General features: G+C 61.1%; 50 protein-coding genes (1 of these 50 running past the window's edge). 36 read left to right on the forward strand and 14 right to left on the reverse strand.

Going from position 1 to position 57,671, the window contains the following annotated elements; all coding sequences use genetic code 11:
- Positions 1–84 precede the first annotated feature (84 nt).
- Genes IV109_RS04025 through IV109_RS04035 form a run of 3 tightly spaced genes read right to left on the reverse strand, consistent with a single transcriptional unit; the run spans position 85 to position 3,461 of the window.
- Complete coding sequence (locus IV109_RS04025) at positions 85–1,008, reverse strand: MBL fold metallo-hydrolase (RefSeq protein WP_296692547.1); 924 nt, start codon at positions 1,006–1,008, stop codon at positions 85–87.
- Positions 1,009–1,028: 20 nt separating this feature from the next.
- Positions 1,029–2,714, reverse strand: a complete 1,686-nt coding sequence (locus IV109_RS04030) for an AMP-binding protein (protein WP_296692549.1) — start codon at positions 2,712–2,714, stop codon at positions 1,029–1,031.
- 21 nt (positions 2,715–2,735) lie between these two features.
- Positions 2,736–3,461 carry a hypothetical protein gene (locus IV109_RS04035; RefSeq protein ID WP_296692550.1) on the reverse strand — a complete coding sequence of 242 codons (726 nt, stop codon included), beginning with the start codon at positions 3,459–3,461 and terminating at the stop codon, positions 2,736–2,738.
- Between the two features lie 110 nt (positions 3,462–3,571).
- On the opposite strand from IV109_RS04035, the gene IV109_RS04040 reads away from it, so the two are divergent.
- The 3 genes from IV109_RS04040 (at position 3,572) to IV109_RS04050 (ending at position 6,442) form a co-directional block, all read left to right on the forward strand.
- Positions 3,572–4,078, forward strand: coding sequence for a hypothetical protein (locus IV109_RS04040; protein WP_296692552.1), 507 nt, complete (start codon positions 3,572–3,574; stop codon positions 4,076–4,078).
- A gap of 19 nt (positions 4,079–4,097) precedes the next feature.
- Positions 4,098–5,717, forward strand: coding sequence for a GMC family oxidoreductase (locus IV109_RS04045; protein ID WP_296692554.1), 1,620 nt, complete (start codon positions 4,098–4,100; stop codon positions 5,715–5,717).
- Positions 5,718–5,782: 65 nt separating this feature from the next.
- Positions 5,783–6,442, forward strand: coding sequence for a Crp/Fnr family transcriptional regulator (locus IV109_RS04050; RefSeq protein ID WP_296692557.1), 660 nt, complete (start codon positions 5,783–5,785; stop codon positions 6,440–6,442).
- 15 nt (positions 6,443–6,457) lie between these two features.
- On the opposite strand, the gene IV109_RS04055 is transcribed toward IV109_RS04050, so the two are convergent.
- The 4 genes from IV109_RS04055 to IV109_RS04070 all read right to left on the reverse strand — a co-directional run bounded on the left by IV109_RS04055 (position 6,458) and on the right by IV109_RS04070 (position 12,338).
- On the reverse strand, positions 6,458–8,356 hold the full coding sequence (locus IV109_RS04055) for a hypothetical protein (protein WP_296692558.1): 1,899 nt from the start codon (positions 8,354–8,356) through the stop codon (positions 6,458–6,460).
- Between the two features lie 9 nt (positions 8,357–8,365).
- Entirely contained in the window at positions 8,366–9,355 is a 990-nt protein-coding gene (locus IV109_RS04060; protein ID WP_296692562.1) for a phosphatase PAP2 family protein, read from the reverse strand.
- A gap of 116 nt (positions 9,356–9,471) precedes the next feature.
- A complete protein-coding gene (locus IV109_RS04065) occupies positions 9,472–11,256 on the reverse strand; it encodes an adenylate/guanylate cyclase domain-containing protein (RefSeq protein WP_366834224.1) in 1,785 nt (594 codons plus the stop codon).
- A 143-nt stretch (positions 11,257–11,399) separates the two neighbouring features.
- Positions 11,400–12,338: a DMT family transporter gene (locus IV109_RS04070; RefSeq protein ID WP_296692568.1), complete on the reverse strand. Its 939-nt coding sequence runs from the start codon at positions 12,336–12,338 to the stop codon at positions 11,400–11,402.
- Positions 12,339–12,470: 132 nt separating this feature from the next.
- Here IV109_RS04070 and IV109_RS04075 point away from each other — a divergent pair, with 132 nt between their 5' ends.
- Both IV109_RS04075 and IV109_RS04080 read left to right on the forward strand, forming a co-directional pair.
- A complete protein-coding gene (locus IV109_RS04075; RefSeq protein WP_296692570.1) occupies positions 12,471–12,668 on the forward strand; it encodes a hypothetical protein in 198 nt (65 codons plus the stop codon).
- A 28-nt stretch (positions 12,669–12,696) separates the two neighbouring features.
- Complete coding sequence (locus IV109_RS04080) at positions 12,697–13,479, forward strand: hypothetical protein (RefSeq protein ID WP_296692573.1); 783 nt, start codon at positions 12,697–12,699, stop codon at positions 13,477–13,479.
- Positions 13,480–13,635: 156 nt separating this feature from the next.
- On the opposite strand, the gene hppD is transcribed toward IV109_RS04080, so the two are convergent.
- Positions 13,636–14,727 (reverse strand): 4-hydroxyphenylpyruvate dioxygenase, encoded by a 1,092-nt coding sequence (hppD, locus tag IV109_RS04085; protein WP_296692576.1) that lies wholly within the window; start codon positions 14,725–14,727, stop codon positions 13,636–13,638.
- A gap of 202 nt (positions 14,728–14,929) precedes the next feature.
- Between hppD and IV109_RS04090 the strand changes: the two genes are divergently transcribed.
- The 10 genes from IV109_RS04090 (at position 14,930) to IV109_RS04135 (ending at position 25,722) form a co-directional block, all read left to right on the forward strand.
- Positions 14,930–15,664, forward strand: a complete 735-nt coding sequence (locus tag IV109_RS04090) for a GNAT family N-acetyltransferase (RefSeq protein ID WP_296692580.1) — start codon at positions 14,930–14,932, stop codon at positions 15,662–15,664.
- A gap of 87 nt (positions 15,665–15,751) precedes the next feature.
- Entirely contained in the window at positions 15,752–16,621 is an 870-nt protein-coding gene (locus IV109_RS04095; protein WP_296692583.1) for a transporter associated domain-containing protein, read from the forward strand.
- On the forward strand, positions 16,608–18,200 hold the full coding sequence (lnt, locus tag IV109_RS04100) for an apolipoprotein N-acyltransferase (RefSeq protein ID WP_296692587.1): 1,593 nt from the start codon (positions 16,608–16,610) through the stop codon (positions 18,198–18,200). Before IV109_RS04095 ends, lnt begins: the two co-directional genes overlap by 14 nt.
- 135 nt (positions 18,201–18,335) lie before the next feature.
- Entirely contained in the window at positions 18,336–19,241 is a 906-nt protein-coding gene (glyQ, locus tag IV109_RS04105) for a glycine--tRNA ligase subunit alpha (protein WP_296692591.1), read from the forward strand.
- Positions 19,242–19,262: 21 nt separating this feature from the next.
- A complete protein-coding gene (gene glyS / locus IV109_RS04110) occupies positions 19,263–21,503 on the forward strand; it encodes a glycine--tRNA ligase subunit beta (protein ID WP_296692595.1) in 2,241 nt (746 codons plus the stop codon).
- A gap of 15 nt (positions 21,504–21,518) precedes the next feature.
- Positions 21,519–22,265, forward strand: coding sequence for an FkbM family methyltransferase (locus tag IV109_RS04115; protein WP_296692598.1), 747 nt, complete (start codon positions 21,519–21,521; stop codon positions 22,263–22,265).
- Complete coding sequence (gmhB, locus tag IV109_RS04120) at positions 22,262–22,822, forward strand: D-glycero-beta-D-manno-heptose 1,7-bisphosphate 7-phosphatase (RefSeq protein WP_296692600.1); 561 nt, start codon at positions 22,262–22,264, stop codon at positions 22,820–22,822. Before IV109_RS04115 ends, gmhB begins: the two co-directional genes overlap by 4 nt.
- A complete protein-coding gene (locus tag IV109_RS04125; protein WP_296692602.1) occupies positions 22,822–23,556 on the forward strand; it encodes a lysophospholipid acyltransferase family protein in 735 nt (244 codons plus the stop codon). The genes gmhB and IV109_RS04125 overlap by 1 nt, the downstream gene beginning before the upstream one ends.
- Before the next feature lie 10 nt (positions 23,557–23,566).
- The gene (locus IV109_RS04130; protein ID WP_296692604.1) at positions 23,567–24,463 is read left to right on the forward strand and encodes a SprT family zinc-dependent metalloprotease; all 897 of its coding nucleotides are present in this window, start codon (positions 23,567–23,569) and stop codon (positions 24,461–24,463) included.
- Between the two features lie 14 nt (positions 24,464–24,477).
- On the forward strand, positions 24,478–25,722 hold the full coding sequence (locus IV109_RS04135) for a DUF4010 domain-containing protein (RefSeq protein WP_296692606.1): 1,245 nt from the start codon (positions 24,478–24,480) through the stop codon (positions 25,720–25,722).
- On the opposite strand, the gene IV109_RS04140 is transcribed toward IV109_RS04135, so the two are convergent.
- On the reverse strand, positions 25,723–26,571 hold the full coding sequence (locus IV109_RS04140; protein ID WP_296692610.1) for a PEP-CTERM sorting domain-containing protein: 849 nt from the start codon (positions 26,569–26,571) through the stop codon (positions 25,723–25,725).
- 277 nt (positions 26,572–26,848) lie between these two features.
- Positions 26,849–27,904 (reverse strand): MBL fold metallo-hydrolase, encoded by a 1,056-nt coding sequence (locus IV109_RS04145; protein WP_296692613.1) that lies wholly within the window; start codon positions 27,902–27,904, stop codon positions 26,849–26,851.
- A gap of 113 nt (positions 27,905–28,017) precedes the next feature.
- Between IV109_RS04145 and IV109_RS04150 the strand changes: the two genes are divergently transcribed.
- The 8 genes from IV109_RS04150 to IV109_RS04185 all read left to right on the forward strand — a co-directional run bounded on the left by IV109_RS04150 (position 28,018) and on the right by IV109_RS04185 (position 36,402).
- Positions 28,018–28,458, forward strand: a complete 441-nt coding sequence (locus IV109_RS04150; protein ID WP_296692616.1) for a MerR family DNA-binding transcriptional regulator — start codon at positions 28,018–28,020, stop codon at positions 28,456–28,458.
- On the forward strand, positions 28,448–28,879 hold the full coding sequence (locus IV109_RS04155) for a PaaI family thioesterase (RefSeq protein ID WP_296692617.1): 432 nt from the start codon (positions 28,448–28,450) through the stop codon (positions 28,877–28,879). Before IV109_RS04150 ends, IV109_RS04155 begins: the two co-directional genes overlap by 11 nt.
- A 41-nt stretch (positions 28,880–28,920) precedes the next feature.
- The gene (locus tag IV109_RS04160; protein ID WP_296692620.1) at positions 28,921–30,102 is read left to right on the forward strand and encodes an isovaleryl-CoA dehydrogenase; all 1,182 of its coding nucleotides are present in this window, start codon (positions 28,921–28,923) and stop codon (positions 30,100–30,102) included.
- 30 nt (positions 30,103–30,132) lie between these two features.
- Positions 30,133–30,792 carry a carbonate dehydratase gene (gene can / locus IV109_RS04165; RefSeq protein WP_296692622.1) on the forward strand — a complete coding sequence of 220 codons (660 nt, stop codon included), beginning with the start codon at positions 30,133–30,135 and terminating at the stop codon, positions 30,790–30,792.
- A 34-nt stretch (positions 30,793–30,826) separates the two neighbouring features.
- Entirely contained in the window at positions 30,827–32,668 is a 1,842-nt protein-coding gene (gene aceK / locus IV109_RS04170; RefSeq protein ID WP_296692624.1) for a bifunctional isocitrate dehydrogenase kinase/phosphatase, read from the forward strand.
- A gap of 36 nt (positions 32,669–32,704) precedes the next feature.
- Complete coding sequence (locus IV109_RS04175; RefSeq protein WP_296692627.1) at positions 32,705–33,886, forward strand: acetyl-CoA C-acyltransferase; 1,182 nt, start codon at positions 32,705–32,707, stop codon at positions 33,884–33,886.
- 89 nt (positions 33,887–33,975) lie between these two features.
- Entirely contained in the window at positions 33,976–35,214 is a 1,239-nt protein-coding gene (locus tag IV109_RS04180) for a glutamate carboxypeptidase (RefSeq protein ID WP_296692631.1), read from the forward strand.
- A 57-nt stretch (positions 35,215–35,271) separates the two neighbouring features.
- The gene (locus tag IV109_RS04185; protein ID WP_296692636.1) at positions 35,272–36,402 is read left to right on the forward strand and encodes an acyl-CoA dehydrogenase family protein; all 1,131 of its coding nucleotides are present in this window, start codon (positions 35,272–35,274) and stop codon (positions 36,400–36,402) included.
- Here the strand turns inward: IV109_RS04185 and IV109_RS04190 are convergent, their stop codons facing one another.
- Positions 36,403–37,527 carry an HD domain-containing phosphohydrolase gene (locus IV109_RS04190; protein WP_296692640.1) on the reverse strand — a complete coding sequence of 375 codons (1,125 nt, stop codon included), beginning with the start codon at positions 37,525–37,527 and terminating at the stop codon, positions 36,403–36,405.
- Positions 37,528–37,727: 200 nt separating this feature from the next.
- Between IV109_RS04190 and IV109_RS04195 the strand changes: the two genes are divergently transcribed.
- Positions 37,728–38,387 carry an HAD family phosphatase gene (locus IV109_RS04195; RefSeq protein ID WP_296692643.1) on the forward strand — a complete coding sequence of 220 codons (660 nt, stop codon included), beginning with the start codon at positions 37,728–37,730 and terminating at the stop codon, positions 38,385–38,387.
- A 24-nt stretch (positions 38,388–38,411) separates the two neighbouring features.
- Here the strand turns inward: IV109_RS04195 and IV109_RS04200 are convergent, their stop codons facing one another.
- Complete coding sequence (locus tag IV109_RS04200; RefSeq protein WP_296692644.1) at positions 38,412–39,482, reverse strand: AraC family transcriptional regulator; 1,071 nt, start codon at positions 39,480–39,482, stop codon at positions 38,412–38,414.
- 141 nt (positions 39,483–39,623) lie between these two features.
- On the opposite strand from IV109_RS04200, the gene IV109_RS04205 reads away from it, so the two are divergent.
- The 12 genes from IV109_RS04205 (at position 39,624) to IV109_RS04260 (ending at position 56,984) form a co-directional block, all read left to right on the forward strand.
- Positions 39,624–41,246 (forward strand): carboxyl transferase domain-containing protein, encoded by a 1,623-nt coding sequence (locus tag IV109_RS04205; protein ID WP_296692648.1) that lies wholly within the window; start codon positions 39,624–39,626, stop codon positions 41,244–41,246.
- 16 nt (positions 41,247–41,262) lie between these two features.
- Positions 41,263–43,287 carry an acetyl/propionyl/methylcrotonyl-CoA carboxylase subunit alpha gene (locus tag IV109_RS04210; RefSeq protein ID WP_296692651.1) on the forward strand — a complete coding sequence of 675 codons (2,025 nt, stop codon included), beginning with the start codon at positions 41,263–41,265 and terminating at the stop codon, positions 43,285–43,287.
- Positions 43,288–43,324: 37 nt separating this feature from the next.
- Complete coding sequence (locus tag IV109_RS04215) at positions 43,325–44,245, forward strand: glyoxylate/hydroxypyruvate reductase A (RefSeq protein ID WP_296692656.1); 921 nt, start codon at positions 43,325–43,327, stop codon at positions 44,243–44,245.
- A 35-nt stretch (positions 44,246–44,280) separates the two neighbouring features.
- Complete coding sequence (locus tag IV109_RS04220; protein ID WP_296692660.1) at positions 44,281–45,189, forward strand: hydroxymethylglutaryl-CoA lyase; 909 nt, start codon at positions 44,281–44,283, stop codon at positions 45,187–45,189.
- Between the two features lies 1 nt (position 45,190).
- Positions 45,191–45,448 carry a DUF1289 domain-containing protein gene (locus tag IV109_RS04225; protein ID WP_296692664.1) on the forward strand — a complete coding sequence of 86 codons (258 nt, stop codon included), beginning with the start codon at positions 45,191–45,193 and terminating at the stop codon, positions 45,446–45,448.
- Positions 45,445–46,086: a 2-hydroxychromene-2-carboxylate isomerase gene (locus IV109_RS04230; protein ID WP_296692667.1), complete on the forward strand. Its 642-nt coding sequence runs from the start codon at positions 45,445–45,447 to the stop codon at positions 46,084–46,086. The genes IV109_RS04225 and IV109_RS04230 overlap by 4 nt, the downstream gene beginning before the upstream one ends.
- A gap of 170 nt (positions 46,087–46,256) precedes the next feature.
- Complete coding sequence (locus IV109_RS04235; protein ID WP_296692672.1) at positions 46,257–47,915, forward strand: MFS transporter; 1,659 nt, start codon at positions 46,257–46,259, stop codon at positions 47,913–47,915.
- Positions 47,916–48,032: 117 nt separating this feature from the next.
- On the forward strand, positions 48,033–48,197 hold the full coding sequence (locus IV109_RS04240) for a hypothetical protein (protein ID WP_296692674.1): 165 nt from the start codon (positions 48,033–48,035) through the stop codon (positions 48,195–48,197).
- An 83-nt stretch (positions 48,198–48,280) separates the two neighbouring features.
- Entirely contained in the window at positions 48,281–48,748 is a 468-nt protein-coding gene (locus tag IV109_RS04245; protein ID WP_296692678.1) for a hypothetical protein, read from the forward strand.
- Between the two features lie 68 nt (positions 48,749–48,816).
- The gene (gene uvrA, locus IV109_RS04250) at positions 48,817–54,657 is read left to right on the forward strand and encodes an excinuclease ABC subunit UvrA (protein ID WP_296692681.1); all 5,841 of its coding nucleotides are present in this window, start codon (positions 48,817–48,819) and stop codon (positions 54,655–54,657) included.
- A gap of 54 nt (positions 54,658–54,711) precedes the next feature.
- Positions 54,712–55,419: a hypothetical protein gene (locus IV109_RS04255; RefSeq protein WP_296692685.1), complete on the forward strand. Its 708-nt coding sequence runs from the start codon at positions 54,712–54,714 to the stop codon at positions 55,417–55,419.
- Positions 55,420–55,460: 41 nt separating this feature from the next.
- Entirely contained in the window at positions 55,461–56,984 is a 1,524-nt protein-coding gene (locus IV109_RS04260) for a HAMP domain-containing sensor histidine kinase (protein WP_296692689.1), read from the forward strand.
- 5 nt (positions 56,985–56,989) lie between these two features.
- On the opposite strand, the gene IV109_RS04265 is transcribed toward IV109_RS04260, so the two are convergent.
- Both IV109_RS04265 and IV109_RS04270 read right to left on the reverse strand, forming a co-directional pair.
- On the reverse strand, positions 56,990–57,442 hold the full coding sequence (locus tag IV109_RS04265) for a DUF2721 domain-containing protein (protein ID WP_296692693.1): 453 nt from the start codon (positions 57,440–57,442) through the stop codon (positions 56,990–56,992).
- Positions 57,443–57,530: 88 nt separating this feature from the next.
- Positions 57,531–57,671, reverse strand: partial view of an HAD family hydrolase gene (locus tag IV109_RS04270; RefSeq protein ID WP_296692695.1) — the 3' end only. Its footprint extends 705 nt past the window's final position; only the last 141 of its 846 coding nucleotides appear in the window; the start codon falls outside the window, past its right edge — the gene reads right to left on this strand; its stop codon occupies positions 57,531–57,533.

A 57,671-nucleotide genomic window follows, 5' to 3' on the forward strand; every position in this document is an offset into this window, starting at 1 on the left:
ATCGTCAGGCTATTAAACCGGAAAGCGCCCCATCAAGCGATGGGGCGTTTTTTTTCGTTTGCGATTTGAAGAAAAATTCGAACTTCAGATGTTATGAATCAGAGTTCCGTCACGCGACGCAGCTCCAGACTTGATCAGTTCTGTCACGAGATATTCGATCCAAGCGGGAAAGTCAACTTCCGCGAAGTTCTGTTTGTAGATTGTTACGAAATAGGGCGTTGAAGTTGCCCAGGCGATGAGCGCCGAGAGTTCTATGTTTTGAAACTCAAGAAGTTTGAACTTGACCAGCACTTTGGCTGCGTATCTGATATGTCTATCAGGCGCAACCATGAACCCATCCAGTCGTTTGCGCGCTGTATCAATGGACTTGGCGACGTCGGAAAATGGAGAGCCGTGGCCAGGAATCACGATCTGAGGCGATAGCGATTCGATCAGATCAATGGTTTGTGCGACTTCGTGGAATGCGGCATCACCTTCCAACTCAGGAAAAACCACACCAAATCCCACTTCCCAGAGTGCATCAGCCGAAATCAGTGTTCGGGACCTTGGTTCAAACAAAATGACTGAGTGCGAGTCGTGTCCCGGGGCGGCGTGAACCTCCCAATGGAGGTCTCCCAACGCCATCTCAGAGCCTGGTACGAGGACGGAGTCAAAGCCAAATTGAGGGCAAAGTTGACCTGTGGGCTCAAATGTCAGTGCGACGGGGTCCCAGTTACGTACGTACTCGGACAAACCGGGGGGGATCAAAGTTTGCAGAGCGGGGTATCTTTCTTGTAGCGCAGCGTTGCCGCCACAGTGGTCACTGTGCAAGTGGGTGTTCACCAGCAAATCAAGTGACCGATCGGCCAGCGCAGAGTCAACCAGCGCAACGGTTTGCTCGGCATGAGTCGCGTACCCACTGTCGATCAGTGCGCAAGACTGCTCCCCACAAATCAGAATATTGTTGGACGACAGCCAGCCACGCTCAAATACGGTAAGTCCAGGCGGGAGCGATGGCCGGTTAGCCACGGTAGCTCCCGGCAGGTGACTTAAGCTTCGACACGCAGTTCGCGGCGCAGAATTTTGCCCACATTCGACTTAGGCAAATCGTCACGGAACTCGATATGTCTTGGGCGTTTGTAGCCGGTCAAATGCTGCTGGCAGTACTTGGCGACATCTTCTTCGGTCAGGTGTGGGTCATCGCGCACAACGAAAACCTTGATGGCTTCACCTTGTTTTTCATCGGGAACGCCAATGACTGCGCATTCGACAACACCGTTGCACAGGGAAATGACATTCTCCAGCTCACTGGGGAAGACGTTAAAACCACTGACCAGAATCATGTCCTTCTTGCGGTCGACAATCTTCGTGTATCCGCGTGCATCCATGATGCCTACGTCACCGGTGCGCATGAAACCATCCGCCGTGAAGGCGTGCCTGTTTTCTTCGGGCTGTTTGTAATAACCCGTCATGACATTGGGGCCGCGAATGCAGATCTCGCCGGACTGGCCTTGGGGCAGGGAATGTCCGTCGTCGTCTTTGATGGCAATGTCAATACTGGGCAGTGGCAATCCAATGGTGCCTGAAAATTCCTTGGTAAGAACCGGATTGTTGGTGCCGATGGCACAAGTCTCGCTCATGCCCCAGCCCTCGACCATCGGACATCCCGTCGCTTCCAGCCAGTGTTTGGCGGTACCCGCCGATGCAGCCATGCCGCCAGCCTGTGAAACACACAGGTGAGAGAAGTCAACGGTTTTAAAGTCCGGGTGCTGCAACAGCGCATTGAACAAGGTATTCACGGCTGGTAGCAAATGGAATGGTCGTTTCTTGAGCGTTTTGATGAACCCACCGATATCACGCGGGTTGGGTATCAGGGTAAGGTGTGCGCCCCAGCGGATAGCCAGAAGCGACACTGTCAGCGCAAAGATGTGATACAGCGGCAGTGCTGCAATGGTGTTGGTTTTGCTGACATCACCGATGCGCGTCAGTGCCGGCGTGAACCAGGACTCAGCCTGCAAAACGGCGGCCACGATATTGCGATGAGTGAGTACTGCGCCCTTGCTTAGGCCCGTTGTGCCGCCGGTGTACTGAAGAAATGCAATCGAATCCAGCGTGCTGGGTGCCGACTTGAAGGGTTTGGATGAGCCCTCTGCGAGGGCCTGCCTGAAAGAGATTGCGGTCCTTCCGCCGGTCAGAATCAACTTGTAGGGGGGGACGATCCGCGCCACGTGCCTGACCGCGAAGCTGATCCATCGCCCATACAGTGAGCCCAGCAAATCGCCCATGGATGCAACGACAACATGCTTGACCTGGGTGTTGTCAATGACCTCGGCCAGTGTCGCGGCAAAGTTTTCCAGAACGACAATGGCCGTAGCGCCCGAGTCTTTCAACTGGTGCTCCAACTCACGCGCGGTGTAGAGCGGATTCACATTCACACAGGTGTAACCAGCGCGCAGGATTGCAGCCATGGTCACAGGGAATTGGGGTACGTTGGGCAGCATGATCGCCACCCGGGCGCCGGGCTCTAGCCCTTTGCTTTGAAGCCAGGCGCCAAAGGTCGCCGACAGCTTGTCAAGTTGACCGTAGGTCATCCAGCTTTCCATGCAGACCGAGACAGGTTTGGCGGCATTCTTCTGGAAGGACTCCTCCAGCAAATGCGTCAACGAGCGGTATTGTTCGGGATTGATCTCGGCGGGAACGCCTTCGGGGTAACTCTTGAGCCAGATTTTTTCCATGGAAACTCCTTGTCTTTGTGACTATTGTGCCCGCGCATTGCCTGCCGGGGCTATCGGGGGTTCTCCCAGTATTTGAGCCAGGTTGGTCTCGCAGGCGACAGAGTTTCCTTCGAAAAGCAGCGCGATCAAGGCCCGTTCACGCGCCTGCACCGTTGACAGAAAATAGGTGGCCCCATCGCCCTTGCGCCCCATCGCGGCAAACGTGTCAAAGCCGGACTCCAGGAATCGCTGCAAGGCTCCCAGTCCCGCCAGGTTGGCCGGACTGCGCATCATCTTCAACATCAAGCGCAAACCCGGCATGCGAGTGAGTCGATCCAACTCATGGCCAACGCTCATCACGGTTTCTACCTGGGTCTGGCGATCTGCGCGGCGGTCTACTTCTCGCCACGCTGCCACATAGCGGGCCACCTCATGGCCCTTGCCGCTGTTCAGCCAGCATTGACCCATGGCCAGATCAAGTTCTTCCGTCAGGCGGTGCAAGCGAGCTAGCGATACCGCCGTCTGGACCACCTGCTCCGGAAATATGCGTTCCAGTGCCCCTGCGATACGTGCAAACTGGGCATCGCGGCTCGAATAGTCCTTCTCGCTGTACAGCTCCTCCAGAAAAAAGAGTGCCGCTGGCTTGTACTGGCTTGAGCCAAGCATGTCGGCGTAAGTGCCCTTGAATCGCCGTGCCTGGAAATGCTTGACCTCGCTCACGGCCTGGGCCAGTCCGGGCGTTGCTGCAGCAGTTTTGCGAAGCGTCATAACCCGCTCCACTGCATCTCGAATAATTGTTTTAGCGTCCATATAAACCCCAAGTCTATCTAGGTGCGGCGCCCTACAGATGGTGTGCAGTTGCGTGCGATATTCTCAAGATGCAAAGAAGAACACTGCTCAAATTGGGCGCCACGTCCATTGCCGTGCTGATCGTGGCTGGTGGCGCCAGCACCTTGTTGCAACCTGGTCTGCAGCAAGGCAAGTTGACAGCCGCTGGCCGGGCATTGTTTTCCAGTGTGGCGAGCGCCATCTTGCAGGGCACGCTTCCGGCGGCCGCCACCGAGAAGCAGTTGGCCCTCGCTGGCATGCTGCAACGCATCGACGCCATGGTGCAGGCATTTCCGCCGCACGTACAGGCCGAACTATCTCAATTGCTGGGCCTGCTGGCCACGGGCCTTGGCCGACGCACATTGGCCGGGCTGGCTACGGACTGGCCTGACGCCAGCATTGGGGCGGTGCAAGAGGCCCTGCAGTCCATGCGCATGTCGCGTCTGGCGCTGCGCCAGCAAAGCTACCACGCACTACACGACATCGTGGGCGCAGCTTACTTTTCGGATGCCAGTACCTGGTCTGTGCTGGGCTATCCCGGCCCCGTCACCATCTAAATCGAAAACGAGTCATTTCATGAGCAGTTTGCAGGATCCGATCCGCGAGGGATTGAAACGTGGCTGGAAGGTGTTGGGCGGTGCCCATGGTGTGCTTCCCGAAAAAATCACTTGTGATGTTGCCATCATTGGCTCGGGCGCCGGGGCCGGCATCACCGCTGAACTGCTCACACGGGCCGGCTTGAAGGTTGTCATGGTCGAAGAAGGGCCGCTGAAAAGCAGCACCGATTTCAATCAGAAAGAGGCCGAAGCCTACCCCTCGCTGTACCAGGAAAGCGCCGGTCGCAAGACCGAAGACAAAGCCATCACCATCCTGCAGGGGCGATGCGTAGGCGGCTCCACCACGGTTAACTGGACCAGCTCGTTCAGGACGCCCGCCAGTACCTTGAACTACTGGCAGCAGCACTTTGGACTGAGCGACTACACCAGCGATGCCCTTGCACCTTACTTTCAGCAAGCTGAAACACGGCTCAACATTGGCACCTGGCTGACGCCCCCGAACGAAAACAACGATCTGCTGCGCCGTGGCGCGGCCAAGCTGGGCATCCCGGCAGCAGCCATTTCGCGCAACGTCAAGGGCTGCTGGAACTTGGGTTCCTGCGGCATGGGCTGCCCGACCAACGCCAAGCAATCGATGCTGGTCACCACCATCCCCGCCGCGCTGGATCTGGGCGCAACTTTGCTGGTGGAAACGCGGGCCCAGACTTTCGAGCTGGCCAATGGGCGCGTGCAATCAGTGAAGTGTGTGGCCGTAAAACCCAATGGGGCCTCCGTGGAGGCTGTCTCGTCAGCTACAACAATCGTAGCAGAGCACTTTGTGCTGTCAGCTGGCGCCATCAACTCGGCAGCCTTGCTGCTGCGTTCGCATGCTCCTGACCCGCATGGTCGCCTGGGCACACGTACCTTTTTGCATCCAGTGGTCATGTCAGCGGCCATCATGGAGCAAAGGGTGCAGGCCTGGGCCGGGGCGCCGCAAACCATCTACACCGACCACTTCATGGACACCCAGCCCATTGACGGACCGATCGGTTTCAAGCTCGAAGCGCCGCCGCTGCATCCGGTCATCTTTGCCTCCACTGTGTCGGGTTACGGGCAGGCACAGGCGGATTTGCTGGCCAAGTTTCCTCACACCCATGTGCTGCTGGCCCTGTTGCGTGACGGTTTTCACGAGCAGGCCGCTGGCGGACGAGTCAAGCTGCGCGCCGATGGCTCGGCCTTGCTGGACTACCCGCTGACCGACTTTGTCATGGAGGGCGCGCGCCGTGCCTTGCTGGCCATGATGGAAATCCAGTTTGCCGCAGGTGCCCGCCAGGTCTTGCCCCTGCATGAAATGGCACGCCCGTACACCGGCTGGACCGAGGCCAAGCAAGCTGTCGATGCGCTGCCCATGAAACCCTTGCTGACCAAGGTCGTCAGTGCGCATGTGATGGGCGGTTGCGGCATGGCCGGCAGCGAAAAGCTTGGCGTTACACGCCCCAACGGCTTGCACTGGCAGTTGGACAACCTGTCGATTCACGACGGCTCCATTTTTCCGACCAGTATTGGCGCCAATCCGCAGCTGTCGATCTACGGCACGGTGAACCGTTTGGCGCAAGGGCTGGCCCAGCGCCTGTCGGGCAAGGCGCTCACCCTGGCCTGACGCCTGCGGCACAAGCCGGAAAACACGGTCATGCTAGAGTGCGGCAGTTCGCCCCACACACTTCTATGACCGCCTCACGCCAAGCCGCAATTCAGGAAAAAACACTCTCTACCTTGAGCCCGGCTTTACGCAGCCTGGCGCAGCGTGGCACGCTGCGCAGCTACGCCAAGAACACCATCATCGTGTCCGAAGGCGATGCCGGCGACACCCTGTTTGTGCTGACCAAGGGCCATGTTCGCGTGTTCGCATCCGATCTTGATGGCCGGGAAATCACCTTTGGCCATATCCATGCAGGCGACTATTTTGGCGAAATGTCACTGGATGGTGGACCCCGTTCGGCCTCGGTCGTGACACTTGAGTCCTGCACCTGCGCCGTGGTGACCCGCGCCGCCGTGCGCGATCATCTGGACCAGGAGCCCGGCTTTGCGATGGACCTCGTGGCCCAGGTCATCCGGCGCGCCCGCAACGCCACGGAATCTGCCCGCAGCATGGCGCTGATGGATGTGTACGGGCGCGTGTCGGTCCTGCTGGAGAGTTACGGCGGTCCGGGCAGCCCGGAGCAGCCGGTTGAAATCACCGCCATCACCCACCAGGACATCGCCAGCCGAGTCGGCGCCTCCCGCGAGATGGTGAGTCGTTTGCTGAAAGATCTTGAAAAAGGTGGCTATATCCAGCTCGGTATCAAGCGCCTGACGCTGCTCAGCAAGCTACCGGCGAACTGGTAGGCGCGCCCTCGCTTTTTACAGCGCGTTGAAGACCTTGCGGGTGATTTGCGGCGCTGCATCACTGGTGCCCACCAAACGCGCCACACCGCCGCTGCGCGTGCTCGCCGCCTTCAAGCCCAGCAGTATCGGGTTTTCATCACTGCAAGCCTGCATGTCCGGCACCTTGACGATGCCCGGCCGCTCGGGTCGCGTGGCATCGGGGTCTGGCTTGCGCGGCGAATAGTGTGCCCAGGTCGAGCCCGTTACACGCACGCCGCCCACCGAGATGGTTTTGGCCCCTGTGGCAATGCTGTTGAAACTACCGCTGCGCCGAATGGGCGAAGGGTTGTCCGGGTGATCCACAAACGAGCCCGGGTTGCCACTGGTGTCATACCAGCGGTCTTCAAAGTGCGATTGCTCGGCACCTGTTTGCACCCCGATGATCTGGTCATCCCGCTCCACATAGGCGTCTACCGTTACCTTGCCTGCCTGGGTGTTGCTGATCGTCACCTGCCACACGCCGCTGGGCGCGGTGGCCGTCTTCTTGTCAAAGGCCAATGTCGGGGCCACGGCGATCAAGGCACAGGTGCCGTGGGCACCGATCGCCACACGCTGTGGATAAATCAGTGCACACAGGGGCTTGCCATCCGCTGTGTTCCAGGTGCCAGACTCGCCCCATTTGAGGGGCGGCAGGCTGGGTTGCCCCGGTGGCGTCAGTTGCACGGCAATGCCTTGCGCCCCGGCAGGGAGCCACAGTTCCAGAAAATTTTGAGTCAAATCGGCCGCTTGCCCCCGCCAATCAAGTGTAATTTGCTCACCTTTTGATAGCGTTGTGTTGGCATGCGTGCGGCTCTGGTAGCTGTTGCTGGCGGGCAGAACGATTTGCAGGTGCCCGGCTTTCAGGGTGATGAGCTGGTCCATCGCCGCCTCCAGCACCGAGCTGCCGTCATGTGGCCCGGCCAGCGTGCCCCAACTCAGGTTCACGGCCACTTTGGCCTTGGCGGTGCAGCGTGCCAGGATGAACATCAGGCCGTCCATGATGTGCACATTCATCGAGCCGCCCGAGGTGTCCAGCACCGTGTCCCAGTCCAGCTGTACGGCCACGATATCGCAGCGGCTGGCCTCGTCGTCCGCCTGGGCCCAACTGGGTGGCGCATCGGGGTGGGGCGGCGCGCCCGCTATCTGGGCCAGCACTGTGCGTGGGCCGCAGGCAATGTCCAGCACATGGGTGCCGTGGTTCACGCGCTTGTTCAGTTCCATGCCCATCTTGAAATGGGTGTACACCGCCGTCTCGTCCACCAGGCCGCCATAGGTGTTGTTCTGCATGGCCTGGTCGATGTCGGCCGCCGTCAGCGCATGGCCGTAGTTCAGGTCAGTGGGCGTCTGGCCCACGCCCTTGTGGTCTTGCCGCCAAAAGTGCTGGATGCGTGTCTTGCCCTTGCGCAGGAAATTGGCCTGTGCAAAAGCCAGGCCACCGTCAATCAGGCCCATCACCTTGCCATCCAGCAAGGCCGGCGGCTTGGCCTGGCTGGATGTGGTGGGCGCGGTCGGGTCGTCGGCATGGTGGCCAGCGGGCAGCCCCAACTCAAAGCGCTGCACCAGTGCGTGCAAACTGCCCCCGGGCTGGATGTGCTTGAAGAAAGCCGGTCGCACCCGTGCCGTGCAATAACGCAGCCCGGTAGGTGCGGTGGCTGAGGTGTACACCGGTGGCACATACAGCCACACGGGTGAGGCTGCCGCCAGCAACTGCGCTACGCTGACGCCGGGCGCCAGCTCGACCAGCAGCGGCAGCCACTTGGGCGGCTTGCTCAGCCCATAGCCGGCAAAGTTGTCGGCTTCGGCCCAGATCAGGTAGGGGTCAAAACCTGCGGTGGCGCCTGGTACGGCCCAGTTGATGCCGGTAAAGCCCCCTTGGGGCAGAGGAGTCCAGTGCATGGTGGCGCCTTATTGGAGGGGAGCCCATTCCGCAGCGGCTTGGGTCCACATGAAATTCAGCAAGGGCGAGGCGGCGACCGCATGGCTGCCGGCCATCAGTTCGTAGTAGCCGCTCTGGTTGTCGGCCATGGAGACCCGTGGGTCAAAGTCGATCACATGGCCCTTGGCATCGTGGAACTTGCGGCCATCAAAGCCGCGCTCGTGCAGCTTGGCGGTGGTGCAGCGTGCCACCATGAAATCGGCCAGCACCGTGCCCAGCAGGCGCCCCACCGCGCTGTCTACCGGGTAGTGCAGGCCGGCGACTGTGCGGTTGACGGCAATGCGCGCGGCCAGCCGCTCCAATTGCTCGCGGTACTTGCCGCCGTGCGGCAACAGCGATTGCAGCAGTGCGCAAGTCAGATAGGCTTCGGTGGCGTGGCCGCTGGGCCAGCTGGCGTGGCCGGGTGTGGGGATCATCGGCTGGATTTGGGGTGACAGATCGACCGGACGCTGGCAGGCAAAACCGTGCTTGAAGCGCATCTCGACGTGCGTCGCCAAGGACATGGCCAGGTCCAGCAGCTCCAGCGTGTATTTGTGGCGGTGCGCCGTCAAGCCGATGATGGAGGCCCAGAAGGCGCCCCCGCCATTGACTTGCGCCAGAATTTCAGCGCCCCGGTCCTCGCGCAGCTCGGCATAGTTGGCCACCAGGTCCAACTGCTGCTTGAAGATTTTCTCGGTGGGGCGCACCAGCCGCGCCAGCGCCAGGTCTTTGAGCGGCTTCTTGCCCAGGTCCACAAAGCCCAGTGTCATCGAGGTTTTGGCCTGGTTGACGTTGAAATGCAGGCCGGACAACAACTCCAGCTCGCACACCGCCATGCGCGGACCGACGGCCCAGTCGGCCAGGCGTTCGGCTTTGTCCAGCGGCGTGGGCAGGGTGGCGGGGAGGGTAGCGCCCTGGAAGGGGCCTACCAGGGCAGCGCGGTTTGTGGACAGGGCATGCGCTTCTACGGCCGGGTCCATGGCGTACCCGCCGCTATACCCGCCGCTATACCCGCCGCTATACCCGCCGCTATACCCACCGCTATACCCACCGCTATACCCACCGCTCATATCATTTTCCTTTTAAATTGTTGAAACTAATTTTCCGCGAGATTCAATGCGCGCAACGCGATCACGCAACGTTGTCGCGTGACGCTGCTAGCGCTTCCAATCGCAAGATAGCTTGCAATTGTCAGTCCTGGTGTTTCTTGTAACAGAGAGTTCAACGTGGTACGCGCCTCGCCTACCAATCCGGCTTCTACTTGCGCAGTGAGAAGTACTCGCAAGGTTGGAGCGTGATGTCGATTTGCTCTCAAGGATTGCCGAGCAAATGCAATTGCCTGAGCCTGTTCATTGACCGTCAATAGTGCCGCCGACAAAAGCATGTCGAAGTAGTATTTAAGTGGGTCAATAGGCGATAGTGCATTGGCATACTCAACCTCAACAACCGCGTCTCTTGGCGCACCCCACATAGTGGAAAGAACGCTCTTGAATAACCATGCCATTGGTTCGCTTGGGTTTGAAGCCATTGATTGCTGAAGTCTTTGATTTGCTAGTTCTATGTTCCCGAGCAATTGACAATGTGCATGTCCTTCAATGGCAAGCGTTAGTGCGTTGCCCGGTTCAATGTCGAGCGCTCGTTTAGTTTGATCAAGAGCCAACTGGGTGTCTTTTCCAGGCGCATCGCTCAACCCCCGGATGACCCGCATGATGTGCCACTTGGCTAGCCAAGCCCTCGGGGTTGCGATGCGGCCATGCCGTTCTATCAATGCTTCCAGGGTCAAGCGGCTGCGGTCGAAGTCGCGTACAGACGAACGATGCATCATTGAAATACCGCCCAGCAGCAGAGAACTGCTGTCCAGTCGTGGCATCGGCTGCACCAGGGCTTGCTGAACCTCCGCATCGAGTAGCGCGCGCGATGTTGCTGCAGCAATCCCATTGAGTAGTTCGCTCTGGGTCTGCAATAAATCAAATGTCTCCCCTGACACACGATCAGCCCAGATGATTTCGTTGTTGCGTGTGTCCGCCAGCTCCGCCATGATCAAAATCTTGCCGCCGCTGGCGATGTAGCTGCCCGACAGCACGAACGAGGCATCCAGCCGCGACTCGACTTCTGGCATGGCGCCGGCTCGTCCCCGGAATGCGGTGGTGGACAGGCGTGAGATGACGCGAAGGTCCGGGCTACGCGAAAGTTGCCCAATGACACCATCGGCAATCAGCTCGCCAATCACAAAATGCTCAGGCTCGTTGCTGCGCGCTTCAAACGGAATCACGGCAATGGTGGGCCGGAAGTCTGGTGCCAAAGTCTTGTTCGACGGTATCACCGGCGCATGCCCCACCGGCCCCACCCGGTAGGTGCGCACCGGTTCTTTGACGTGCTTGAGGTGGCATTCGCCCAGGTCTTCAATGTCGGCGTCCAGTGCTGCGGTCAAGCCGTCGCGCAGATCGGCGGACACCACCAGCTCGTCCGGGCCGGCGAGGGAACACAGGCGGGCGGTCAGGTTGACATCGCTGCCATAAATATCATGCTGGTCGCTGACGAACTCCGCCACGTGCGCGCCCATGCGCAGGTGCATTTTTCGCTCGGAGGCAATGCCTTGGTTGGCCTGCTGGCTATAGCCCTGCAACTCAAAAGCGGCTTTGGAGCAGCCCTGCGCGCTGGCAAACTCCAGCATCAGGCCGTCGCCCAGGCTTTTGACAATGCGCCCGCCATGCTGCGGCAGGATGTGGTGCTCGGCCTGTGCCACCAGCTCGCGCCAGCGCTGCACAAAGTCGTCTTCGTCCAGCTCCATCAAGCGCACCGACTCCACCACGTCCATCACCATCAGCACTTTGGTGTGCCGGGGCTGGAAGTTGGGCAGGTCCGTCGCAGGGGGCGTCATTGCATCTTGATTGATTGGGACAACCTTCCATTCTGGCGGAAGTATTGGCAGGCGGTGTGACACTCATGCATCAGTATGCGCATCGATCTCCACACTGTTGTATCAACGCTGAAAAAAGCCCTTGCACAGCCCGTCTTGCGCAGTCAGTTGGCGGCAGCTTTGTACAAGCTGAAATTCGCGCAGGCGCCATAAAGAACGCCCGTTGAAACCAGGCCTATGGCCACGCATTCCACCATGCTGATACCGTCCCCGGCAATCCAGCGGCCGAACAAGAGGGCCAGGATCGGCACGCAAGCCACCACCATGCTAAAGCGCTGGCTGCCCATTCTCACAACGATAAAACCCAGCAGTGCCACAAACAAAGCGCCAGCCCCCACACCTTGATACAGCACCTGAATGATCAACTCGGGCACCGGTGTGTCCATGATTCTGCTTTGCAGGGGCGAGGCCATATACCAGGGCACCACCACCAAGCCTGAATACACCGCAACCATCGCCGCGCCTTGCATTGGCGGCACCTGATTTTTTTGAATGTACACAAGGTAGATAGCGCCAAACGCAGAAGCACAGAGAAAAAGCAGGTCGCCCAACACTGTTTGTGGCGTGAACGCTGCGCCGCTGGAATTTAGCAACAGCACGACGGCGCCCAGCGCTATCAGTGCCAAGCTGGTCAACTGAATTCGCGATGGTGGCTGCCGGTAGAACAACCACGCCCACACCGCCACCCATACCGAAATAAAGCCAGGCCCCAAGGCCGATGCGTGGGCCGCCGGCGCAAACTGCAGGCCGATAACGGTTGTCAGGTGGGTGCCCCAGCCCTGGAAAAATGCCAGAAGAAAACCCACGACCAGCAGGCGGCGCGACATCTCGCGCAGATGCATCAAGAAATAAGGCAAAAGGATGAGCCCGCCGATGCCGCAGCGCATCAGGATCAAGTCATAAGGGGTCAGCGTCTTGGTGACCGCTAGTCGGGTCACTGCGGGCGAGCTGGCCACAAGCAGGATGAAGGCGACCAGGGCCAGGTGGGTCTGCCAGCCGCTCGTGGCTGGGTTGGGGGCGGCGGTTGAAGAGTATGTGCGCATGGTGCCTTGGCCGATGGTCAGCCCGCAGTGTACCCATGCAAGGTGCGCAAGCGCTGTGCCAGACATCGTCTGCTATATTCAGCGCGGTTGTCCGCTCGGGCGACCATCATTCAACAATGACAGGAGCATGCAATGCAAAAAGTACAGACCGGTGACAAGGCAATTTCCCCCGCAATCGCGGCCAACACACAGACGAAGGTCGTGCAAATGGGCGCTGGCGGATTTGTGACGCCAGCCGTCAAGGCGCATGTGCAGAAGAAGGTTGTGCAAATGGGTTCTGGCTTTGTGTCGCCCACTGTCAGGGCACATCTGCAAAAGAACGCGGGTTGATTTTGCTTTGATGGGAGGCCAATAGCCTATGCAGCCGGATACACCAAGCGATGATGACGTAACGGTAACGTTTCACCGGGTCTATCCGGCCGCAATCCCCCCGATGCGGGCGGACAAATCGGCCATGGGTATCATGCCCACCATGGCGTTTCGCCATTGTGAGCCGATGCGCATGGCGTCTTCATTTGGTTGGTACATATTCCCGCCTGAGGACATCTTTTTGAAGTGGAACGGGGCGGACGTTTTTTTCAAGCAGGATGACGAATGGGTGCCGCTGTCCAAAGCTTACCTGCCAGGGTTTGCGGAATATTGGGACGCGAATGCGCCCGAAGAGATGCAGGGTTTGGCCCCGCCATTTCTGTCTTGCCTTCCGGTGCGGGGCATTGTGCAGATTTGGTCAGGCTTGCTTTGCGGCACGCGTCCTGGCTGGAGTGTGCTGGTGCGACCGGTCGCCAATGTCCGTGGCAGCCATCTTTATTCGTGTTCTGAAGGTTTGGTGGAGTCGGACTCTTTCCATCCATTCCCGCTATTCACCAACATCCAGTTGATCGCCACCGATGTGCCGATCGAAATTCCAAAGGGCGTGCCCCTGTTTCAAATTCAACCCTTGATGCGCGGCACCTATGGCGATGCCGCGCACCGCTATGAGGACCGTGAAGGAATGGGTCTCCTGGCCAACGGTGAACCCGCCATGTCCGAAGCCGATTGGGCGGGCTACCGCAAGACGATTCGGGTTGAGGTGGACGACGCGCCTGCCGAGTCGGGGCAATACACGGCTGCAACCCGTAAGCGCACGAAGCACGAGGATTAAGCGCGGGCTCGTGCCCCGCTTTTTGCCGGGAACCCGGTCGCCGCCCCCTCCCCAGGTGTCATCGCTTGAACAACAGGTCTTCGGGTAGTGTGGCCTTGGCTGGCAGATCGCTCAGACCTTGAACTTGCGCATACAGCGGTGTGAAATCCGGCGCAGTCATGCCGTCAGCGCACCGCGGCGTATCTGGTCCAGCTCCATGGTCTCGAACAGGGCCTTGAAGTTGCCCTCGCCAAAGCCTTCGTTGCCCTTGCGCTGAATGAACTCAAAGAAGATGGGGCCGAGCTGGTTCTCGCTGAAAATTTGCAGCAGCAGTTCGCCCGGTTTGCCATCGAGCAGGATGTTGCGTTGCTGCAGCGCGGTCACGTCTTCGCCATGGTTGGGGATGCGCTTGTCCAGCAACTCGTAATAGGTGTCGCTGGTGCTCAGCAGTTTGACACCACTCATCTGCAGGGCGTCCACGGTGTCCAACAAGTTGCTGGAGCCCAGCGCGATGTGCTGGATGCCTTCGCCGTGGTAACGGTCCAGGTATTCCTGAATCTGCCCCGGCTTGTCGTTGCCCTCTTCATTGATGGGGATGCGGATTTTGCCGCAAGGGCTGGTCATGGCCTTGCTTTTGACGCCGGTGCTCTGGCCTTCCAGATCGAAGTAGCGCACCTCGCGAAAGTTGAACAGACGCATATAAAAATCAGCCCACTCGGCCATGCGGCCGCGGTGCACGTTGTGGGTGAGGTGATCGATGTAGGTCAAGCCGTGGCCGACCGGGTTCAAGGCCTCTGACGCCTCAATGCCGGGCAGGGCTTCGAAGTCCACGTCGAAGAAGCCGATGTTGCCAATGTCGCCCTCTTTGGCGCCATTCTTGCCGCGCCAACGGTCCACCAGATAGATCAGCGAATCGCCAATGCCCTTGATGGCCGGGATGTTGAGCTCGCCCGGGCCCACCTTGCCTGCATAGCCAAAGGCACCCAGGTCCAGCGCGCGTTCATACGCGGCCTTGACGTCCTGCACGCGAAAGGCGATAGCGCAAATGCTGGGTCCGTGCAGGCGCGCAAAGCGCTGGGCAAACGAGTCCGGCTCGGCGTTGATGAGGAAGTTGATGCCGCCCTGTCGGTACAGGGTGACGTTTTTGTGCCGGTGTCTGGCCACGGGCCTGAAGCCCATGCGTTCAAACAGGGCGCCCATGGCGGCGGGGTCGGGGGCGGCGTATTCGATGAACTCAAAGCCATCGGTTCCCATCGGGTTGTCCCACATGTCGTTTGTCTCCAGTTGGGTGGCACATAATGTGAGTGTGCGCTTGCATTATGTTATGGGTATGCTGTTCAAGCATTCCAGCGTTCAAGATGGCCGAGCCAGCGTTGTTTTGGCGCGTGTGAAAGCGACGATGGCATTGCCTTTGTAAGTTAATGTTGGGATTGGGTGGCTTCACCTAGGGAAAACCCTTATAGTTGGAGTCATGATTGAAACCAAAGCTTTGATCAAGGCATCGCTGGACGCTGGCAAGGGGCTGTTGCGCCCGCCAGCGGAAGATGACCCGTCGTCTGCGAAGTCGAAGGTGCCGCCGGTTCTGGTGCCAATCCGTTCTCTGGGGGCGAACCATCGCGAGCGCATCGCCCTGCATTTGCTGGCTCTGGATGTGCACGATCGCTACCTGCGCTTTGGCTTTGCGGCGACTGATGAGCAAATTCAGCGTTATGTCGACGGCCTGAACTTCGAGCGCGACGAAATCTTTGGTATTTACAACCGGCGCCTGGAGCTGATTGCCATGGCGCATCTGGCTTTTGAACCGGACAGCACCGTGGCGGATGCCTGCGCCGAGTTTGGTGTTTCCGTATCCAAATCGGCTCGCGGGCGGGGCTATGGTGCCCGCCTGTTTGACCGGGCTGCGATGCACGCGCGCAATGAGGGCGTGCACCGCATGTTGATCCACGCCCTGAGCGAAAACACCGCCATGTTGAAAATTGCCCGAAATGCCGGGGCCAAGGTGGAGCGGGACGGGTCTGAGTCTGAGGCGCTTTTGCATCTGCCACCGGCGACATTGGATACCCGATTGTCGGAGCTGGTGGCTGAGCACATGGCGCAGACCGATTACCAGATCAAGGTTCAGGTCAAGCAGTTTTGGGATGTGATGGCCGAGGTACAAGCCATCCGCCGTGATGCGCAGGACGCGCAACAGATCAGCCCCAAATAACACCGTTCAGCGGGCCGACATCCGCCGGTCATGGCGATCCGCTATCCTAGAGGGTCGTAAACAACTGCATGTCCTGCTTACCTGGCTGTGTCAGACACCCAACCCGCGCGACTTCCTGACAGGGAAGACAAGCGCACGTTCCTGCAAAAACTGGCGGAGTTTCTTCATCCCGGGCCCGATTCCGCGGCTGAGTTGATTGAAACCCTGGCCGAGGCCGAAGAAAACAACATCATTGGCGCCGAATCGCGCGTCATGCTCGAAGGTGTGATCCGCATGGCGGACATGACCGCCGGCGAAGTGATGGTGCCCGCCACGCGCATGGACATGGTCAATATTGGGGACTCCTACGATGTGTTGATGCATGGCGTGATCGACACGGCGCATTCCCGCTTCCCGGTGTACGAGGGTGAGCGCGAGAACATCATTGGCATCCTGATGGCCAAGGACCTGCTCAAGCTCCAGCGCGCGCCGGAGCTCAATATCCGGGCCCTGCTGCGCCCCGCTGTTTTTATTCCCGAGACCAAGGGACTGAACGATTTGCTGCGCGATTTTCGCGGCAACCGCAACCACCAGGCCATCGTGATCGACGAATTTGGCCGTGTGGCGGGGCTCATCACGATTGAGGATGTGCTGGAGCAAATCGTCGGCGAGATCGAGGATGAGTTTGACATTGACGAAGACGAGGGCGATATCTTTGGGCTGGCGGACCGCACTTACCGCGTCAGCGGGGATACCTCCATTGACCGGGTCAACGATGTGTTCTGCGTCAAGCTGTCCGCCGCGGACCCCGAGGATGAGTTTGACACCATCGGAGGCCTGATTGCCCATGAGATGGGGCACGTACCCAAGCGTGGCGAGCGCCACACCATTGCGGGGCTGGACTTTGTGGTGCTGCACACCAAGGGCGGTGCCGTGAAATGGTTCAAGGTTTCACCGGCGGCCGATGAGGCTGTTTGAGGGGGCGTCCTGGTGGCGCGCTGCGCTGGCCCTGCTGGCGGGTTGCGCGCAGGCGGCCAGTATGGCCTGGCCTTTTGAGGCGCTGAATTTTTCTTTTTTCTGGGGTGGCTTGAACGCGGGCCAATCGGTCTGGTGGCTCCAACTGTTGGCTTTGGGTTTGCTGGCATGGCTGCTGACCCCAAGCCGCGGACGCACTGGCGGCGCGCGACTCGCCGTCGGGTATGGCTGGTTGTTCGCTACCGCCTGGTTGGCGGGCAGCTTCTGGTGGACCTTTATCGCCATGCATACCTATGGCGGATTGCCGGCCTTGCTGGCCGTAGTGGCCGTGTTGGCACTGGCTGGCTTGCTGGCCTTGTTCTATGCCGCAGCTTGTGGGGCTTTTGTGGCGCTGGCCCCTGAAAACAAAATACTTTCTGCTATTGTTTTTGCGGCATTCTGGTTGCTGGCCGAGCTGGCGCGTGGCACCTGGTTGACCGGCTTTGGCTGGGGTGCTGCCGGGTATGCCCATGTGGATGGCGTGCTGGCGGCTTACGCGCCGTGGCTGGGCCTGTATGGTTTGTGTGCGCTGGCGGCGTGGCTTGCGATGACCCTGGCGGGCCTGGCAAAGGGGGCGTCCTGGCCTGAGCGACTGGCGGGCCTGGCCGTCGCTTTGCTGGTACTGAGCCTGCCGCCGGTGTACCGCATGCTGGCCCCGGACATGACGACATCCAGCGGTCGTCTCGGCGTTGCGCTCTTGCAGGGCAACATTCCCCAGGACGAGAAGTTCGAAACCGGCACCGGCGTGCCATTGGCCTTGCGCTGGTATGCCGAGCAACTGCAGGGCAGCAGCGCATCGCTGGTGATTGCGCCCGAAACGGCGATTCCGGTATTGCCGCAACAGCTGCCCCCCGAGTATTGGGATGGGCTGCAGGCGCGCTTTGCCAAAGGGCCGCAGGCAGCCTTGATTGGCACCCCCCTGGGCAACCATGAGCAGGGCTACACCAACTCGGTCGTGGGCCTGAAGCCGGGGCTGGCGCAGCCCTGGCGTTACGACAAGCACCATCTGGTGCCGTTTGGCGAATTCATCCCGCCGATGTTTCGCTGGTTCACCGAGATGATGAACATTCCCTTGGGGGACTTCAACCGTGGTGCCCTGGTGCAGCCGCCGTTTGAGTGGCAGGGGCAGAGGCTGTCTCCCAACATCTGCTACGAGGATTTGTTTGGCGAGGAACTGGGCCCGTACTTTGGCGACCCGGCGCAGGCGCCGACTGTCTTTGTCAATGTCAGCAACCTGGCGTGGTTCGGCAAGGGGCTGGCGCTGGATCAGCACTTGCAGATTGCCCGCATGCGGGCCCGGGAGTTTGCGCGGCCCTTCCTGATGGCGACCAACACCGGTGCGACGGCCATCGTGGATCACCGGGGTGTTGTCGCAGCGACGCTGCCGCGCGATACCCGCGGTGTTCTGGTGGGCGAGGTGGAGGGCCGAAACGGCGTTACGCCCTATGCCTGGTGGGTGTCGCGCTTCGGCCTGTGGCCATTCTGGATCGCTGCTCTGGGCCTGGTGTTGATAGCGGCGCGCCGCGGTTTGCGAAAACGCTAGGTCACGGTCCAGTCCCGGCCTTAGGCTGCGGCCCTGGAACCCCCGTAAAATCAATGTTTTACACGACAGTGTCACAAGCCAGTGCCGTGTTTGTTTCCGAACCCCAGGGCGCAGCCCGTCCAAGCACCCCAATTCATGTTGACCTTTCAGCAAATCATTTTGAAACTGCAGTCCTACTGGGATGCCCAGGGTTGCGCGTTATTGCAGCCTTATGACATGGAGGTCGGCGCCGGTACTTCGCATACCGCTACATTTTTGAGAGCGCTTGGGCCGGAGCCCTGGAAGGCTGCCTACGTGCAGCCGAGCCGCCGCCCAAAAGACGGCCGTTATGGCGAGAACCCCAACCGCCTGCAGCACTACTATCAGTATCAAGTGGTGCTCAAACCCGCGCCAGCCAACATCCTGGAGTTGTACCTGGGCTCGCTCGAAGCGCTGGGCTTTGACCTGAAAAAAAACGACATCCGCTTTGTGGAAGACGACTGGGAAAACCCCACGCTGGGCGCCTGGGGGCTGGGCTGGGAGGTCTGGCTCAATGGCATGGAGGTGACGCAGTTCACCTACTTCCAGCAGGTGGGCGGCATTGATTGCCGGCCGATCACCGGCGAGATCACATACGGCCTGGAGCGCCTGGCGATGTACCTGCAGGGCGTGGACAACGTCTACAACCTGCAGTGGACCGACACCATGAGTTATGGCGATGTGTACCTGCAGAATGAAAAAGAGCAGTCGGCCTACAACTTTGAGCACAGCGATGCCGATTTTCTGTTCACTGCCTTCGCCGCGCATGAGAAGCAGGCCAAGCACCTGATTGACGTGCAGTTGGCCCTGCCCGCTTACGAGCAGGTGCTGAAATGCGCGCACAGCTTCAACCTGCTGGACGCACGTGGCGCAATCTCGGTGACCGAGCGCGCGGCCTACATTGGCCGCATCCGCAATCTGGCACGCGCGGTGGCGCAAAGTTATTTTGAGAGCCGTGAACGCCTGGGCTTCCCGATGGCGCCGCGCGAGTGGGTGGCACAGATGACGAAGAAGGCCGCGTAATCGCCAGGCGAGAGAATAAAAATGACTACCAAAAACCTTCTTGTTGAATTGTTCGTGGAAGAGCTGCCGCCCAAGGCGCTCAAGAAACTTGGCGATGCGTTTGCCAGTCAGCTGGCTGACCAGTTGCGCGCTCAGGGGTTGGCCACCGCGGAATCGGTGGTGACGGCTTATGCTTCGCCGCGCCGCCTCGCAGCTCATGTCACCCATGTCTGGCTCAAGGCGGCCGACAAGGCGGTGCAGCAAAAGCTCATGCCCGTGAGTGTCGGGCTCGACGCTGCTGGCAAGCCCACGCCTGCCCTGCTCAAGAAGCTGCAGGCACTGGGGGCTGATGTGACGGACCCGCTGGCTGCCGTGGCCGCACTCAAGCGTGCACCGGACGGCAAGGCCGAAGCCCTGTTTTACGACAGCCTGGTGACCGGCGCTTCGCTTGATACGGGGCTGCAAAAAGCGCTGGAAGAAGCGATTGCCAAGTTACCTATCCCCAAGGTCATGAGCTACCAGCTTGAGAGTGATTGCGACTTGCCGGGCTGGAGCAGTGTGAACTTTGTGCGTCCTGCTCATGGTCTGGTCGCGCTGCACGGCAGCACCGTGGTGCCGGTGACGGCCCTGGGCCTGAAAGCAGGCAACAGCACGCAGGGACATCGCTTTGAGACCAAGGTGTCGCCAGTGGTGTTGAAGGATGCTGACAGCTACGCTGAAACGCTGGAGCGTGATGGCGCCGTGATTGCGGGCTTTGACCAACGCCGTTTCGAAATCGTCAAACAACTGGCGGGGGCCGCCGAAAAGCTGGGCCCCAGCTACCAGGTGCTGATGGATGAAGACCTGCTGAGCGAAGTGACGGGGCTGGTCGAACGCCCCAATGTGCTGGTGTGCGAGTTTGAGGCTCAGTTCCTGGAAGTGCCGCAGGAGTGCCTGATCCTCACCATGAAGGCCAACCAGAAGTACTTTCCCCTGCTGGATGCGGCGGGCAAGCTGAGCAACAAGTTCCTGGTCGTCAGCAACATCAGCCCGGCGGATGCCAGCGCCGTGATTGGCGGCAATGAGCGCGTGGTGCGGCCCCGCCTGTCTGATGCCAAGTTCTTTTTTGACCAGGACCGCAAGAAGACCTTGGAGTCGCGGGTGGCGGGGCTGGACAAGGTGGTGTACCACAACAAGCTGGGCACGCAGGGCGAGCGCATGGAGCGTGTGCGCGCGATTGCACGGGCCATCGGACAGCAACTCGGTGGCGAGGTGCTGGCGAAGGCGGCAGATACCACTGCTCGCCTGGCCAAGACCGATCTGCTGACCGACATGGTGGGTGAATTCCCCGAGCTGCAGGGCATCATGGGTGGCTACTATGCGCGCCACGATGGTTTGAGTGAGGAGATTGCCTTTGCCATCGAAGACCATTACCGTCCGCGCTTTGCCGGTGATGATTTGCCGCGCAACAAGGTGGGGCTGGTGGTGGCACTGGCCGACAAGCTGGAAACGCTGGTGGGTATGTTCGGTATTGGCAACCTGCCGACCGGCGACAAGGACCCGTTTGCCCTGCGCCGTCACGCGCTGGGTGCCATTCGAATGTTGATCGAAAAAGACTTGCCGCTTGACCTCGAACCGCTGTTGACTACTGCGTTCGAAGTGGTGAATAACGAGCCCATACAGAGAAATTGTTGGGATCGTCAGCAAGACAAGGCGCGTGAAGAGAAAGCACGGGTGGGTGGATTTTCTGTCGATGCATCCGGGTTTTCTCGACGTGTTTTTGATGATGCAACGGTCATTAATTTATCCGTTTTCATCTACGACCGCCTTGCGGGCTCGCTTCGCGAGCAGGGCTACAGTGCGCAAGAAGTGGACGCGGTGCTGGCTTTGCAACCACAGCGTCTGGGCGAGGTGCCCAAGCGCCTCGCCGCCGTGCGCGCCTTTGCCGCGCTGCCCGAAGCCGCCGCGCTGGCGGCTGCCAACAAGCGCATCAGCAACATTCTCAAGAAGGCGCCAGAGGTGGATGCCCATGTCAGCGAGGTGCTGCTGAAAGAACCAGCAGAGATTGCGCTGCACGCGGCCATGAAGGATGTGGCGCCCAGGGCCAATGCGCAGTTCGAGGCGGGTGACTACACCGCTTCGCTGCAAACGCTGGCCGCGCTGCGTGCCCCGGTGGATGCCTTCTTCGACGGCGTCATGGTCAATGCCGAGGAGATGGACTTGCGCCTGAATCGCCAGGGCTTGCTCAAGAGCCTGCATGAGGCCATGAACCGGGTGGCTGATCTGTCCCGTCTGGCCACCTGAGGCCGCACACCGATGATGGATTTTCGACTGGCCTGGCGCGGGCTCAAAACACGGTACCGGGACCAGGTGCATGAACTGCGGGCCATACGCGAAGCCTTGCGTGCCGGTGGCGTGGCGCTGGATGTGGGTTCCAACAAGGGCAGCTACATGTACTCCATGGCCCGCTGGTCCAGGGGTGCGCCGGTGGTGGCGTTTGAGCCGCAGCGCAAGCTGGCGGACTACCTGCGGGGCGCCTGCCAGCGCAGTGGTTTCTCCCATGTGACGATTGAAAACCTGGCCCTGTCAGACCAGTCTGGCGAACTCCAGCTGTATGTGCCGGGTGACTCCGATTCCCCGGGCGCTTCGCTGGAAGCCGGTATTGCGGGCAAGACGCCTTGCCACACCGAGACCGTGCAGGTCACCACGCTGGACGCCTATGTGGCCACCCGGCTGAAGCAGCCGGTGCGCGTCATCAAGATCGACGTGGAAGGGCATGAACTGGCCGTGGTGCGTGGCGCGCTGGAAACGATCCGGCGCGACCGCCCTCTGCTGGTGATTGAGTGCGAGAGCCGCCATTTGCCCAAAGGGCAGTCGGTGCGGGAGTTTTTATCCTTCGTCGAGTCGCTGGGTTATGCGGCCAGTCTGGCGGTGCCGGGCGCGAGCGAAATACCGGCCGCGCAGTTTCGCAGCGAACTCCACCAAAAGCAGGTGGGTGAGCGCTTCTGGGATGCCAAGGATTACTACAACAACTTTATTTTCAGGCCTACTGGAACTGCAGCATGAAGCTTGTCATTCTCGATCGCGACGGCACCATCAATGAAGACAGTGCCGAATTCGTCAAATCCCCTGATGAGTGGGCGCCTTTGCCCGGTGCGCTGGAGGCGATTGCCCGCCTGAACCATGCCGGTTGGCACGTGGTCATTGCGTCCAACCAGTCGGGTTTGGGGCGCGGCCTGTTTGATGTCTCCACCCTCAATGCGATGCACGCCAAGATGAGCAAGATGCTGGCCGCTGTGGGCGGGCGGGTGGATGCCATCTTCTATTGTCCTCACGCACCCGATGAAGGTTGCCGCTGCCGCAAGCCCGAACCCGGGCTGTTCGAGCAGATTGGCGAGCGCTACGGGGTAGACCTGCGCGGCTTGCCTACCGTGGGTGACACGGCGCGCGACGTGCTGGCTGGCGCGGCTGCGGGCTGCGAGCCCCATCTGGTGCTAACCGGCAAGGGCGCGGCTTACCGGGGACGCAGCTTGCCCGACACATTTCCCAAAGACACGCGGGTGCATGAGGATCTGGGCGCTTTTGCCGATTTTCTGATTGCCCGGGAAGCCGTGGCAGCGTGATGGCTCTGATTCGTTCGATCCTGCACATGGCCTGGATGCTGATCACGGTGGTTCCGTGGGGCCTGGCGCTGGTGGTGATCTCTCTGTGGGTGAAGCGAACGCCTTTGTGGTGGTTTGCCGTGAACTGGTTCCGGCTGGTGGTTTGGGGCAATCGCGTCATTCTCGGTATCCAGGTGCGGGTCAGTGGGTTGGAGAATTTGCCGGTGGGTGAAACCAGTCCGGCGGTTTTGCTGTCCAAGCACCAGTCCACGCTGGAGACCTTGCTGTTGCCAACCTTGATGCCGCACCCGCTGGCCTATGTGTTCAAGCGCGAGTTGCTGCGCATTCCATTCTTCGGCTGGTCGATGGCGCGGCTGGACATGATTCACATCGACCGCGACTCGCGGGCCAAGGCCCTGAAGCAGGTGGTGGCGCAGGGCAAGGCCTTGCTGGCCCAGGGGGTCTGGATCATCCTGTTCCCGGAGGGCACGCGCATGGCCCGTGGTGAAAAAGGCACTTACCAGACGGCGGGCACCCGGCTGGCGGTGGAAGCCGGTGCGCCGGTGATCCCGATCGCGGTGTCTTCGGGCAAGTGCTGGCCGCGCAAGGGTTTTGTCAAATACCCCGGGGTGGTGGATGTGTCCATCGGCAAACCCATTCCCAGCGTGGGGCGCGAACCCAAAGAGCTGATGCGCGAGGTGGATGCCTGGATTGAGGCCGAGATGCGTCGCATCGATCCCGAGGCATACCAGTAGGCCGCACATCATGCACCCGCTACTTCGGTACACCCTCGATCTTTTCGAGCCGTATCATGCTCCAGCCCCCGTTCCCAAAACGCTGAAAGCTCCTGAAACAATAGCAAAAGAGCCGCGCCAAGTGGAGGGCCGCCTGGCGGAGCTGATTGCTCCCGCATCATTTCGGCATCCCCGTGCCAACCGGGAGTCGCGTTTGTGTGATGCCCTCGTGGCCTATGAATTCAAGCGCGGCAAACGGCGCACGATTGGCTTTTCAGTGGGGCCGGATGGTCTGGTGGTGCGCGCGCCCAAGTGGGTGTCGCTGACGGAAGTGGAGGCGGCCTTGCAGGAAAAGTCGCTCTGGATCATTCGCAAGCTCGGTGAGACACGTGAACGCCATGAGCGTCTGGTGTCCAACCGCATTGAATGGCGCGACGGCACCCACATTCCTTTTCTGGGCGAGTCCGTTACCGTGGTACTTGATCCGCGGCACGCTTTCGGTGCGGCTGGTGCAGAGCTCAGGAACGACTTGGCCTTGCCGACCCTGCAGGTGGGTCTGCCGCATGCGGCCACGCCGGAGCAGATTCGCGATGCGGTGCAGGCCTGGCTGATGCGCCAGGCTCGGCAGGTTTTCATGGAGCGGCTGGATCACTTTGCGCCGCAACTGCAGGTGCAGTGGCGCAAGCTGTCCCTCAGCAATGCGGGCACCCGTTGGGGCAGTGCCCGCATTGACGGTTCCATCCGGCTCAATTGGCGGCTGATTCATTACAGGCCGGCCGTCATCGACTACGTGGTGGCGCATGAACTGAGCCATCTGCGGGTGATGGACCACAGCCCGCGCTTCTGGGATACGGTGCGCTCGGTGGTGCCGGATTACGCCGTGTTGCGTGAACAGCTCAAGGATGAGTCTGTGCCGCGCTGGCAATAGCAGCGCCTGTCTTCATGGACCTGAACTATCCGACGCTCACCAGTCTGGCGCTGGCGCTGGGCCTGGGCTTGCTGATTGGTCTGGAGCGGGAACGCCGCAAAGGCAGCGGCCCGTCGCGCCACTTCGCGGGGATTCGCACCTTCTCCCTGGTGTCGCTGGCAGGTGCCATGGCGCAATCCCTTCAGCAGCCCTGGATCACGGTGGCGGGGGCGGTGCTGGTGGCCACGCTGGCCGCGATTTCACATGCGAAAGACCGATCCAAAGACCCCGGCGTCACCACCGAAATGGCGCTGTTCGTCACCTTTTTGCTGGGCGTGCTCGCGGTGGAGCAGCAGGCCATCGCTGCGGCGGGCGGCGTGGTGGTGGCGGGCTTGCTGGCTGCGCGAGAGCCCTTGCAACGCTTTTCCACCCGCACCCTGTCGGAGCAGGAACTGCGCGATGCGCTGGTGCTGGCGGGCTCCGCGCTGATCATTCTTCCGCTGGCCCCCAACCTGCCGCTGGCCTGGTTGGGAGGCGTGAATCCGCGAACCGTCTGGCTGCTGGTGGTGCTCATCATGGGCATGCAGGCGGTGGGCCATGTCGCCCTGCGTTTGTTTGGCACGCGGCTGGGCCTGCCCTTGTCGGGGCTGGTGGCGGGCTTTGTGTCCAGTACCGCCACGGTTGCCGCCATGGGGGCACGTGCTCGCCAGCATCCGGACATGCGCGTGGCCTGCATCGCCGGGGCCTGGTTTTCGACCGTCTCCACATCCGTGCAGATCGGCTTGATCGCGCTGGTGCTTCAACCGGCGGCACTTCGAAGTCTGGGACCTGCTCTGGGGTGTGCATTGGGCGCTGCCATGCTGCTTGGCCTGCTGGCCTTGTGGCGCAGCAATGCGTCCACGCAGGACGGGGATGTGCAAGGGCGTGCCTTCAGTTTGCTGCAGTCCATCGGACTGGCCTTGCTGCTCTCCGCCATCACAGCCGGGGTAAGCTGGGCCCAGCAAGCGTGGGGCGCTGTCGCAGGCTATGCCGCCGTGGCCCTGGCCGGCTTTGCCGACATGCATGCGCCAGCAGCGGCCGTCATCACCCTGTATGGGCGGGGCGAGGCCAACGCCGACACCGTTTTGATGGCTGTGTTGCTGGCTTTTTCCACCAACTCCTTGAGCAAGATCGTCGCTGCTTATGTGGCGGGCGGCGTCCGGTTTGGCACGCCGGTCTCGCTGGGCTTGCTCGTCGTGGCGGCTGCGGCCTGGCTGCCCTGGGCGCTGGCCAAAATGTAATCAGCCCTGTTGGGCTTTGCGGCGGCGCTGAGCACCCAGCAGACCTGCGCCCAGCAACACCAGCGCTGCCGAGGCGGGCTCAGGCACTTTGCTCACCGGTGGGTCCAGTGTGATGATGTCGTTGGCGCAATCCATGGTCCATTGCACGTCGAATGACTTGGTGGGGTTGTCGCCTGACCAGTAGTTGCCAAAGGCGCTGACTGGAATCTCAGCCTCGTAAAACCAGTGGCTGCCGCCCAGCACGCCCATGGCGCCCGAAATTTGCGTCCACGCCACCTTGGCATTGCCGACGTCGGCGCCGGTATTCACATGTGTGACATAGGGGGAAGGATTCTGGCTGTTGGCGAGTACACCGGGGGATGACCACAGTCCCTTGGCCCAATTGGCATTGGTGGTGCTGACGATATCGCCCTGTTTCAGGGTCGCCGACCTGTCTTTGGTCAGCACGCCAAACTCCCAGCTGCCATCACGACCGAAATCAATGGCAAAGTCGCCCCGCCCATACGAGTTGCTGCCGGTGGCCGTGTTGGGGTTGTGACCCGTGACCATGCCGAGGAAGAGGGACATGACGCCCTGGGTGTTCTTGCCCCAGGTCAGGTACATGGCTTCGGCGTCATACGCCTGCCCGCCCCAGCCGGGGCTCAGGTAGCCACTGTTGGCATTGTTCTGGTCTTCAACCACGTACAGGATGCCGGCGTTCTGTGTGGGCGTCCAGCCCGCGACGGTGCCATTGGCCTGGATGCCCCAGTCGGCCATGTTCCCGTCTGCGACGATGGGCGCGGCCTGTGCGGCGCAGGCGATCAGTGCGGCACTGAGGGCCAGGATCAAGTGTGGGAGACGAAATTTCATGGCGATGTGGCTGTGGTCTGTAAGTGAAGGCCCGATCCTAGAAGTCCGGGCCCTCTTTCCAGAGGAACTAGTTCACACATCGCGCCGGGCTTGTGGCATCTGCCTGCAAATGTGCCAGTTTGTGCATTTGTTCACAGCGCGTCGCTTGACCGATGAGTTTTCAGCGCTAAAGTCGTGCTCATGTCGGTGCCAAGGCGAACACCCTGGGCAAGCAAAGCGCCAGTGGGAGTGAACGTGGCGCTACCGGCGCCATATTCTCTGGTTTCAGCCTGCTGCCTCAGTAGGCGTGAAACCGATACACACCATCTCCACCCTGTGTCCGCTGCAGCAGGCCCTCGAACCAGAGCGCATGCAGATGGGCGATCGACTCCCCCATGGCAAAGGTGGTCTGGTGCAGATCCAGTGGGCGCTTGAACAGCACCGGCAACATGTCGGCGGCACTACCGGGGGTGGCGGTGCAGGCCTCCAGCACCTCGGCCAGGCGATCACGGTGGTGGTCATGCAACTGCTGGATGCGCTCATGCAGGCCGGTGAAAGGCTTGCCGTGGGCGGGCAGGGTGAGGGTCTGGGCGTCGAGCGCACGGAACTTGTCGATCGAGTCCAGGAACTGCTTGAGCGCGTTGGCCTCGGGCTCCTGGTCGTACACGCTGACGTTGGTGGAGATGCGCGGCAGCATCATGTCGCCGCCAATCAGTACCTTGATTTCCGCGCAATACAGCGAGATGTGCTCAGGGGCGTGGCCGTGGCCACTGATGCACAGCCACTGACGTCCGCCAATGGTGAGGGAGTCGCCATCCATCATGCGCCGGTGCTGGCGGGGCACCGAGGGCACCAGGGTTGTGAAATAGCTGGAGCGCCCTTTGAGCTTTGCCACGGTGACGGGGTCGTTCAGACCGTGTGACGCAAAGAATTCGGCCGTCGCCTCAGCGCTGGCCACGGCAGGGCCCAGGGTGCCATTGCGCGCCACCTGGTAGTCGGTGGCGCTGATCCACAGGCGCACGTTCCAGCGTTCGCACAGCCAGTGGGCCAGCCCGATGTGATCGGGATGCATGTGGGTCACGATCACGCGCAGGATGGGCAGGCCTTCGAGCTGATGGGCAAACACCTGCTCCCATTGCGCCTTGGCCTCGTCGGCGCTGATGCAGCAGTCCACGATGCTCCAGCCGGGCTGGCCGTCGATCTCGTCACGCAGCAGCCACAGGTTGATATGGTTCAGGGCAAACGGCAAAGCCATGCGTATCCACCTGACGCCGGGCACCACCGTGAGGGCCTCGCCGGAGGATGGCAGCGTGTCACCCAGGGGGTAATGCAGTCGTTTTTCGAGTTCGTTCAAAGGGGCTCCTGATTTGCGACATAATTGACGTTTACGTAAACGTCAACTTGAAATTTGAAGGCATTGTAGGCGCGGGTGTTGTTCTTGGCAGTCACCTTTGTCCACCTCAATTTATGGCTATCACCTACAGCATCAGCGACCTGGCGCGGGAGTTTGACCTGACCACCCGGGCCATGCGCTTTTACGAAGACATGGGCCTGTTGCAGCCGGAGCGTTCCGGCCCTGGTGGGCGCAATCGCGTCTACAGCGGGCGTGACCGCACGCGCCTGAAGCTCACCCTGCGCGCCAAGCGCCTGGGCTTGAGCCTGACCGAGGCCAAGGAAATCATCGACATGTACGACAGCCCGCGCGATACCGGTGCGCAGCTGGAGAAATTCCTGGCGGTGCTTGGCCTTCACCAGAAGCAGCTGGAAGACCAGATGGCGGACCTGCAGGCGAACCTGGATGAGCTCAAGGTACATCAGCGAGAGGCCCGGGCATTGCTGGCCAAAAGCGTGGTCAAGCGTGCGGCCAAGAGCAGTGCCGCCAAAGGAAGGAAGAATCATGCTGCCTGACACCCACTTTGCACGCATCCAGAAAAGCTTTGAGCGCCAGGGCCTGATGATGCATTGGGGCGCGCGACTGTTGCGGGTCGAACCAGGCCTGTGCGAGGTGGCCCTGCCTTATTCCGACAAGGTCACGCAACAGCAGGCGGGCTTTCATGGCGGCGCTGTGGGTGCGCTGGCCGATATCGCTGGCGGCTATGCCGCACTGACCATGGTGGCCGAGGGCATGGAGGTGGTCAGCGTGGAATACAAGATCAATTTTCTGGCGGCGTTCCAGGGTGGCGAGCTGCGCGCCACGGGGCGCGTCGTGAAAGCAGGACGCCGGGTGATCGTGAGCACGGCCGATGTCGTGCACGTGGCCGCCGATGGCAAAGAGAGCCCGTGCGCCGTCATGCAGCAAACGCTGATGCCAGTCCCTCAAACCTATTGAAAACCCAATCTGTTGACGTCATACCAATCAAAGGAGCGATCATGAACAATATGCCTGGACTGAACTTCCAACTTGGGGAAGATATTGACGCCCTGCGTGATGCCGTGCGTGAATTCGCGCAGGCCGAGATCGCACCGCGTGCAGCAGAGATTGACCGCAATGACCAGTTTCCCATGGACCTGTGGCGCAAGATGGGCGATCTCGGCGTCCTGGGTATCACGGTGGGCGAAGAGTATGGCGGCGCCAACATGGGCTACCTGGCCCACATGATTGCGATGGAAGAAATTTCGCGCGCCTCGGCGTCCGTGGGGCTGAGCTACGGTGCCCACAGCAACCTGTGCGTGAACCAGATCAAGCGCAACGGCACACCCGAGCAGCGGCAAAAATACCTGCCCAAACTGATCAGCGGCGAGCATGTGGGTGCCCTGGCCATGAGCGAGCCGGGTGCGGGCAGCGATGTCCTCTCGATGAAGCTCAAGGCCGAAGACAAGGGCGGCTACTACCTGCTCAACGGCAGCAAATTTTGGATCACCAACGGCCCCGATGCCGATACCCTGGTGGTCTATGCCAAGAGCGAGCCCGAGTTGGGTGCGCGCGGCGTGACCGCGTTCCTGATTGAAAAAGGCATGAAAGGTTTTTCGATTGCGCAAAAGCTCGACAAGCTGGGTATGCGGGGCTCACACACCGGCGAACTGGTGTTCAACAACGTCGAGGTGCCGGTGCAGAACATTCTGGGTGGCCTGAACCAGGGCGCCAAGGTGCTGATGAGCGGGCTGGATTACGAACGCGCCGTGTTGACCGGTGGGCCGCTGGGCATCATGCAGGCGGTGATGGACAACGTGATTCCCTACATCCACGACCGCAAGCAGTTTGGCCAGAGCATTGGCGAATTCCAGTTGATCCAGGGCAAGGTGGCCGATATGTACACCGTGCTGCAGGCCGGGCGCTCCTTTGCCTACACCGTGGCCAAGAACCTGGACTTGCTGGGCGCCGAGCACGTGCGGCAGGTGCGCAAGGACTGTGCCTCGGTCATTTTGTGGACAGCCGAGAAAGCCACCTGGATGGCCGGTGAGGGCGTGCAGATTTTTGGCGGCAACGGCTACATCAACGACTACCCGCTGGGCCGCCTGTGGCGCGATGCCAAACTTTACGAGATCGGCGCCGGTACCAGCGAGATCCGTCGGATGCTGATCGGACGGGAGTTGTTTGCCGAAACCTGCTGACGAGCGGCCTTGCAGGCGAAAATACCCTTTATGACCACCTCTATTCAAGATCTCTTCACCCACAACCGTGCCTGGGCCGCGCAGATGGAGCGCGAGCGCCCGGGCTTCTTTACCAACCTGAAAAGCCAGCAGCACCCCAAGTACATGTGGATCGGCTGCTCCGACAGCCGGGTGCCGGCGAACCAGATCACCGGGCTGGAGCCGGGTGAGGTGTTTGTGCACCGCAACGTGGCCAATGTGGTGGTGCACTCGGACCTGAACGCCTTGTCCACCATTCAGTTCGCGGTGGAGCGCCTGAAGGTCGAGCATGTGATGGTGGTCGGTCACTACGGCTGCTCGGGCGTGCAGGCTGCGCTGGAAGGCGCGCGCATTGGCCTGGCGGACAACTGGCTGCGCCATATCCAGGATGTGCGGGACCGGCACCGTGGGCTGCTGGACGCCATTCCCGAGCACGCCCGGCATGACGCACTGGTGGAACTCAATGTGATTGAGCAGGTGATCAACGTGGCGCAAAGCACCGTGCTGCAGGACGCCTGGGGGCGCGGCCAGAATGTGACACTGCATGGCTGGGTTTATGGCGTGCATGACGGCTTGCTACAGGATTTGCTGCTGACGGTGGCGGCCACAGAAGGGCTGGACTCTCTGTACAAGGCCGCTATTGCGGGTATAGCCCACGCCAAACGTGCCTAGTCAGCTATAAAAATACGAGCAACTCATTCGCACCATGTTTCCACAACGCCTTGATTCCACCCTCGCCTACGACATCGCCAAAGCCATGATGGATGGCTTTAACCGCCACTACCGGCTGTTTCGGACCGAGTCGGCGCGCGCCAAGCACCGGTTCGAGACGGCCGACTGGCACGGCCAGCAGCGTGCCCAGCGCGAGCGCATCGAGTTTTACGATTTGCGGGTGCGGGAGTGCTCCAACCGGCTGGAGCGCGAGTTCAAGGCGGGCGAGCAGCCCATGGACATCTGGCAGCAGGTCAAACTGCATTACATCGGCTTGCTGGTCAATCACCACCAGCCGGAACTGGCGGAGACCTTTTTCAACTCGGTCACCTGCAAAATTCTGCACCGCACCCATTTCCATAACGACTTCATCTTTGTACGTCCGGCGGCCAGCACGGAATACATTGAGAACGACGAATCCGAGATCCGTCCCACGTTCAGCGCCTACTACCCGACCCGTGAAAGCATGCACGCGGTGCTGGTGCAGGTGGTGAAAGACTTCGATCTGCGCCGCGACTTCGAGGATCTGGAGCGCGATTGCGGCTTTGTGGTCAGTGCCATGCAGGCGGCTCTGGGCGACGCCAAGCTGCGGGCCAACTTTCAGTTTCAGGTGCTGACCAGCCTGTTCTTTCGCAACAAGGGCGCCTACGTCGTGGGCAAGCTGATCAACGGCTTCAATGAATTTCCGTTTGCCCTGCCGATCTTGCACACCGGTGCGAATGACAAGCTGGCCATTGATGCAGCCCTGTTTGGCGAAGATGACCTGTTGATGCTGTTCAGCTTTGCGCGTGCCTACTTCATGGTCGACATGGAAATTCCGTCGGCCTATGTGCAATTCCTGCGCAGCATGATGCCGCGCAAGCCACGCAATGAAATCTACAACGCCCTGGGCCTGGCCAAGCAGGGCAAGACCCTGTTTTACCGCGACTTCCTGCATCACCTGCGCCACTCTACCGACAAGTTCCGCATTGCGCCCGGTATCAAGGGCATGGTCATGCTGGTGTTTGACCTGCCTTCGTTTCCCTATGTGTTCAAGGTCATCAAGGACTACTACCCACCGCAAAAGGACACGACACGCGAGCAGATCAAGGGCAAGTACCTGCTGGTGAAGCAGCATGACCGGGTGGGGCGCATGGCCGATACCCTGGAGTACAGCGAGGTGGCGTTTCCACGCGAGCGCTTTGATGACGAATTGATCGCCGAGATCGAGAAGTTCGCTCCCAGCCAGCTGGAGATCAGCGACCGGGACGGTGACGGCCATATGGAAGTCATCATCAAGCACGTCTATATCGAGCGCCGCATGATTCCGCTCAACATCTACCTGCAGGAAGCGTTTGATGCGGGCGGTGCCGACTCTGGTAACCAGAGTGCCGCGGCAGTGCGGGCGCGCGAGCAGATCGAGCGTGGCGTTGTCGAGTACGGCAATGCCATCAAGGACCTGGTGGCGGCCAATATTTTTCCAGGCGACATGCTGTGGAAAAACTTCGGCATCACGCGCCATGGCAAGGTCGTGTTCTACGACTACGACGAGATCGAATACATCACCGACTGCAACTTCCGCAAGGTGCCGGCACCGCGCAATGAGGAAGACGAAATGTCGGGCGAGGTCTGGTACAACGTGGGCCCCAAGGATGTTTTCCCTGAAACCTTTGGCCCCTTTTTGCTGGGCAACCCGGCGGTTCGCACCATCTTCATGAAACACCATGCCGACTTGCTGGATGCGGCTTTCTGGCAGGGGCACAAGGACCGCATCCAGGCTGGACATGTGCTCGACGTCTTCCCCTACGACCGCGAGCGGCGCTTTTCACCGGCCCATCGCCAGAACGACCAGTTTTGAGCTGAACCACTTTTTTTCTTCTCCAAGGAGTTTGATATGTCCGACGCAATCGTTATCGTGGGTGCCGCCCGCACCCCCATGGGTGGGTTTCAGGGTGATTTTTCTTCGCTTGCCGCGCATGACCTGGGCGGTGCTGCCATCAAGGCCGCCGTTGAGCGTGCCGGTATCGCCCCCGAGCAGGTGAATGAAGTCCTGTTCGGCAACTGTTTGATGGCGGGTCAGGGCCAGGCGCCGGCACGTCAGGCTGCATTCAAGGGCGGTTTGCCCATCAGCGCGGGCGCCGTCACCTTGTCCAAGATGTGCGGCTCCGGCATGCGTGCGGCCATGTTCGCCCATGACATGCTGCTGGCCGGCAGCGCCGATGTGCTGGTGGCCGGGGGCATGGAGAGCATGACCAATGCGCCTTACCTGCTGCCCAAGGCGCGTGGCGGCTACCGCATTGGCCACGACCGCATTTTTGACCACATGATGCTCGACGGTCTGGAAGACGCCTACGAGGCCGGCCGCTCCATGGGCACCTTTGGCGAAGACTGTGCCGCCAAGTACAGCTTCTCCCGCGAGCAACAGGATAATTTCGCGATAGCCAGCGTGCAGCGGGCACAGGCGGCGACGAAATCCGGCGCATTTGCAGCGGAGATCACGCCTGTGACGGTCAAGGGCCGCTCCGGTGACACGGTGATCTCGGTGGACGAAGGTCCGGGCAAGGTCAAGCTGGAAAAAATCCCCACGCTCAAGCCGGCCTTCAAGAAAGACGGCACCATCACCGCCGCCAGCAGTTCCAGCATCAACGACGGCGCCGCGGCGCTGGTCATGATGCGGGCCTCGACCGCCGCCAAGCTCGGCTGCAAGCCGCTGGCGCGCATCGTCAGCCACGCCGTGCATGCGCAGGAGCCGAACTGGTTCGCCACCGCCCCGGTGGGCGCGGTGAACAAGGCACTGGCCAAGGCCGGCTGGAGCGTGAAAGACGTGGACCTGTGGGAAGTCAACGAGGCCTTTGCCGTGGTGCCGATGGCGCTGATGCACGACCTGGGGTTGAGCCATGACATCGTCAACGTCAATGGCGGCGCCTGCGCCCTGGGCCACCCGATTGGCGCGAGCGGTGCGCGCATCATGGTCACGCTGATGTACGCCATGCAGGCGCGCGGCCTGAAAAAAGGCGTGGCGACCTTGTGCATTGGCGGTGGAGAGGGAACTGCCGTGGCCATCGAAATGCTGTGAGGTAGGTGCCGCTGACCTTGAGGCGGCTCAGGGCGCCCTGATGGCTTGCATCGGTGATGACTGGAAATCCAATATAACGAGGAGACAAGATGACCCCCTTCTTTCGTACCCTGGTATCCGTTGCAGCGCTGGCCCTGGCCACTGGCGCATCCGCACAAGCGCGTGACGATGCGCTGCTGGCGGCCACGACCGCCGAGCAGGCTGCCGCCGTCAAAACACTGGAAAAGCTGGTGAACATCGAAACCGGCACCGGCAATGCCGAGGGCCTGTCAGCCTTGGCACAACACCTGGAACTGGAACTCAAGGGCCTTGGTGCGACGGTCACGCGCCATAAGGCCGAAGGCGCTGCGGTGGGAGACAACCTGGTGGGCCGTCTTCAGGGCAAGGGCGGCAAGAATATTTTGTTGATGGCGCACATGGACACCGTGTACGCCAGGGGTGCGCTGGAGAAGGCGCCGTTCCGCATCGATGGCAACCGTGCGTTTGGTCCCGGCATTGCCGACGACAAGGGTGGCATCACGGTGATCCTGCACACGCTGAAAGTGCTCAAGGCGCGGGGCTTTGACGGTTTTGGCACCATCAGCGTGCTGTTCAATACCGATGAGGAGCGCGGCTCCATTGGCTCGCGCGAGTTGATTCGCCGCCTCGCCCGGCAGCATGACTATGTGATGTCCTTTGAGCCCACTGTTGCCATGAAGGAGCTGGTAATTCTGGGGACATCCGGCACGGTGGGCGTGGAGGTCAAGATCAAGGGGCGGGCCTCTCACGCAGGGGCGGCACCGGAGCTGGGGGTCAACGCCCTGACGGAAGCCGCCGATCTGATCCTGCGTACGCAAGACATTGACAACAAGACGACCGGACTTCGTTTCAACTGGACACTGGCCAAGGCTGGCAATGTGTCCAACATCATTCCCGATGAGGCGGTGATTCAGGCCGATATGCGCTATGTCACCACTGTTGATTTCGATGCGGCGATTCGCAAGCTGGAGGCGGCGGTCGCGAAAAAGCGTCTGGCGGATACGCAGATCGACATCAAGGTAGGGCATGGCATGCCTGCGTTCAATGCCGGACCTGCGGGCCGCAAACTGGTGGACAAAGCCGTTGGCATCTACAAGGAATTGGGTGCCGAACTCGCCACGGTGGATCGCACGGGCGGTGGCACCGACGCGGCCTGGGCAGCCCAGGATGGCACACCGGTGATCGAATCCATGGGGCTGCCGGGCTGGAACTTTCACAGCAACCAGGCCGAGTTTGTGATGATCGACGCGATTCCACGGCGCCTGTACCTGGCTAGCCGCATGGTCATGGATCTGGCGCAGGGGCGTTAATGCCGCTATTTTTTTTGATAGCTTATTGCGCATATTTGTAGACGGCTGGAGGCCAATTTGTTACTGAATCAAGACCAGGAAATGATCCGCGATGCGGTGCGCGACTTTGCGCAGGAGCAACTCTGGCCACATGCCGCCCGCTGGGACAAGGAGCACCACTTTCCGCATGAGGCGCACCAGGGACTGGCTGCCTTGGGCGCCTACGGCATTTGCGTGCCAGAGGAATTTGGCGGCGCCCATATGGACTACCTGACGGTGGCACTGGTGCTGGAGGAAATCGCCGCTGGCGACGGCGGTACCAGCACCGCCATCAGTGTGACCAACTGCCCCGTCAATGCCATCCTGATGCGCTATGGCAATGCCCAGCAGAAAAAGCAATGGCTGACGCCACTGGCGCAGGGAAAGATGCTGGGCGCGTTCTGCCTGACCGAACCGCATGTGGGTTCAGACGCCTCAAGCCTGCGCACCACCGCCGTGAAGGAGGGTGATGGCTATGTGATCAATGGCGTCAAGCAGTTCATCACCAGTGGCAAAAACGGTCATGTGGCCATCGTCATTGCCGTCACCGACAAGGGCGCAGGCAAAAAGGGCATGAGTGCGTTTCTGGTGCCTACCAACGCGCCAGGCTACGTGGTGGCACGTCTTGAAGACAAGCTGGGTCAGCACAGCAGCGATACGGCACAAATCAATTTTGACAACTGTCGCATCCCGGTCGAGAACCTGATCGGTCAGGAAGGCGAGGGCTACAAGATTGCCCTGGGCGCACTGGAGGGTGGGCGAATCGGGATTGCCGCGCAAAGCGTGGGCATGGCGCGCAGCGCCTTTGAATCTGCACTGGCTTATGCCAAGCAGCGCGAGAGCTTTGGCACGGCCATCTTCAACCACCAGGCGGTCGGCTTTCGGCTGGCCGAATGTGCCACCCAGTTGGAAGCAGCGCGTCAGCTCATCTGGCATGCCGCTGCGCTGCGCGATGCCGGGCGGCCGTGTCTGAAGGAGGCCGCCATGGCCAAGTTGTTTGCCAGCGAGATGGCCGAGAAGGTGTGCAGCGCCGCCATCCAGACCCTGGGCGGCTACGGCTATGTGAGCGATTTTCCGGTGGAGCGCATCTACCGCGATGTGCGCGTGTGCCAGATTTACGAAGGCACCAGCGATGTGCAGAAAATCATCATCCAGCGAGCGCTGGCCTGACTAGCGATTCGCGTTGCGGTCGTATAGGGTGTCGGTGGAGACCCTGACGCGAATCAGGTTGGCCGCGACGGTGGCGGCGATGGCGTTGCTGGCCGATGAGGTATCCCTGCGGGATGGATGCGTTAACGGGTCACCATTTTTGTTGGTGATGGCCGCCACGATGGGTGCGTTGGCCGTGGCGCCGCGCTGGATCACGATGGCCACTTCGCCGCTCGCCAGCCGGACGTAACAGCCTGGCGGGTAAATGCCGAATTCCTTGATCACCAGCGCCGCCAGCGGATCGCCGCCACTTTGCGTGAACAGGTCGCGCGCGGCCTTGTGCGCAGGCTGGGGTGCCCGCCCGGCGCGCGGACTGTGTTTGGCCGTGAAGGAGTCGACAAAGCGAAGCAGGCGAGACATCTCGCTGGGCGCCGCCAAGCCCAGGGGATAGCCCGTGCCACCCAGTTGTTCGTGGTGCTGCTCCACCGCGCTGAGCCAGTCCTCGTCGACCAGTCCGGCATCACGCAAAAGCCTGCCGCTGGCAAAGGGGTGCTCGATGATGGCGGTACGCTCGGACTCGTTCGGCCGGCTGCCCCGGATGGCCAGGTGGCCCTGCAGCTCCAGCATGGAGAGGTTCATCGTCAGCGCCGCACCCAGAGTGCTGCGGCGCTTGTCTTCGGACCATCCCAGCCGACGCGTCAACAGGCTGCACAGGGCTGCGGCGTGCAGGGAGTGCACGATGCCGTAATTCGCCATCCTTGAATGATCGTGGCGCAGGATCAGAAAGATCAGCAAGTCAATATTGCCGTCCGCCAAGGCTGCAATCGGCTCAATGACTTCTTCCACCCGCTGCAGAAACATCGGTTCGGTCGGTCCTCTGAGCAAGGTGCCCAGGCGCGCTTCCAGGCCGGCCCAGCGCGTGGTCATGTTCTCTATCTTGGGAGGTTCGGCCCGGCTGCTTGCGCCGCTGGCTTCTGCCGCATCGACATACATGCCGCGTGCCAGCAGGGCTTCTACCGCCCGGTCGTCCGCCAGAACGTGGCCCTTGGCGAGCAGCAGGGACCCATTGCCGTCACGCACGCCCCACGGCAGCGTGACCCCGGAATGCAGTGCGTGACTGACCTGGGCGAGCGGGATCAACTTCATTCGGGTCTATATCTCCAAAACGGGTACCCCCTGTATTACCATGGCAGTCTTTGCTGCAATTGAGTCGCATTGTAGGGAGTTAAGTGCCCTGCAAGACCAACCTTCATGCTAGCGTAAACCCTAGACTTTGCGGTCGCTCAAGGCGGCGCAAACGTCGCCGTTTTGTAACAAAACCAGTGCAGCCGGAGGCTGAACCAACTATGGAATTCGAGGCGGTCCTGTTTGACTGTGATGGCGTGCTGGTGGACAGTGAGCCCATCACCAACGGTGTCTTGCGTGATCTGCTGGAAGAGAGCGGCTGGTCCATGACGACTGCTGAGTGCATGCGCTTCTTTATCGGCAAGGCCGTCCGTGACGAACGAGCCACCATCGAGGCGCGTACCGGGCAACCCCTGACGGAGGAGTGGATGCAGCGCTTTTATGCGCGGCGCAACCTGGCGCTGGAGGCGCGCCTCGATGTCATCTCCGGCGCCCATGCCGCCGTGGAGGCTGCGCACAGGCACACCGGCCAGCGTATCGCCTGCGCTTCTGGCGCCGACCGTTTCAAGGTTGAAATGCAATTGGCCAAGGTGGGGCTGATGGACTACTTCGAGGGCCGCATTTTCAGTGGCCATGAGATGCCTCGCTCCAAACCCGCGCCCGATGTGTACCTGGCCGCAGCGCAGCATCTGCAGACTCCGGCGCAGCGTTGTCTGGTGATCGAGGACTCGCCCATCGGGGTTGTCGCTGGTGTCGCGGCGGGCGCTACCGTGTGGGCCTATTGCCCTCTGCCCGAGCAGGGCGCTACGCTGCGCCAGGCGGGGGCCAGCCACCTGTTTGCCGACATGGCCGAGTTGCCGCAGCTGCTGGCGAAGCGCTGACGGGCAGCTCCGCCTGGATCGGCTCTACCCGCCTGCGAGGGGTGTGGCTGTGCGTCGGTACTCGGCGGGCGACTGCCCGGTCCAGCCCCGAAACGCGCGAATGAAACTCTTCTCGTTCTGAAAGCCCGCCGCCTGCGCCACCTGCTTGATCGGGCGCGAGCTTCGCAGCAGCACCTCGATCGCACGGGCCTTGCGCACTTCGTCTTTCAGGGTTTGCAGCAGGGCGCCTTCTTCCTTCAGTTGGCGGTGCAGTGTGCGCGGCGAAATGTGGAGCAGGGTGGACAGTTCCTGGGCATTGCGGGTCTGTTCGGGATGGGTGGTCAGCACCTGGCGCACGCGTTGCACCAGCAGCCGGTCCCGCCGGTACTGCAACACGGTCAAGGGCAGGGCGCGCTGCAGCATCTGCTGCAATGCGTGTTCGTCGCGCCGCAGCGCCAGCGTCAGGTAGCGTGTGTCAAACCGGATGCAGGCAGCGGCGGCTCCGAAGCTGCTGGGGCCGGAAAACAGCACGTCATACACATCGCGGTGTGGCGGTGCGGCGAAGGGAAACTGCGCCTGCTGTACCGGGATGCGCGAGTCCACCAGCCAGCAGGCCAGGCCATGGATGTTGCGCAGCATGGAAACCAGGCAAAATTCCCTCAGGAGGCCCAGGTCGCCGTGCTCGGCAATGGCGATGGTCGCGGTCGCGCCCGAGGTGCTCAGTGTCAATGAAATATCGTCTGTCAGCAGGCTGTGGTGACGGCACCAGCGCTTGAGCGCAATGCCCAAGGTGGGTGCGCTGATCGAGGCGCGCGCCAGCATGCCGTAGCTGCCCCAGGGCAGGCGCCGTTTGAACCAGCCCAGCGCTTCGTCGTCCAGTTCCTGCATTGCCGTGCCCGAGATCAGTTCCATCTGCCAGGCGTTGATGCGAGCGCCGGGCATTTTTAACAATTCTGGCGTAATCTGTGCCTTTCTCAGCGCCGCCGACGGGTCTGCCCCATAGCGATGGTAGGCCTGCAATATGGCGTGCACAAAGGCCATGGGTGTAGCGGCAGGCGCAAGCCGTGGAGAAAGGTGGTCGTTGGCTGGCGCAAGCCTGGGGGCGCGGGATGGCATGTTGAGAACTATGCCTAAAAATGGCACGATTTGCAACCTGCGTGGCGTCTGACAGCAGGCCGAGGTTCACAATCCGTGATGAAATGAAGTTGCAGTCCAGACTGCAAAAAGACAAAACTGCCAGAAAGAAGAGACCGCCGCATGCCCATCCTTGAAAGCAAACTCAATCCCCGTTCAGCAGACTTTCAGGCCAATGCCCGGGCCATGCAGGCGCTGGTCGACGACCTCAATCTGAAGGTGTCGCAGGTCTCGCTGGGAGGGGGGGATGCGGCGCGTGCCAAGCACACCGCCCGTGGCAAGCTGCTGCCGCGCGACCGGGTGCAGATGCTGCTTGACCCCGGTACGCCTTTTCTGGAACTCTCCCCACTGGCCGCCCTGGGCCTGTACCCCGACCGCGATGGCACCGATAGCGCGCCTTGCGCCGGGGTGATCGCCGGCATCGGCCGCGTCAGCGGCGTGGACTGCATGATCGTGTGCAACGACGCCACGGTGAAGGGCGGCACCTACTACCCCATGACGGTCAAGAAGCACTTGCGTGCCCAGGAAGTCGCGCAGCAGAACCGCTTGCCCTGTATTTACCTGGTGGACTCGGGTGGCGCCAACCTGCCCAATCAGGATGAAGTGTTTCCTGATCGGGACCACTTTGGCCGCATCTTCTTCAACCAGGCCAATATGAGCGCCGAAGGCATCGCGCAGATCGCCGTGGTGATGGGCAGTTGCACCGCGGGTGGCGCCTATGTGCCCGCGATGAGTGACGAGGCCATCATCGTCAGGAACCAGGGCACGATTTTTCTGGGGGGGCCGCCACTGGTGAAGGCGGCCACGGGTGAGGTGGTGACAGCCGAAGACCTGGGCGGCGGCGATGTGCACACGCGCTTGTCCGGCGTGGCCGATCATCTGGCGCAAAACGACCTGCACGCGCTGGCCCTGGCGCGCCAGGCCGTGAAGAACCTGAACGCCCAAAAAGCTCCCAACATTGCCACCCACGAGTCGGTGGTCCCCAGGTTTGCAGCGCAAGAGCTTTATGGCGTGATCCCTACCGACACGCGCAAGCCCTTTGATGTGCGCGAGATCATCGCCCGCATCGTGGACGGCAGCGAGTTCGATGAATTCAAGGCGCGTTACGGCACCACGCTGATCACCGGCTTTGCCCGGATCGAGGGCATGCCGGTGGGCATCATTGCCAACAATGGCATTCTGTTCAGCGAATCCGCCCTGAAGGGCGCCCACTTCATTGAGCTGTGCTGCCAGCGCAAGATTCCGCTGGTGTTTTTGCAAAATATCACCGGCTTCATGGTCGGACGCAAATACGAGAACGAAGGCATCGCGCGCAACGGCGCCAAGATGGTCACGGCCGTGGCCACCGCCCAGGTGCCCAAATTCACCATCATCATCGGCGGCAGTTTTGGTGCCGGCAACTACGGCATGTGCGGCCGTGCTTACAGCCCGCGATTTCTGTGGATGTGGCCGAATGCACGCATCTCGGTCATGGGCGGCGAGCAGGCGGCCAGCGTGCTGGCCACGGTGCGCCGCGATGGTATCGAGGGCAAGGGTGGCGCCTGGAGCATGGAGGAAGAAGAAGCTTTCAAGGCGCCCATCCGCAACCAGTATGAAGAACAGGGCCATCCCTATTTCGCCACAGCCCGCCTGTGGGATGACGGCATCATCGACCCGGCCGACACGCGGCGTGTGTTGGCCCTGGGTTTGAGCGCGTCACTCAACGCGCCGGTGCCGGATACCAAATTTGGCGTGTTCAGGATGTAATGGAGTAGTCACCCGCATGTTTAACAAAATTCTCATTGCCAACCGTGGCGAAATCGCTTGCCGCGTGGCAGCCACCGCCCGCCGTCTGGCCATCAAGACCGTGGCGGTCTATTCCGATGCCGATGCCAATGCCAAACACGTCAGCGTGTGCGACGAAGCGGTTCATATCGGCGCCAGTGCACCCAAGGACAGCTATCTGCGCTGGGAGCGCATCCTCGAAGCGGCCAAAGCCTCGGGCGCCCAGGCGGTGCATCCGGGCTACGGTTTTTTAAGCGAAAACGAAGAGTTCGCCCAGGCCTGTGCCGATGCGGGCCTGGTGTTCATCGGTCCGCCCCCTTCGGCCATCAAGGCTATGGGGCTCAAGGCCGAGTCCAAGCGTTTGATGGACCTGGCCGGTGTGCCGCTGGTGCCGGGCTACCACGGGGCGGATCAGGACCCGGCCCTGCTCCAGCGCGAGGCCGACAGCATCGGCTACCCGGTACTGATCAAGGCCAGCGCCGGCGGCGGCGGCAAGGGCATGCGGGCGGTGGACAGGGCGGAAGACTTTGCCTCGGCACTGGCCAGCTGCAAGCGCGAAGCCGTCAACAGTTTTGGTGACGATGCGGTGTTGATCGAGAAGTACGTGCAGCGTCCGCGCCATATCGAAATTCAGGTGTTCGGCGACACCCAGGGCAACTACGTGTACCTGTTCGAGCGCGATTGTTCGGTGCAGCGTCGCCATCAGAAAGTGCTGGAAGAAGCACCTGCACCAGGCATGACGCCGGAACTGCGCAAGCAAATGGGCGAGGCCGCCGTGGCTGCCGCCCAGGCGGTCAATTATGTGGGGGCCGGCACGGTGGAGTTCATTGTGGAGCAGCGCCCCGATGGCACCATGAATTTCTTCTTCATGGAGATGAACACGCGGCTGCAGGTGGAGCACCCGGTTTCTGAGGCCATCACCGGGCAGGACCTGGTGGAGTGGCAACTGCGGGTGGCGTCGGGTGAGCCCTTGCCGCTGGCGCAGGACCAGTTGAAGATCACCGGGCACGCGATCGAAGCGCGCATCTGCGCTGAAAGCCCGGACAACAATTTCCTGCCCGCCACGGGCACCCTGCACGTCTATGGCTTGCCGGATTGCGTCACCTTTGAGCGCGCCAATGGCGGCGTCCGGGTTGACTCCGGCGTGCGCGAGGGCGATGCCATCTCGCCTTACTACGACTCCATGGTGGCCAAGCTGATTGTGCATGGCGACACCCGCGAGCAGGCACTGGCACGCTTGGACGCGGCGCTGGCCCATACCCATATCGTCGGGCTCAACACCAACGTCCAGTTCTTGCGCAATGTGGTGCAAAGCCGCTCGTTCGTGCAGGCCGATCTGGACACGGCGCTGATTCCGCGCGAAGAAGCGGTGCTGTTCAAGCAGGAGAAGGTGGGTCTCGCGCTAGCGGTGGCCAGTGCCGTTGCGCACACGCTGCTTCAGGAAAAAGCCGATGAAGCCCGGATGACCGACCGCGCCTTGTGGCTGGACCCCTGGGCCCGGCGCGATGGCTGGCGCTCGCATGGCCCCAGTTCACGCCGCTTTGACTATGAGTTTCAGGGTGTCGTGCACACCGTGCAGATGACATCCTCGCACGAGGGTGCCTTGCAACTGGATGTTGCTGGCGAGACCGGCGTGTTCTCTTTTGTACCGGTCACCCGGGGCATTGACGTGCGTTTTGCAACGCAGCGCCAGATTGTCAGTGTGTACCGAAAAGGTGATGTAGTCCACGTATTTTCTGCCAAGGGTGCTACACAAATAATAGCAATTGATGCCTTGGCCCACGCGGGCGACAACCAGGTGGAGGGTGGACGCCTGACTGCGCCCATGCCGGGCAAGGTGGTGTCGTTCGCGGTCAAGGCCGGTGACAAGGTCAAACGCGGCCAGGCCCTGGCGGTGATGGATGCCATGAAAATGGAGCACACCATTGCCGCTCCCGCCGATGGTGTGGTGGTCGAATTGCTCTACGCGCCGGGCGACCAGGTGCTTGAGGGGGCCGAATTGCTCAAGCTGTCCGCTGCATGACGCCCGTCTGGCGTGCGACAAGGTAGGCTTGGTAGCCATGAACATCACATTTTGCTGTACGAATACCAAGGCTGAACCCTGGCTGCAGGGGCTGCGAGCCGCATTGCCCGGCGCACACGTAGAGGAGTGGTCGCCAGGTGCGCCATCAGCGGACCATGCGGTGGTGTGGGCACCACCGCAGCAGTTCTTTGACGAGCAGTCGCAACTCCGCGGCGTCTTCAATATCGGCGCGGGCGTGGATGCGCTGCTGAAACTGCGCTTGCAAGCGCAGGCCAGCGTGGTGCGGCTCGACGATGCGGGCATGTCGGTGCAGATGGCCGAGTATGTTTGCCATGCGGTGATTCGCCATTTTCGCGAATTCGATGGCTATGAGGCCGATGTGAAGACCGGCAAATGGTCGTATCGCAAACCCCGCAGCCGTGCTGATTTCCCGGTGGGCGTGATGGGGCTGGGCGTGTTGGGTGAGCGCGTGGCGCGGGCCCTGCGGGTGTTCGAGTTCCCGGTCAATGGCTGGAGCCGCAGCGCCAAGGCGGTGGAGGGCGTCCGGGGCTTTTCCGGCGCGGCCCAGTTCAACGATTTTCTGGCGGCCACCAAAGTGCTGGTGTGCCTGCTGCCGCTGACGCCCGACACCCGTGACATCATGCGCCGCGAGACGCTGTCACGGCTGCAGCACGGTGGCTATGTCATCAACGTGGCGCGCGGCGCGCATCTGGTCGAAGAAGACCTGCTGGCGCTGATTGACAGCGGGCATCTCTGCGGTGCCACGCTGGATGTGTTTCGCACCGAACCCTTGCCGGGCGGACATCCGTTCTGGCAGCATCCCCAAATCACGGTCACGCCCCACACCTCGGCACGCACCCTGCGTGAGGAAAGCATTGCGCAGATTGCGGGCAAAATTCTGGCCCTGGAGCAGGGACAAGCCATTGCGGGTAGGGTTGATACCCTGCGCGGCTACTGAAGCTGGCCGCCCTGTCGATATTGAAGGAAATGAAGATGAGCATCCCCTCCCGCGTCAAGATGGTTGAGGTAGGCCCGCGTGACGGCCTGCAAAATGAGAAGCAGCCTGTGCCCGCCGCCATCAAGGTCGAGTTGGTGCACCGCCTGCAGGATGCCGGACTGAAGGAGATCGAGGTCACCAGTTTCGTGTCGCCGAAATGGGTGCCGCAGATGGCCGACAACGCCGAGGTCATGGCCGGCCTAGTGCGTCGGGCGGGCGTGCGTTATTCGGTGCTCACGCCGAATCTGCAGGGCTTTGAGGCGGCGCTGAAATCGAAGCCCGACGAGATCGTGGTGTTCGCGGCAGCCAGTGAGGCCTTTAGCCAAAAGAACATCAACTGCTCGATCGCCGAGAGCATCGAGCGTTTTCGCCCTGTGGCCGAGGCGGCGCGCGCCCACAACATCCATGTGCGCGGTGCCATCTCCTGTGCGGTGGGCTGCCCCTATGAAGGCGAGATAGCCCCCGAGCGTGTGGCGATGGTGGCGCGCCTGCTCAAAGACATTGGGGTGCAGCACGTGGGGGTGGCCGACACCATTGGCGTGGGCACGCCGATCAAGGTGCAGCGCGCCATGGAGGCTGCCCTGAAGCATTACGACCTGGACGGTGTGTCGGGCCATTTTCACGACACCTATGGCCAGGCCCTGTCCAACACGCTGGCCTGCCTGCAGATGGGGGTGTGGCAGTTTGATGCCTCGGTGGCCGGCCTGGGCGGCTGCCCTTATGCCAAGGGGGCGACCGGCAATGTGGCCACGGAAGACGTGGTGTACCTGCTGCACGGCATGGGCATTGACACCGGCATTGACCTGGACAAGCTGATCGATGCCGGCAAGTTCATCAGTGATTTTCTGGAACGCAAGTCGGGCTCGCGCGTGGCCACGGCACTGCTCAACAAACGCATGGCTTGATATGACACAGACGCCCGTTGTTGAAGCCGTGCAAGATATTCCTGAAAGGATAGCGGCCCGAGCGCTGCTGGCGAGGGCCGCAGCCGAAAATGTGCCGTCGCCCTGCATTTCTGTGTGCCGGATGAGTGTAGCCAGCGGCCTGTGTGAAGGTTGTTACCGCACGCTTGATGAAATTCGCAGTTGGAGCAAGGCCGACGATGAAGTGCGGCGCACCATCTGGAGCCGCATTGAGCGGCGCCTTGTCGAAAGTGCGCCATGAAACACATCACCTGTTACCTGGATTTCATTTCGCCCTACGCCTGCCTGGCGTTCGAGAAACTGCCCGAAGCGCTGATGGGGCACAGCTACAGTGTGACTTACAAGCCAGTCCTGTTTGCCGCCCTGCTCAAGCACCACGGGCAGTTGGGTCCGGCTGAAATTCCGGCCAAGCGGGATTGGACCTACCGCCAGGTCCTGTGGCTGGCGCACAGCCAGGGCGTCGATTTGCAACTGCCTGCGGCCCACCCCTTCAATCCTCTCGCACTCCTGCGCCTGGCCGTGGCCTGCGAAGCGCGGGGGCTGCCCAACCGGTATGTCTGCGAAACCGTGTTTCGCCATGTCTGGCGCGGCGGGGCTGATGCCACGGATGCCGCACGCCTGCAAGCCCTGACGACACAGCTGTCACCCCAGCGGGATGTGAACTGTGACGAGGTCAAACAGCAGCTCAAAGCCCACACCGAAGAGGCTATTGCCGCGGGCGTGTTTGGTGTGCCCACCTTCGCGGTCGACGGCAAGCTGTTCTGGGGTTTTGATGCCTTGCCCATGCTGCGTGACTACCTGCATGGCGATGCATGGTTTGAGGGGCCGCAGTGGGATGCGGCCTGTCAGCTACCCGCAGGCGTTCACCGCGCGAAATAGCCATTTATCACATTAAGAAATGCGGGTTAAGGGTTGCTCCCTAGATTGTCAGTGGCTAGTCAGTTTGCTGAAAGCTTCTGTTGGTTTCGCGTCAGAGCAGGGTCAGTGCAGTCTCTAAGAATACGACTCAGCTTCCATGTCGGAGGCATCAACCTTTTGGAGACATAAATATGGCAACAGCAGCGGCCCCACGGCCAATGACCGCCGGAGAAAAGAAGGTTATCTTCGCCTCGTCCTTGGGTACCGTTTTCGAGTGGTACGACTTTTACCTTTACGGCTCACTCGCAGCCATTATTGCCAAGCAGTTTTTCAGCGGTCTCGATGAGGGTTCTGCCTTCATTTTCGCGCTGCTCGCGTTTGCAGCCGGCTTCATCGTGCGTCCCTTCGGTGCACTGGTGTTCGGTCGTCTGGGTGACATGATCGGTCGCAAGTACACATTCCTGGTCACCATCGTGATCATGGGTCTGTCGACCTTTGTCGTTGGTGTCTTGCCCAACTACGCCACGATCGGCGTGGCCGCTCCCGTGATCCTGATCGCCCTGCGCATGTTGCAAGGCCTGGCACTGGGTGGTGAGTACGGTGGTGCTGCAACTTATGTGGCTGAGCACTCGCCCATGGGCAAACGCGGTGCCTACACCTCATGGATTCAGACCACGGCCACACTCGGCCTGTTTCTGTCCCTGATGGTGATTCTGGGTACACGCACCTTGATTGGTGAGGCAGCCTTTGCCGATTGGGGCTGGCGCGTTCCGTTCATTGTTTCCATTCTGTTGTTGGCCGTGTCGGTCTACATCCGTTTGAGCATGAACGAGTCGCCTGCTTTTGCCAAGATGAAAGCTGAAGGCAAGACCTCCAAGGCGCCCCTGTCCGAATCTTTCGGTCAGTGGAAAAACCTGAAGATCGTGATTCTGGCCCTGATCGGCCTGACTGCCGGTCAAGCCGTGGTCTGGTATTCGGGTCAGTTCTATGCCCTGTTCTTCCTGACGCAAGCCCTGAAGGTCGACGGTGCAACTGCCAACATCATGGTGGCGATTTCCCTGATCATCGGCACACCGTTCTTCATCGTGTTTGGTGCATGGTCTGACAAGATTGGCCGCAAGCCCATCATCATGGCCGGCTGCCTGCTGGCTGTTGTGACTTACTTCCCGGTGTTCACTGCGCTGACCAAGGCTGCCAATCCTGATCTGGCCGCAGCCCAGGCCAAGAACAAGGTCACCGTGACTTCGGACGACAAAGAGTGCTCCTTCCAGTTCAACCCGACGGGTACTGTCAAGTTCACCAGCTCATGCGATATCGCCAAGCAGGTGCTGGCAGGTTCTTCGGTGAGCTATGAAAATGCACCAGGTGCTGCAGGTGTACCCGCTGTGATCCAGATTGGCGAGACCAAGATCAACAGCTACTCGTCCAAAGGACTGCCAGCAGCCGAGGCCAAAGCCAAGGGTGATCAGTTCAAGAAGGAAGTTGCTGATGCTCTGAAAGCTGCCGGCTACCCCGCCAAGGCTGACATGGCCAAGTTTGACAAAGTGACCGTCGTCGCCATCCTGACTTACCTGGTGATCCTGGTGACCATGGTGTACGGCCCGATCGCCGCCATGCTTGTGGAAATGTTCCCGACCCGCATCCGCTACACCTCCATGTCGCTGCCGTATCACATCGGCAATGGCTGGTTCGGTGGCTTGCTGCCAACCACAGCCTTCGCCATCGTGGCGCAGACCGGTAACATGTACAACGGTTTGTGGTACCCCATCATCGTCGCCGGCATGACCTTTGTGGTCGGCATGATTTTTGTCAAAGAGACAAAAGATGTGGACATCTACGCCAACGACTAAGCTTGGTCGTATGGGTTTGACGGGCCAAACCTGGCCCGGCTAACTACGGAAGGGCCCTCCCAGTGAGGGCCTTTTTTTGCCCCATCTTTTGGGGGCGCTTTTCAGAGAGATTGATATATGTGGAAAATTGCAGTGGGTTTTGCCGTCTTTGCGGGTTTGGCCTTGTTCATTTTGAGCAAGGGGGGTGATATCGACATGAGCGGAGAAAAGCACGGTGCTGAGGCGACCCACGCGCCGGCTGCTGCGACACCCGCCGCTGCCCCCGCCAGCGCTGCCAAATAGTATTTGCGGGCGAGTGCCCACACGGGGCGGGCAAGGGTATATCCGCGTTGGCTGATGCTTGGTCAAGCCACTAGAATCCGCCCATGAAATACGTAAAGACAGAAACGGGTCAGCAAGCCTTCAAGGTCCGCTCACCCCTGTTGTCGGCGCGCCAGCGTTCAGCCTTCATTCTTTTTGATGGCGTGAAGACGACTGCTCAGGTACTTGCTGCCACGGCCGGTCTTGGCATCACGCCAGACGATATTGAGTATCTCGTTCAACAGGGCTTTCTGGTGGTGGCGCCCGACGCTGCGCCTGCGGTGACGTCAGCCACCCTTGTTGTCGAATCGCCGGCAGCGCCTGTGAGCCAGCGTACCGCTCAGGAGCGCTACCGCGATGCCATGCCGATTGCGACCGAGTTGACCGCCAGCCTGGGCTTGCGCGGGTTTCGTTTGAATCTTGCCGTGGAAGGTGCCAGCGGTTTTGACGACTTGCTGGCCTTGCTGCCCAAAATCAGGGACGCGGTTGGCGCCCCGGCTTGTGCCGCCCTGGAGCAGGCTCTCAAGGGATAGCCCCTTTTGGCGCGCTTGCGCGGCGAACTACCTAGAATGTCTGGCCCCCACAGGAAAGACATCACGCCATGCCACAAGGTTTCATCCGCATTCGCGGCGCACGCCAGCACAATCTCAAGAACCTGGACCTCGACATCCGCACGGGTGAATTGACGGTGGTCACCGGCCCCAGCGGTTCCGGTAAATCCAGTCTGGTGTTTGACACGCTGTTTGCCGAGGGGCAGCGGCGCTATGTGGAAACCTTCTCTGCCTATGCGCGCCAGTTTCTGGACCGCATGGACAAGCCTGCCGTCGACAAGGTGGAGGGGGTGCCCCCGGCCATCGCGATTGACCAGACCAACCCGGTGCGCTCCTCGCGTTCCACCGTGGGCACCATGACCGAACTCAACGACCACTTGAAATTGTTGTTCGCGCGTGCCGGTCAGTTGTTCGACCGCGAAACAGCACAGCCGGTGCGTCACGACTCGGCAGAGACCATTTACACGCAATTGTGCGAGCGCAGTGCCGCGCATGAGGCTGCCGGTATGGGCGCGCGGCTGGCGGTCACTTTCCCGGTAGAGCTGCCAGGCAGCACGACGCCCGAGGAGATCGAGCAGTGGCTTTCAGTCAGCGGCTTCACGAAGGTGCAGGCACAACGCGAGGTCGCCAGCCCGACCGGACCGCGCAAGGTGCTGGATGTGGTGGCCGATCGCTTCCGGTTGAGCACCGCTGAGCGAGCGCGTGTGCTGGAAGCCATTGAGGTGGCGCTCAAACACGGCAGTGGCCGCATGGCGGTGTATGCACTGGCTGAGGCCGCCGAGGCGACTGATGTCGTCTGGAAATTCTCCACCGGGCTGCATTGCCCGGAGAGTGATGTGCGCTACGCTGAGCCCATCGCTTCCATGTTTTCCTTCAACTCGGCAGTGGGTGCCTGTGACACCTGCAGAGGCTTTGGGCGGGTCATCGGCGTGGACTATGGACTGGTTATCCCGAACGACAAGCTGACGCTGCGCGCCGGTGCGGTCAAGCCGATGCAAACCCCGGCCTGGCAGGAGTGCCAGGACGATTTGATGCGCCATGCCGAAGCGGCGGGTATTCCCCGCGACACGCCTTGGTACAAACTTACGCCGGAGCAGCAGTACTGGGTGGTGAATGGCTCGCCCAACTGGAATGGCAAGTGGAACCAGCACTGGTTTGGCATCAAGCGTTTCTTCGAATATCTGGAAACCAAAGCCTACAAAATGCACATTCGGGTGCTGCTGTCCAAGTACCGCAGCTACACGCCTTGTGGCACCTGCAATGGCGCCCGGCTCAAGACCGAGAGTCTGCTGTGGCGTATCGGCAGCAAAGCGGATGCAGATGCCGTCCTGGAGCCGGGCAAGCGGTTCATGCCGGCTGGCGTGAAGTGGTCGCGTGAGCAGTTGGAGGCTTTACCGGGGCTGTGTTTGCATGATCTGATGCTGATGCCGATGGATCGGCTTCGGCGGTTCTTCGATGGGCTGCAGTCCGGGCTTGGCCTGGCCGAGGCCCCAAACCCGGCGCCCCTGTCTGCGGGGCTCTCGGATGCGCAGTACAAGACGCTCAAGCTTTTGTTTGAGGAAGTCGGCACGCGGCTGAAGTACCTGTGCGATGTGGGCATTGGCTACCTCACGCTGGACCGGCAAAGCCGTACCTTGTCGGGGGGGGAGGTGCAGCGCATCAACCTCACCACCGCCTTGGGGACGTCGCTGGTCAACACTTTGTTTGTGCTCGATGAGCCCAGCATCGGTCTGCACCCGCGCGACATGCACCGCATTATTGTGGCGATGCAGCGTCTGCGGGATGCTGGCAATACCCTGGTGGTGGTGGAGCATGACCCGGCCGTGATGCTGGCCGCCGACCGCATGATCGACATGGGTCCCGGCCCGGGTGAACGCGGCGGGCAGATTGTGTTTGATGGTTCGACCGCAGACTTGCGCAACGCCGACACGCTGACCGGCGCCTATCTGGGTGGGCGCAAGCAGGTCGGCATGGGCTTTCAGCGGCTGGTGGCCGAGAACACGCCTCGGCTGATTCTGGAAGGTGCGCGTGATCACAACCTGAAGAACGTGTCGGTTGAATTTCCCCTGCAGCGCCTGGTGTGTGTAACCGGTGTCAGCGGTTCCGGTAAATCCACCTTGATTCAGGACATTCTTGCGCCTGCCTTGTTGCGCCACTTCGGCAAGTCGACCGAGGCGCCGGGCCTGCACGATCGCCTGCTGGGTGCAGATCAGCTCAGCGATGTGGTGTTCGTGGACCAGTCGCCAATTGGCAAAACAGCGCGTTCCAACCCGGTGAGCTATGTCGGTGCGTGGGATGCGATCCGCGAGATCTTTGCCAATGCACCCTTGTCGCGCCAGCGCAGCTACACCGCCTCCAAGTTCAGCGCCAACAGCGGTGATGGCCGTTGCGCCACGTGCGGGGGCTCCGGCTTTGAGCATGTGGAGATGCAGTTTCTGAGCGATGTCTACCTGCGCTGCCCGGACTGCAATGGCCAGCGTTTTCGCCCCGAAATACTGGAAGTCACGGTGGAGCGATTGGGCCAATTGCTCAACGTGGCCAGCGTGCTGGACCTCACCGTCAGTGAAGCCGCCAGCCTGTTTGCTGGCGACCGCGACGTGATCCGTGCCCTACAGCCCATCGTGGATGTCGGGCTGGAGTATGTCAAGCTCGGCCAGCCTGTGCCCACGCTGTCTGGCGGTGAGGCGCAGCGCCTCAAGCTGGCCGGCTTCCTGGCAGATGCCGCCAAGAGTGCCACCGCCAGCCGCCAGGCCACGGCCAAACGCGGCTCATTGTTCATGTTTGACGAACCCACCACCGGCCTGCATTTCGACGACATTGCCAAGCTGATGCGCGCCATGCGCAAGCTGCTCGATGCCGGGCATTCCCTGATCGTCATTGAGCACAACCTGGATGTCATCCGCGCCAGTGACTGGCTGATTGACCTCGGCCCCGAAGGCGGTGACGCCGGTGGCGAGGTGGTGGCGGTGGGAACGCCGGACGATGTGCGTCAACACCCCAGCTCCCATACCGGCAAAGCCCTGCGCGATTACGACCGTGCGCTGGGTTGGGGTGCGCTGGCGGTGCAGGAGCCGCAAGCCCATTGGGGCCAGTTGGCCATGGCCAAGCCGGCAACCGCCATCAGCAACGACATCCAGATCGTCAACGCCAGGGAACACAATCTGCAGTCGCTCAGTGTCAATATCCCGCGTGGCAAGTTCAGCGTCATCACGGGTGTGTCCGGCTCGGGCAAATCCACACTGGCCTTTGACATCCTTTTCAACGAAGGACAGCGTCGCTACCTGGAGTCGCTCAATGCCTATGCCCGCAGCATCGTGCAGCCCGCGGGCCGACCCGAGGTCGACGCCGTGTATGGCATACCACCCACGGTGGCGATTGAGCAACGGTTGTCGCGCGGTGGCCGCAAGTCCACCGTGGGCACCACCACCGAGGTGTGGCATTTTCTGCGTCTGCTGTATGTCAAGCTCGGTACCCAGCACTGCATCCATGACGGCACGCCGGTGGCGCCGCAAACGCCCGACAGCATTGCCGCCCAGTTGCTGAAAAACTTCCGTGGGCAGCACATTGGCCTGCTGGCGCCGCTGGTGCTGAACCGCAAGGGCGTCTACACCGAGCTGGCCGATTGGGCGCGGCCGCGCGGCTTCACGCATCTGCGGGTCGATGGCAATTTTCTGCCCACCACCGGCTTTCCCCGTATTGACCGATTCAAGGAGCACACGATCGAGTTGCCAGTGGCCAGCCTCGACGTGTTGCCTGAGAAAGAGGCAGCCTTGCGCGAGGCCCTGGCTTTGGCGCTGACGCACGGCAAGGGCGTGGTTCACGTACTGAGCAACTTGGAGGGCTTGCGTGAGGCCATGCAGACCGGCGCGCCGACCGCTGCCATCGGCACCCTGCAGGCGTTTTCCACCAAGCGGGCTTGCCCGGTGTGCAGCACCAGCTATGCCGAGCTGGATCCGCGTTTGTTCTCCTACAACAGCAAACACGGCTGGTGCCCGGACTGTGTGGGCACCGGCGTGCGTCTGACCAAGGAGCAGCGCAAGGTGTTCGATGATTCCGTGCGCGACGATGACAACAAAGGCCGCGAACAAACCTTTGCCGAACCCGAGGTGGAGGACCTGGTGGACACGGCCTGCCCCAGCTGCCAGGGTACCCGACTCAACGCCACCGCGCGGGCGGTCCGGTTCGGCCTGCAGTTTGCCGCTGCAGCCGGCCCGGACAATGATGCGCGGGAGGCGATCGACGGCATTGCCATCACCGAACTGGCCCGCATGAGTGTGACCGACATTCGTCAATGGGTCGGAACACTGCAGACCAGGGGCCGCATGAGTCAGCGCGAAACAGACATTGCCCGCGACCTGGTGCCTGAGATCAAAAGCCGCCTGGAGTTTCTGGAGCAAGTGGGGCTGGGCTATCTCACGCTGGATCGTGGTGCGCCCACGCTCAGCGGTGGCGAAGCCCAGCGCATCCGCCTGGCGGCCCAGTTGGGCAGCAACCTGCAAGGCGTGTGCTATGTGCTGGACGAGCCCACCATTGGCCTGCATCCGCGTGACAACCAGATTCTGCTGGACGCACTGCAGTCCCTGAGCGACAAGGGCAACACCCTGGTGGTGGTCGAGCACGACGAGGACACCATCCGTCATGCCGATCACATCATTGACATCGGGCCCAGCGCCGGCAAGCGTGGTGGCCGGCTGGTGGCAGAAGGCAAGGTCGCCGATATTGTGAAAGCGGGGGATTCCCAGACCGGGCGTTACCTGCTGCATGCCATGAAGCATCCCTTGAAGCTGCGGCGTGCGGTTGACGCGACACAGGCCTCCGAGTCGGCGGCGCAGCACTGGATCACTGTCAGCAGCGCCTCACTTCACAACCTGCATGAGGTCACCGCCCGCATTCCGCTGAGCCGTCTGGTGGCCGTCACGGGTGTTTCCGGTTCCGGCAAGTCCACCCTGGCGCGCGATGTGCTGCTGGCCAATGTGCAGGCCGCCGTCCAGAAGCGCAGTACTAAGGCTGGCCGGGATGCCCTGGCGGGCGGCGAGCAAATGCTGTGGACCGGCTGCAAGAATGTCACCGGTTTTGAATCCATCGATCGGGTGCTGGAAGTGGATCAGACACCGATTGGTAAAACCCCGCGCAGCTGCCCCGCCACCTACATCGGCTTCTGGGACATCATCCGCAAGCTGTTTGCCGACACTCTGGAGGCCAAGGCGCGTGGTTATGCCGCCAATCGCTTCAGTTTCAACACTGGCGAAGGCCGTTGCGCCAGTTGCGAAGGGCAGGGCATCCGCACCATCGCCATGAGCTTCCTGCCGGATGTGAAAGTGCTGTGCGAAGCCTGCAAGGGTGCGCGCTTCAATCCCGAAACCCTGGCGGTGACCTGGCGCGGCAAAAACATTGGCGACGTGCTGCAAATGGAGGTGGATGAGGCGGTGGACTTCTTTGCTGCCATGCCCAACATCGCCCACCCGGTGCAGTTGCTCAAGGACGTTGGTCTGGGTTACCTGACGCTGGGCCAGCCTTCCCCCACGCTCAGCGGAGGCGAAGCGCAGCGCATCAAACTGGTAACGGAGCTGAGCAAGGTGCGCGATGACATCACCCGGCGCGGCCAGAAGCCACCGCACACCCTCTACGTGCTGGACGAGCCCACGGTGGGATTGCACATGGCCGACGTGGAAAAACTGATCAAGGTCTTGCACCGCCTGGTGGATGGCGGGCACAGCGTGGTGGTGATTGAGCATGACCTGGACGTCATCGCCGAGGCCGATTGGGTGATTGACCTCGGACCCGATGGCGGTCAGGCCGGTGGTCGCGTGGTGGCTGCAACAACGCCGGAAGGCGTGGTGGCACTGCGTACGCACACCGGGCGTGCGCTGCAGGCGGTGCTGGCCCGATAGAGTGATTCGCGCTAAACTGCCTCAGGAGGGGGATGGCTTCGGATGAAGGAAAAAATGAAAAGGCTCCTGTTCTGGCTGGTGTCGGGATTGCTCTGCGGGGGCGCAGCATGGGCTCAGGCCCCGGCGTTGAAACTGGTCGTTTTGCAGCCGCTCGACAGCCCCAAGGTGCTTGCCATCAAAGCCACCCTCGACCTTGCCTTCGCGCGATCGGGCATGCGTTACACCCTGGCCTACAACCCCGGTGAGCGGGCCATTGTGGCATTCAGGGATGGCAGCTTTGATGGTGACGCGAACCGCCTGAGCACGTTCAATCAGACTTTTCCCGACGCCATCCGTGTCGAGCCCCACCTCAATGGGGCGTTTTTTTACGCCATGAGTGCATCCAAAGCGGCCAAGCCGGTCTCCTGGGCTGATTTGTCGCGCTTCAGCGTGGCCTATGTTCGCGGTTACCGCGGCATCGAGATCCGGTTGGCCCAGGTGGCCGTGCGCGAACCCACCGATTCAGAGGATGCCTGTTTGAAAATGGCGGCGGGCAAAAGGGTGGACCTGTGTATTCTGGCGTCGGATCGTGTTGGCGAATGGCCACTGCAGGCGCAGTTTGGCGATCGATTGAATGGCACCCTGTTTGACCAGACCAAAGTACACGCCTGGATGGGCCCCCAACACAAAGAGGCGGCGGATCGCTTGACCAAGGTCTTGCGTGAGATGGATAAAACGGGTGAGCTGCAAAGAATCATGGCTTTGTACCGTCAGCCAGACTAGTACCCCGTACCGCATTCGTCACGCGCCCCTTGCATCACCCCATGGCACTTTCCGGATTGATGAATCATGTTTGGCCGGGGTCTGTCAAGGCCAGGCTGGCCGCGATTTTCATGATTGCGACAACGACCTTGATGTGCGCCTTTGGCGGAGGATCCTATTACCTGACGCAACAGCGCTTGCACCAGCAAAAGGAGGCCTTGAAAAGCCTGCTGCGCCAGCACCTGTCGCAGCCAGTGGCCAAGGCCTTGTGGGTGTTCGACCTGGATGGTTTGAATGCGGCGCTTGACGCCGAGCTGGGTGCCTCGGTGCTGGGCCTGGCGGTTTATGACGAACAAGGCAAACTTGTCTCGCAAAGAGGTGATCCCTTGCATTTTGTGCAGGGCGGTGTGGTGGGCAACGAAGAGGTGTTTTCATTCGACGTTCCACCGCAGAATGGCCGTGCGCTGGGCCGTATTCAGGTGAACTGGTCGGATGCCGAGTTGCGCAAGACACTGAGCGCAACGCTTTGGCTGGCGGTCGCGGAGGTCGTGGGCGCCAACCTGTTTCTGCTGGCCATTCTTTGGGTGGGTGTCGATAAACTTGTTTTTCAGCGAATCCTGTCATTGCAGCGGGCCTTGGACCATGCCGCGAGCCGTAGCGTGGCCGACGATATGACGGCGCTGCCGGTGACGCAAAAGGATGAGTTTGGCGCGATGTCCCGGAGCATCAACGCCATCACTGAGCGTCTGGGCGCTGAGCTGGATGCCGGGCGGGAGGCCGAGGAGGAGGCGCGTGCGGCCCTGTCCAATTTGCAGAGCGCCCAGGATGAGCTGGTCCGATCAGAAAAGATGGCCTCGCTGGGGCGCCTGGTAGCAGGCGTTTCACACGAACTCAACACCCCCATTGGCAATATCGTGATGGTGGCGAGCACCCAGCAGGAAATCGCCGAGGAATTTGAGCGGACCATGGTTGCCGGGACAATGACACGCAGTGGCTTGACGGCCTATCTGTTGCAGTCAAGGGAAGGCGCGGAGTTGATGCTCAAAAGCGCCAACAAGGCCGCCGAGTTGATTCATAACTTCAAGCAAGTGGCGGTCGACCAGACCAGTGATCGCCTTCGGGAGTTCGACCTCGCCAGCCATATCGGTGAAGTGCTCTCCGTCCTGGGGCACCTGATAGCCAAAATGCCGCTGACCCTGTCTCTTGATCTGGAGCCAGGCATTGCGATGTACAGCTATCCCGGACCCATGGATCAGGTGCTGACCAACCTGGTCGTCAATGCCGTCAAGCATGGGTTTGATCAGGACCAGCCTGGCACCATTGCCATATCCGCGCAACGCCATGGTGAGTTGGCGCTCATTCAGGTTTCAGACAACGGCAAGGGGATCGATCCCCTGGACATTGGCAAGATATTCGATCCGTTTTTTACAACCAAGATGGGGCAGGGCGGCACAGGTCTGGGGCTGCATATTTCGCACAACATGGTTTATGGGCCCCTGCGAGGTACCTTGTCGGTGGAAAGTACGCCGGGGCAGGGCACCACCTTCACGCTGGCGATACCGTGCCGACTGGCGCAAGTGTCCTGATTCGCCTATGTCTTCCTGATTCGACCGAACTTGAGTATGCGGGTCGCCAGAAGCGTTTCGGTCAAAAAGCACATCAGAGCCAGCAAAAAACAGCTGACCCCGGCCAGGAAGCAAATCGTTGCTACGCGCAGAATTTGCATTTCAGTGGTTTCGCCAATGAACAGCGCCACGATGGTCAGGCCGATCAACAGGGCACAGAAGGTCAGCAACGCAATGCTGGCGTTCACCAGCCATCCCCTGCGGCGCAGTTGAGCGAGTTCATCGTAAGCCGGGTTCACGTCAGCCTGCGCCGCTGCGGTCTCAATGCGGTCTTCCAGAATCCGGGCCCGGTCAATGATGCGCGCCAGCCGTCCCGCGACCGTGCCAATCATGCCGGAGACGGCCGTCAGCAAGAAGACGGGGGCCACCGCGAGCTGGATGCCGTGGGTGACGGTGTCAAGATCAATGGCAAAAAACATGAAAACTCCAGGGGGCACAGCTCACGCGCTGCAGCCTGCATTGTCGTGCGGAACCGGTTCCGGCAAGCGGTGTCCCATGGGCCGGTGCCTAAGCTTTGCGAACCTGCAAAAGCGCAGCGGCGACTTCTGCGAAACCCGTGCCCCGCTCTGATGGGGTGATATAGCGCGGGTGGTGGGTCAGTTCCGCCTCAAAGCGGCGGATGTTGGCCACCCCCACACTGTGGGGGAA

It is taken from the genome of Rhodoferax sp., assembly GCF_018780565.1.
In the GTDB taxonomy this organism is placed as follows: Bacteria; Pseudomonadota; Gammaproteobacteria; order Burkholderiales; family Burkholderiaceae_C; genus Rhodoferax.

What these genes read in the sequence shown, in the direction of transcription:
- IV109_RS04030 (WP_296692549.1), bottom strand. Translation starts at nt 2,714, where the DNA reads ATGGAAAAAATCTGGCTCAAGAGTTACCCCGAAGGCGTTCCCGCCGAG.
- IV109_RS04035 (WP_296692550.1), bottom strand. Translation starts at nt 3,461, where the DNA reads ATGACGCTTCGCAAAACTGCTGCAGCAACGCCCGGACTGGCCCAGGCC.
- IV109_RS04040 (WP_296692552.1), top strand. Translation starts at nt 3,572, where the DNA reads ATGCAAAGAAGAACACTGCTCAAATTGGGCGCCACGTCCATTGCCGTG.
- IV109_RS04045 (WP_296692554.1), top strand. Translation starts at nt 4,098, where the DNA reads ATGAGCAGTTTGCAGGATCCGATCCGCGAGGGATTGAAACGTGGCTGG.
- IV109_RS04050 (WP_296692557.1), top strand. Translation starts at nt 5,783, where the DNA reads ATGACCGCCTCACGCCAAGCCGCAATTCAGGAAAAAACACTCTCTACC.
- IV109_RS04055 (WP_296692558.1), bottom strand. Translation starts at nt 8,356, where the DNA reads ATGCACTGGACTCCTCTGCCCCAAGGGGGCTTTACCGGCATCAACTGG.
- IV109_RS04060 (WP_296692562.1), bottom strand. Translation starts at nt 9,355, where the DNA reads ATGGACCCGGCCGTAGAAGCGCATGCCCTGTCCACAAACCGCGCTGCC.
- IV109_RS04065 (WP_366834224.1), bottom strand. Translation starts at nt 11,256, where the DNA reads ATGACGCCCCCTGCGACGGACCTGCCCAACTTCCAGCCCCGGCACACC.
- IV109_RS04070 (WP_296692568.1), bottom strand. Translation starts at nt 12,338, where the DNA reads ATGCGCACATACTCTTCAACCGCCGCCCCCAACCCAGCCACGAGCGGC.
- IV109_RS04075 (WP_296692570.1), top strand. Translation starts at nt 12,471, where the DNA reads ATGCAAAAAGTACAGACCGGTGACAAGGCAATTTCCCCCGCAATCGCG.
- IV109_RS04080 (WP_296692573.1), top strand. Translation starts at nt 12,697, where the DNA reads ATGCAGCCGGATACACCAAGCGATGATGACGTAACGGTAACGTTTCAC.
- hppD (WP_296692576.1), bottom strand. Translation starts at nt 14,727, where the DNA reads ATGTGGGACAACCCGATGGGAACCGATGGCTTTGAGTTCATCGAATAC.
- IV109_RS04090 (WP_296692580.1), top strand. Translation starts at nt 14,930, where the DNA reads ATGATTGAAACCAAAGCTTTGATCAAGGCATCGCTGGACGCTGGCAAG.
- lnt (WP_296692587.1), top strand. Translation starts at nt 16,608, where the DNA reads ATGAGGCTGTTTGAGGGGGCGTCCTGGTGGCGCGCTGCGCTGGCCCTG.
- glyQ (WP_296692591.1), top strand. Translation starts at nt 18,336, where the DNA reads ATGTTGACCTTTCAGCAAATCATTTTGAAACTGCAGTCCTACTGGGAT.
- glyS (WP_296692595.1), top strand. Translation starts at nt 19,263, where the DNA reads ATGACTACCAAAAACCTTCTTGTTGAATTGTTCGTGGAAGAGCTGCCG.
- IV109_RS04115 (WP_296692598.1), top strand. Translation starts at nt 21,519, where the DNA reads ATGGATTTTCGACTGGCCTGGCGCGGGCTCAAAACACGGTACCGGGAC.
- gmhB (WP_296692600.1), top strand. Translation starts at nt 22,262, where the DNA reads ATGAAGCTTGTCATTCTCGATCGCGACGGCACCATCAATGAAGACAGT.
- IV109_RS04125 (WP_296692602.1), top strand. Translation starts at nt 22,822, where the DNA reads ATGGCTCTGATTCGTTCGATCCTGCACATGGCCTGGATGCTGATCACG.
- IV109_RS04130 (WP_296692604.1), top strand. Translation starts at nt 23,567, where the DNA reads ATGCACCCGCTACTTCGGTACACCCTCGATCTTTTCGAGCCGTATCAT.
- IV109_RS04135 (WP_296692606.1), top strand. Translation starts at nt 24,478, where the DNA reads ATGGACCTGAACTATCCGACGCTCACCAGTCTGGCGCTGGCGCTGGGC.
- IV109_RS04140 (WP_296692610.1), bottom strand. Translation starts at nt 26,571, where the DNA reads ATGAAATTTCGTCTCCCACACTTGATCCTGGCCCTCAGTGCCGCACTG.
- IV109_RS04150 (WP_296692616.1), top strand. Translation starts at nt 28,018, where the DNA reads ATGGCTATCACCTACAGCATCAGCGACCTGGCGCGGGAGTTTGACCTG.
- IV109_RS04155 (WP_296692617.1), top strand. Translation starts at nt 28,448, where the DNA reads ATGCTGCCTGACACCCACTTTGCACGCATCCAGAAAAGCTTTGAGCGC.
- IV109_RS04160 (WP_296692620.1), top strand. Translation starts at nt 28,921, where the DNA reads ATGAACAATATGCCTGGACTGAACTTCCAACTTGGGGAAGATATTGAC.
- can (WP_296692622.1), top strand. Translation starts at nt 30,133, where the DNA reads ATGACCACCTCTATTCAAGATCTCTTCACCCACAACCGTGCCTGGGCC.
- aceK (WP_296692624.1), top strand. Translation starts at nt 30,827, where the DNA reads ATGTTTCCACAACGCCTTGATTCCACCCTCGCCTACGACATCGCCAAA.
- IV109_RS04175 (WP_296692627.1), top strand. Translation starts at nt 32,705, where the DNA reads ATGTCCGACGCAATCGTTATCGTGGGTGCCGCCCGCACCCCCATGGGT.
- IV109_RS04180 (WP_296692631.1), top strand. Translation starts at nt 33,976, where the DNA reads ATGACCCCCTTCTTTCGTACCCTGGTATCCGTTGCAGCGCTGGCCCTG.
- IV109_RS04190 (WP_296692640.1), bottom strand. Translation starts at nt 37,527, where the DNA reads ATGAAGTTGATCCCGCTCGCCCAGGTCAGTCACGCACTGCATTCCGGG.
- IV109_RS04195 (WP_296692643.1), top strand. Translation starts at nt 37,728, where the DNA reads ATGGAATTCGAGGCGGTCCTGTTTGACTGTGATGGCGTGCTGGTGGAC.
- IV109_RS04200 (WP_296692644.1), bottom strand. Translation starts at nt 39,482, where the DNA reads ATGCCATCCCGCGCCCCCAGGCTTGCGCCAGCCAACGACCACCTTTCT.
- IV109_RS04205 (WP_296692648.1), top strand. Translation starts at nt 39,624, where the DNA reads ATGCCCATCCTTGAAAGCAAACTCAATCCCCGTTCAGCAGACTTTCAG.
- IV109_RS04210 (WP_296692651.1), top strand. Translation starts at nt 41,263, where the DNA reads ATGTTTAACAAAATTCTCATTGCCAACCGTGGCGAAATCGCTTGCCGC.
- IV109_RS04215 (WP_296692656.1), top strand. Translation starts at nt 43,325, where the DNA reads ATGAACATCACATTTTGCTGTACGAATACCAAGGCTGAACCCTGGCTG.
- IV109_RS04220 (WP_296692660.1), top strand. Translation starts at nt 44,281, where the DNA reads ATGAGCATCCCCTCCCGCGTCAAGATGGTTGAGGTAGGCCCGCGTGAC.
- IV109_RS04225 (WP_296692664.1), top strand. Translation starts at nt 45,191, where the DNA reads ATGACACAGACGCCCGTTGTTGAAGCCGTGCAAGATATTCCTGAAAGG.
- IV109_RS04230 (WP_296692667.1), top strand. Translation starts at nt 45,445, where the DNA reads ATGAAACACATCACCTGTTACCTGGATTTCATTTCGCCCTACGCCTGC.
- IV109_RS04235 (WP_296692672.1), top strand. Translation starts at nt 46,257, where the DNA reads ATGGCAACAGCAGCGGCCCCACGGCCAATGACCGCCGGAGAAAAGAAG.
- IV109_RS04240 (WP_296692674.1), top strand. Translation starts at nt 48,033, where the DNA reads ATGTGGAAAATTGCAGTGGGTTTTGCCGTCTTTGCGGGTTTGGCCTTG.
- IV109_RS04245 (WP_296692678.1), top strand. Translation starts at nt 48,281, where the DNA reads ATGAAATACGTAAAGACAGAAACGGGTCAGCAAGCCTTCAAGGTCCGC.
- uvrA (WP_296692681.1), top strand. Translation starts at nt 48,817, where the DNA reads ATGCCACAAGGTTTCATCCGCATTCGCGGCGCACGCCAGCACAATCTC.
- IV109_RS04255 (WP_296692685.1), top strand. Translation starts at nt 54,712, where the DNA reads ATGAAAAGGCTCCTGTTCTGGCTGGTGTCGGGATTGCTCTGCGGGGGC.
- IV109_RS04260 (WP_296692689.1), top strand. Translation starts at nt 55,461, where the DNA reads ATGGCACTTTCCGGATTGATGAATCATGTTTGGCCGGGGTCTGTCAAG.
- IV109_RS04265 (WP_296692693.1), bottom strand. Translation starts at nt 57,442, where the DNA reads ATGTTTTTTGCCATTGATCTTGACACCGTCACCCACGGCATCCAGCTC.